Annotated in this window: 49 protein-coding genes, 1 tRNA gene and 2 pseudogenes; 29 read left to right on the top strand and 23 right to left on the bottom strand. The window is 71.9% G+C overall.

Annotation, left to right across the window (positions count from 1 at the left end):
• A partial coding sequence (locus HG542_RS28315) for a transketolase C-terminal domain-containing protein (RefSeq protein WP_171086322.1) occupies positions 1-1,354 on the top strand: 1,354 nt, incomplete at its 5' end.
• Positions 1,351-2,748, top strand: a complete 1,398-nt coding sequence (locus HG542_RS28310) for an aspartate aminotransferase family protein (RefSeq protein ID WP_171086321.1) — start codon at positions 1,351-1,353, stop codon at positions 2,746-2,748. The genes HG542_RS28315 and HG542_RS28310, both read left to right, overlap by 4 nt.
• Positions 2,749-2,818: 70 nt before the next feature.
• On the opposite strand, the gene HG542_RS28305 is transcribed toward HG542_RS28310, so the two are convergent.
• Complete coding sequence (locus HG542_RS28305; RefSeq protein ID WP_171086320.1) at positions 2,819-3,625, bottom strand: tyrosine-protein phosphatase; 807 nt, start codon at positions 3,623-3,625, stop codon at positions 2,819-2,821.
• Between the two features lie 141 nt (positions 3,626-3,766).
• Here HG542_RS28305 and HG542_RS28300 point away from each other — a divergent pair, with 141 nt between their 5' ends.
• Entirely contained in the window at positions 3,767-4,558 is a 792-nt protein-coding gene (locus HG542_RS28300) for an SGNH/GDSL hydrolase family protein (RefSeq protein WP_171086318.1), read from the top strand.
• Positions 4,559-4,715: 157 nt separating this feature from the next.
• On the opposite strand, the gene HG542_RS28295 is transcribed toward HG542_RS28300, so the two are convergent.
• A complete protein-coding gene (locus HG542_RS28295; RefSeq protein WP_229922632.1) occupies positions 4,716-5,171 on the bottom strand; it encodes an ATP-binding protein in 456 nt (151 codons plus the stop codon).
• Positions 5,172-5,308: 137 nt separating this feature from the next.
• Here HG542_RS28295 and HG542_RS28290 point away from each other — a divergent pair, with 137 nt between their 5' ends.
• The 3 genes from HG542_RS28290 to HG542_RS28280 are packed head-to-tail and all read left to right on the top strand — an operon-like array spanning position 5,309 to position 7,329.
• A complete protein-coding gene (locus HG542_RS28290) occupies positions 5,309-6,175 on the top strand; it encodes a Sco1979 family transcriptional regulator (RefSeq protein WP_171086314.1) in 867 nt (288 codons plus the stop codon).
• A gap of 3 nt (positions 6,176-6,178) precedes the next feature.
• Positions 6,179-6,445 carry a DUF397 domain-containing protein gene (locus HG542_RS28285; RefSeq protein WP_171086312.1) on the top strand — a complete coding sequence of 89 codons (267 nt, stop codon included), beginning with the start codon at positions 6,179-6,181 and terminating at the stop codon, positions 6,443-6,445.
• Positions 6,442-7,329, top strand: a complete 888-nt coding sequence (locus HG542_RS28280; protein ID WP_171086310.1) for an SAM-dependent methyltransferase — start codon at positions 6,442-6,444, stop codon at positions 7,327-7,329. Before HG542_RS28285 ends, HG542_RS28280 begins: the two co-directional genes overlap by 4 nt.
• On the opposite strand, the gene HG542_RS28275 is transcribed toward HG542_RS28280, so the two are convergent.
• Positions 7,319-7,882: a carboxymuconolactone decarboxylase family protein gene (locus HG542_RS28275; RefSeq protein ID WP_171086308.1), complete on the bottom strand. Its 564-nt coding sequence runs from the start codon at positions 7,880-7,882 to the stop codon at positions 7,319-7,321. The genes HG542_RS28280 and HG542_RS28275 overlap by 11 nt on opposite strands.
• A 96-nt stretch (positions 7,883-7,978) precedes the next feature.
• Here HG542_RS28275 and HG542_RS28270 point away from each other — a divergent pair, with 96 nt between their 5' ends.
• The 3 genes from HG542_RS28270 to HG542_RS28260 all read left to right on the top strand — a co-directional run bounded on the left by HG542_RS28270 (position 7,979) and on the right by HG542_RS28260 (position 10,879).
• Complete coding sequence (locus HG542_RS28270) at positions 7,979-8,647, top strand: alpha-ketoglutarate-dependent dioxygenase AlkB family protein (RefSeq protein WP_171086307.1); 669 nt, start codon at positions 7,979-7,981, stop codon at positions 8,645-8,647.
• 29 nt (positions 8,648-8,676) lie between these two features.
• The gene (locus tag HG542_RS28265; RefSeq protein WP_171086306.1) at positions 8,677-9,852 is read left to right on the top strand and encodes an MBL fold metallo-hydrolase; all 1,176 of its coding nucleotides are present in this window, start codon (positions 8,677-8,679) and stop codon (positions 9,850-9,852) included.
• Positions 9,853-10,006: 154 nt separating this feature from the next.
• Positions 10,007-10,879, top strand: a complete 873-nt coding sequence (locus tag HG542_RS28260; protein WP_171086305.1) for a chitosanase — start codon at positions 10,007-10,009, stop codon at positions 10,877-10,879.
• Between the two features lie 62 nt (positions 10,880-10,941).
• Here HG542_RS28260 and HG542_RS28255 read toward each other — a convergent pair whose 3' ends face one another.
• Positions 10,942-14,190 carry an amidohydrolase family protein gene (locus tag HG542_RS28255; RefSeq protein WP_171086304.1) on the bottom strand — a complete coding sequence of 1,083 codons (3,249 nt, stop codon included), beginning with the start codon at positions 14,188-14,190 and terminating at the stop codon, positions 10,942-10,944.
• A gap of 265 nt (positions 14,191-14,455) precedes the next feature.
• Here HG542_RS28255 and HG542_RS28250 point away from each other — a divergent pair.
• The 4 genes from HG542_RS28250 (at position 14,456) to HG542_RS28235 (ending at position 19,749) form a co-directional block, all read left to right on the top strand.
• Positions 14,456-14,529 (top strand) — tRNA-Pro (locus HG542_RS28250).
• A 282-nt stretch (positions 14,530-14,811) separates the two neighbouring features.
• Positions 14,812-17,538, top strand: coding sequence for a BREX system ATP-binding domain-containing protein (locus tag HG542_RS28245; protein WP_171086302.1), 2,727 nt, complete (start codon positions 14,812-14,814; stop codon positions 17,536-17,538).
• Between the two features lie 106 nt (positions 17,539-17,644).
• Entirely contained in the window at positions 17,645-18,724 is a 1,080-nt protein-coding gene (locus tag HG542_RS28240) for an AraC-like ligand-binding domain-containing protein (RefSeq protein ID WP_171086300.1), read from the top strand.
• On the top strand, positions 18,724-19,749 hold the full coding sequence (locus tag HG542_RS28235; RefSeq protein WP_171086298.1) for a helix-turn-helix domain-containing protein: 1,026 nt from the start codon (positions 18,724-18,726) through the stop codon (positions 19,747-19,749). Before HG542_RS28240 ends, HG542_RS28235 begins: the two co-directional genes overlap by 1 nt.
• Positions 19,750-19,788: 39 nt before the next feature.
• On the opposite strand, the gene HG542_RS28230 is transcribed toward HG542_RS28235, so the two are convergent.
• From HG542_RS28230 to HG542_RS35845, 9 genes and pseudogenes are all read right to left on the bottom strand, one after another.
• Complete coding sequence (locus HG542_RS28230) at positions 19,789-20,712, bottom strand: VOC family protein (RefSeq protein ID WP_171086296.1); 924 nt, start codon at positions 20,710-20,712, stop codon at positions 19,789-19,791.
• Positions 20,713-20,796: 84 nt separating this feature from the next.
• Complete coding sequence (locus HG542_RS28225; protein ID WP_171086294.1) at positions 20,797-21,522, bottom strand: YoaK family protein; 726 nt, start codon at positions 21,520-21,522, stop codon at positions 20,797-20,799.
• Positions 21,503-22,027 (bottom strand): DoxX family protein, encoded by a 525-nt coding sequence (locus HG542_RS28220; protein WP_171086292.1) that lies wholly within the window; start codon positions 22,025-22,027, stop codon positions 21,503-21,505. Before HG542_RS28220 ends, HG542_RS28225 begins: the two co-directional genes overlap by 20 nt.
• Before the next feature lie 67 nt (positions 22,028-22,094).
• On the bottom strand, positions 22,095-22,757 hold the full coding sequence (locus HG542_RS28215; protein ID WP_171086290.1) for a hydrolase: 663 nt from the start codon (positions 22,755-22,757) through the stop codon (positions 22,095-22,097).
• A gap of 53 nt (positions 22,758-22,810) precedes the next feature.
• Positions 22,811-24,685, bottom strand: coding sequence for an amidohydrolase (locus tag HG542_RS28210; protein ID WP_171086327.1), 1,875 nt, complete (start codon positions 24,683-24,685; stop codon positions 22,811-22,813).
• A 429-nt stretch (positions 24,686-25,114) separates the two neighbouring features.
• A complete protein-coding gene (locus HG542_RS28205; protein ID WP_171086289.1) occupies positions 25,115-25,951 on the bottom strand; it encodes an alpha/beta fold hydrolase in 837 nt (278 codons plus the stop codon).
• A gap of 110 nt (positions 25,952-26,061) precedes the next feature.
• On the bottom strand, positions 26,062-27,384 hold the full coding sequence (locus tag HG542_RS28200) for an RICIN domain-containing protein (protein WP_171086287.1): 1,323 nt from the start codon (positions 27,382-27,384) through the stop codon (positions 26,062-26,064).
• Between the two features lie 17 nt (positions 27,385-27,401).
• Positions 27,402-27,887 carry a GPP34 family phosphoprotein gene (locus HG542_RS36090; protein ID WP_368857190.1) on the bottom strand — a complete coding sequence of 162 codons (486 nt, stop codon included), beginning with the start codon at positions 27,885-27,887 and terminating at the stop codon, positions 27,402-27,404.
• A gap of 82 nt (positions 27,888-27,969) precedes the next feature.
• Positions 27,970-28,146 (bottom strand): annotated as a pseudogene (locus tag HG542_RS35845) (DUF5131 family protein); the annotation flags it as partial.
• A gap of 216 nt (positions 28,147-28,362) precedes the next feature.
• On the opposite strand from HG542_RS35845, the gene HG542_RS28185 reads away from it, so the two are divergent.
• The gene (locus tag HG542_RS28185; protein ID WP_227727830.1) at positions 28,363-28,719 is read left to right on the top strand and encodes an ArsR/SmtB family transcription factor; all 357 of its coding nucleotides are present in this window, start codon (positions 28,363-28,365) and stop codon (positions 28,717-28,719) included.
• 118 nt (positions 28,720-28,837) lie between these two features.
• Complete coding sequence (locus HG542_RS28180) at positions 28,838-30,292, top strand: MFS transporter (protein ID WP_229922631.1); 1,455 nt, start codon at positions 28,838-28,840, stop codon at positions 30,290-30,292.
• A gap of 201 nt (positions 30,293-30,493) precedes the next feature.
• On the opposite strand, the gene HG542_RS28175 is transcribed toward HG542_RS28180, so the two are convergent.
• Positions 30,494-32,473, bottom strand: coding sequence for a heavy metal translocating P-type ATPase (locus HG542_RS28175; RefSeq protein WP_171086285.1), 1,980 nt, complete (start codon positions 32,471-32,473; stop codon positions 30,494-30,496).
• Positions 32,474-32,589: 116 nt separating this feature from the next.
• On the opposite strand from HG542_RS28175, the gene HG542_RS28170 reads away from it, so the two are divergent.
• Positions 32,590-32,976: an ArsR/SmtB family transcription factor gene (locus HG542_RS28170; protein ID WP_171086283.1), complete on the top strand. Its 387-nt coding sequence runs from the start codon at positions 32,590-32,592 to the stop codon at positions 32,974-32,976.
• A 96-nt stretch (positions 32,977-33,072) separates the two neighbouring features.
• Here HG542_RS28170 and HG542_RS28165 read toward each other — a convergent pair whose 3' ends face one another.
• Positions 33,073-34,149, bottom strand: a complete 1,077-nt coding sequence (locus tag HG542_RS28165; protein ID WP_171086281.1) for a HAMP domain-containing sensor histidine kinase — start codon at positions 34,147-34,149, stop codon at positions 33,073-33,075.
• Positions 34,146-34,850 carry a response regulator transcription factor gene (locus HG542_RS28160; RefSeq protein WP_227727826.1) on the bottom strand — a complete coding sequence of 235 codons (705 nt, stop codon included), beginning with the start codon at positions 34,848-34,850 and terminating at the stop codon, positions 34,146-34,148. Before HG542_RS28160 ends, HG542_RS28165 begins: the two co-directional genes overlap by 4 nt.
• 179 nt (positions 34,851-35,029) lie before the next feature.
• On the opposite strand from HG542_RS28160, the gene HG542_RS28155 reads away from it, so the two are divergent.
• A complete protein-coding gene (locus HG542_RS28155; protein WP_171086277.1) occupies positions 35,030-35,998 on the top strand; it encodes a DUF1259 domain-containing protein in 969 nt (322 codons plus the stop codon).
• The gene (locus tag HG542_RS28150; RefSeq protein ID WP_171086275.1) at positions 35,995-36,360 is read left to right on the top strand and encodes a hypothetical protein; all 366 of its coding nucleotides are present in this window, start codon (positions 35,995-35,997) and stop codon (positions 36,358-36,360) included. The genes HG542_RS28155 and HG542_RS28150 overlap by 4 nt, the downstream gene beginning before the upstream one ends.
• A gap of 353 nt (positions 36,361-36,713) precedes the next feature.
• Here HG542_RS28150 and HG542_RS35480 read toward each other — a convergent pair whose 3' ends face one another.
• Positions 36,714-36,845 (bottom strand): hypothetical protein, encoded by a 132-nt coding sequence (locus HG542_RS35480; protein ID WP_255316273.1) that lies wholly within the window; start codon positions 36,843-36,845, stop codon positions 36,714-36,716.
• On the opposite strand from HG542_RS35480, the gene HG542_RS28145 reads away from it, so the two are divergent.
• The gene (locus HG542_RS28145; RefSeq protein WP_227727825.1) at positions 36,838-37,077 is read left to right on the top strand and encodes a cupredoxin domain-containing protein; all 240 of its coding nucleotides are present in this window, start codon (positions 36,838-36,840) and stop codon (positions 37,075-37,077) included. The genes HG542_RS35480 and HG542_RS28145 overlap by 8 nt on opposite strands.
• A 153-nt stretch (positions 37,078-37,230) precedes the next feature.
• Here the strand turns inward: HG542_RS28145 and HG542_RS28140 are convergent, their stop codons facing one another.
• Complete coding sequence (locus tag HG542_RS28140) at positions 37,231-38,223, bottom strand: 4,5-dihydroxyphthalate decarboxylase (RefSeq protein WP_171086270.1); 993 nt, start codon at positions 38,221-38,223, stop codon at positions 37,231-37,233.
• A 402-nt stretch (positions 38,224-38,625) separates the two neighbouring features.
• On the opposite strand from HG542_RS28140, the gene HG542_RS35840 reads away from it, so the two are divergent.
• From HG542_RS35840 to HG542_RS28095, 9 genes are all read left to right on the top strand, one after another.
• Positions 38,626-39,435, top strand: a complete 810-nt coding sequence (locus HG542_RS35840; protein WP_171086268.1) for an acyl-CoA dehydrogenase — start codon at positions 38,626-38,628, stop codon at positions 39,433-39,435.
• Positions 39,436-39,549: 114 nt separating this feature from the next.
• Positions 39,550-42,189, top strand: a complete 2,640-nt coding sequence (locus HG542_RS28130) for an aldehyde dehydrogenase family protein (RefSeq protein ID WP_255316272.1) — start codon at positions 39,550-39,552, stop codon at positions 42,187-42,189.
• A gap of 5 nt (positions 42,190-42,194) precedes the next feature.
• Positions 42,195-43,883, top strand: coding sequence for a thiamine pyrophosphate-binding protein (locus HG542_RS28125; protein ID WP_171086264.1), 1,689 nt, complete (start codon positions 42,195-42,197; stop codon positions 43,881-43,883).
• Positions 43,880-45,148 (top strand): beta-ketoacyl-ACP synthase II, encoded by a 1,269-nt coding sequence (gene fabF / locus HG542_RS28120; protein WP_229922629.1) that lies wholly within the window; start codon positions 43,880-43,882, stop codon positions 45,146-45,148. The genes HG542_RS28125 and fabF overlap by 4 nt, the downstream gene beginning before the upstream one ends.
• 10 nt (positions 45,149-45,158) lie before the next feature.
• Positions 45,159-47,126 carry a condensation domain-containing protein gene (locus HG542_RS28115; protein WP_171086262.1) on the top strand — a complete coding sequence of 656 codons (1,968 nt, stop codon included), beginning with the start codon at positions 45,159-45,161 and terminating at the stop codon, positions 47,124-47,126.
• A complete protein-coding gene (locus tag HG542_RS28110) occupies positions 47,123-48,370 on the top strand; it encodes an aminotransferase class I/II-fold pyridoxal phosphate-dependent enzyme (RefSeq protein ID WP_171086260.1) in 1,248 nt (415 codons plus the stop codon). Before HG542_RS28115 ends, HG542_RS28110 begins: the two co-directional genes overlap by 4 nt.
• A gap of 38 nt (positions 48,371-48,408) precedes the next feature.
• Positions 48,409-48,666: an acyl carrier protein gene (locus tag HG542_RS28105; RefSeq protein WP_171086258.1), complete on the top strand. Its 258-nt coding sequence runs from the start codon at positions 48,409-48,411 to the stop codon at positions 48,664-48,666.
• The gene (locus tag HG542_RS28100; RefSeq protein ID WP_171086255.1) at positions 48,663-49,424 is read left to right on the top strand and encodes an SDR family NAD(P)-dependent oxidoreductase; all 762 of its coding nucleotides are present in this window, start codon (positions 48,663-48,665) and stop codon (positions 49,422-49,424) included. The genes HG542_RS28105 and HG542_RS28100 overlap by 4 nt, the downstream gene beginning before the upstream one ends.
• Before the next feature lie 31 nt (positions 49,425-49,455).
• Positions 49,456-50,697 (top strand): MFS transporter, encoded by a 1,242-nt coding sequence (locus HG542_RS28095; RefSeq protein ID WP_171086254.1) that lies wholly within the window; start codon positions 49,456-49,458, stop codon positions 50,695-50,697.
• Between the two features lie 145 nt (positions 50,698-50,842).
• Here the strand turns inward: HG542_RS28095 and HG542_RS28090 are convergent, their stop codons facing one another.
• The 4 genes and pseudogenes from HG542_RS28090 to HG542_RS28075 all read right to left on the bottom strand — a co-directional run.
• A complete protein-coding gene (locus tag HG542_RS28090; RefSeq protein WP_171086252.1) occupies positions 50,843-51,811 on the bottom strand; it encodes an alpha/beta hydrolase in 969 nt (322 codons plus the stop codon).
• Positions 51,812-51,914: 103 nt separating this feature from the next.
• Positions 51,915-52,358 (bottom strand): GlcG/HbpS family heme-binding protein, encoded by a 444-nt coding sequence (locus HG542_RS28085; protein WP_171086250.1) that lies wholly within the window; start codon positions 52,356-52,358, stop codon positions 51,915-51,917.
• 10 nt (positions 52,359-52,368) lie between these two features.
• Entirely contained in the window at positions 52,369-52,689 is a 321-nt protein-coding gene (locus tag HG542_RS28080; RefSeq protein WP_171086248.1) for an NIPSNAP family protein, read from the bottom strand.
• Positions 52,690-52,713: 24 nt separating this feature from the next.
• A pseudogene (locus HG542_RS28075) lies at positions 52,714-53,379 on the bottom strand (NADP-dependent oxidoreductase); the annotation flags it as partial.
• A gap of 240 nt (positions 53,380-53,619) precedes the next feature.
• Here HG542_RS28075 and HG542_RS35470 point away from each other — a divergent pair.
• Positions 53,620-53,757: a hypothetical protein gene (locus HG542_RS35470; protein ID WP_229922628.1), complete on the top strand. Its 138-nt coding sequence runs from the start codon at positions 53,620-53,622 to the stop codon at positions 53,755-53,757.
• A 9-nt stretch (positions 53,758-53,766) separates the two neighbouring features.
• On the opposite strand, the gene HG542_RS28065 is transcribed toward HG542_RS35470, so the two are convergent.
• A complete protein-coding gene (locus tag HG542_RS28065) occupies positions 53,767-54,906 on the bottom strand; it encodes an FAD-dependent oxidoreductase (RefSeq protein ID WP_171086245.1) in 1,140 nt (379 codons plus the stop codon).
• Between the last annotated feature and the right edge of the window lie 36 nt (positions 54,907-54,942).

Here is a 54,942-nt window from a genome sequence, read left to right as displayed (position 1 = left end):
CCTGCGCACCACCGACGGCTACGAGCGGATGCTCTCCTGGGGCAAGGACCTGCTGGAGCGCACCCCCGTCCTCGGCAAGCCGCTCTACGAGTCGCTGCACGGCGCGAAGAAGGGCTTCAAGGACGCCTTCGCCCCGCAGGGCATGTTCGAGGACCTGGGCCTGAAGTACCTCGGCCCCATAGACGGCCACGACATCGCCGCCGTCGAGTCGGCGCTGCGCCGCGCCAAGCGGTTCCACGGACCCGTCCTGGTGCACTGCCGCACCCAGAAGGGGCGCGGCTACCAGCCCGCGCTGGAGGACGAGGCGGACCGTTTCCACTCGGTCGGGGTGATGAACCCGCTCACCTGCCAGCCGCTGTCCCCGTCCGCGGGCCGGTCGTGGACCTCGGTCTTCGGCGACGAGATGCTGCGCATCGGGGCCGAGCGCCCCGATGTGGTGGCGATCACCGCGGCCATGCTGCACCCCGTGGGACTCACGAAGTTCGCCGAGGCCTATCCGGACCGGGTGTGGGACGTGGGCATCGCCGAGCAGCACGCGGCCGTCTCCGCCGCGGGCCTGGCCACGGGCGGACTGCACCCGGTCGTCGCCGTGTACGCGACGTTCCTCAACCGCGCCTTCGACCAGGTGCTGATGGACGTCGCCCTGCACAAGTGCGGCGTGACGTTCGTCCTGGACCGCGCCGGCGTCACCGGCACCGACGGCCCGTCGCACAACGGCATGTGGGACATGTCGGTCCTCCAGGTCGTCCCCGGGCTGCGGATCGCCGCGCCCCGCGACGCCACGCAGCTGCGCGCCCAGCTGCGCGAGGCCGTAGCGGTCGAGGACGCCCCGACGGTGGTGCGCTATCCCAAGGAGAACGTGGGCGAGGACATCCCTGCCGTCGGCCGGATCGGCGGCATGGACGTGCTCGCCGCCCCCGAGGCCCCCGGCGCGGACGTCCTGCTGGTCGGGGTCGGCACCATGGCCCGGGTGGCCCTGGACGCCGCCGATCTGCTGGAGGCGCGCGGCACCACCTGCACCGTCGTCGACCCGCGCTGGGTCAAGCCGGTCGACGAGGCGCTGCCCGGGCTGGCCGGACGGCACCGCCTGGTGGCCGTGATCGAGGACAACAGCCGTACGGGCGGCGTCGGATGGGCCGTCGCCCAGGCCCTGCGCGACGCCGGCACGGACCTGCCCGTACGCACCTTCGGCGTCCCCGAACTGTTCCCGGCCCACGCCAAGCGCTCCGAGGTGCTGGCGGACCTGGGGCTCACCCCGGCCGAGATCGCCGGCCGGATCAGCGCCGCCCTGCCCGGACCGGTGGCAGCCGTGCCGGGGCCGGTGGCGGCGACCGAGGAGAAGAGCAACGCATGACCGACGGGAGAACACCCGGCTTCGACCTCGGCCGGCTGCTGGCCGAGCGCGGCGGGGAAGGGTACGAGCTGCACGCGCGGTACCTGAACCACCAACTGCCCCGCATGCTGCACACGATCGGCTTCGACAAGGTCTACGAGCGGGCCGAGGGCGCGTACTTCTGGGACGCCGACGGCCAGGACTACCTGGACATGCTCGCCGGGTTCGGGGTGATGGGCCTGGGCCGGCACCACCCGGTCGTCCGCAAGGCGCTGCACGACGTCCTCGACGCCTCGCTCGCCGACCTCACCCGCTTCGACTGCCCGCCGCTGCCCGGCCTGCTGGCCGAGAAACTGCTGGCCTACGCCCCGCACCTGGACCGGGTGTTCTTCGGCAACAGCGGCACCGAGGCGGTCGAGACCGCGCTGAAGTTCGCCCGCCGCGCCACGGGCCGGTCCAGGGTGCTGTACTGCACGCACGCCTTCCACGGGCTGACGACGGGCTCGCTGTCCGTCAACGGCGAGGACGGCTTCCGGGACGGCTTCGGCCCGCTGCTGCCCGACACGGCGGTCCCGCTCGGCGACCTGGCGGTGCTGGAACGGGAGTTGAAGCGCGGCGACGTGGCGGGCTTCGTCGTCGAACCGATCCAGGGCAAGGGCGTCCACGCTGCCCCGCCCGGATTCCTGCGCGCCGCACAGGAGTTGCTGCACCGGCACAAGGCGCTGCTCATCGCGGACGAGGTGCAGACCGGCATCGGGCGCACCGGCGACTTCTTCGCCTACCAGCACGAGAGCGGCGTCGAGCCGGACCTGGTGTGTGTGGCCAAGGCCCTCTCCGGGGGCTATGTGCCCGTCGGTGCGACGCTCGGCAAGGACTGGATCTTCAAGAAGGTCTACTCCTCGATGGACCGGGTGCTCGTCCACTCGGCGAGCTTCGGCTCCAACGCCCAGGCCATGGCGGCCGGTCTGGCGGTGCTCTCGGTCATGGAGGACGAGAACATCGTCGCCCGCGCCCGGGAGACCGGGGACGGGCTGCGGAACCGGCTGGCGGCGCTCGTCGACAAGTACGAGCTGCTGCAGGAGGTGCGCGGCCGCGGCCTGATGATCGGCATCGAGTTCGGCCGGCCGAAGTCGATGGCGCTGCGCACCCGTTGGGCGATGCTGCAGGCGGCGCGCAAGGGCCTGTTCGCGCAGATGGTGGTGGCGCCGCTGATGCAGCGGCACAGGATCCTCACCCAGGTCTCCGGCGACCACCTGGAGGTCATCAAGCTGATCCCGCCGCTGATCATCGGGGAGCGGGAGGCGGACCGCTTCGTGGACGCCTTCACGGCGGTCATGGACGACGCCCACAACGGCGGCGGGCTGATGTGGGAGTTCGGCCGCACGCTGGTGAAACAGGCGGTGGCGGGGCACTGACGGGGCCCCGTCAGGGGCGCGGGGGGTGCCCCCAGCGCCCCTTACGGGGCGCCGGGGCGCCGGGGCGCTGTCAGTCCGTGAGCAACCGCTTCTGCAGCAGCTCCCGTGTCGCGGGCGCGAGGCCAAGCCCCTCGGAGAGGTAGCGCTCGGTCGTCCCCCAGGTGTCCTCGATGGCCGTGAACGCCGCCGCCAGGTACTCCGCCCGCGCCTCGAACAGCGGCGAGAGCAACTGCGCCACCTCGGCCTCGGTGGCCGGGTCCACGTCCTGGCGGCGCTTCACCGTGTAGCGGCGGTGCGGGGCGTTCGACTCCAGGTAGTCGGCCTCGACGGCGTCGGCCGGCACCCCGAGCGCGAGCAGGGTCGCCATGACCGACAGGCCCGCGCGGTCCTTGCCGGCCGAGCAGTGCATCAGCGCCGGCACCGCGTCCTGGGCGAGGGTGTGCAGGACGCGGCTGTGCTCGGCGGTGCGGGTGGTGACGATCTCGCGGTACGAGGCGGTCATCCGGCCCGCGGCCTGCCCCGCGGAGAGCGCCTCCCGCAGCCGGTCCAGGCCGCTTTCCCGGACCATCCGCCAGAACTCGCCGCCGTCGGCCGGGTCGCTGAGCGGGAGGTTGACGTTCCGCACGCCCGGCAGCGCGATGTCCGCGCCCTCCAGCTCGATGTCCGCGGCGTTGCGGAAGTCGAAGACCGTGTGCAGCCCCAGGGAGCCGAGGAACTCGGCGTCCTCCGCGGTGGCGCGGGCGAGGTGGCCGCTGCGGAAGAGCACGCCGGGCCGGATCCGCCGCCCGTCGGCGGCCGGCAGCCCGCCCAGGTCACGGAAGTTGCGGACACCCGCCAGGACGGGTTCGGTGTGCGGGACGTACGGGGTCTGCGTCACGGGCGCTCCTCAGATGTCGGCTCCGGGCCCGCCGATCGTATTCCCGTGGTGCCGGTTTTTGTCGGGGTGGGATACATCACGGCACGTCAACCCCTGGTTACGGTGGCGTAGGTCACTCCGAAAGGTGAAAGATGCACTGACGTGGCAGACGATTCGAAATCCTTCAGCAAGAGCGCGATCGGGTCGTACGCAGCAGTCGGGGACAGCTTCACCGAGGGCGTCGGGGACCCGGGGCCCGACGGCACCTTCGTCGGATGGGCCGACCGACTCGCCGTACTTCTCTCAGACCAGCAGGAAGAACACACCTTCCGGTACGCCAACCTCGCCGTCCGCGGCCGTCTCCTGGACCAGATCGTGGAGGAGCAGGTCCCCCGGGCCAAGGAGCTCGGCCCCGACCTCGTCACCTTCTGCGCCGGGGGCAACGACATCCTGCGGCCCGGCGGCGACCCCGACGACGTGGCCGAGCGCTACGAGGCGGCCGTGGCCCAGCTCGCCTCCTCCGTCGGCACGGTGCTGCTGTGCACCGGCTTCGACACCCGGGGCATGCCGGTGTTCCGGCACCTGCGGGGCAAGATCGCGACGTACACCGCCCATGTGCGGGCCATCGCCGACCGGCACGGCTGCCCGGTGCTCGACCTGTGGTCGCTGCGCTCGGTGCAGGACCGGCGCGCCTGGAGCGAGGACCGCCTGCACCTCTCCGCCGACGGTCACACCCGGGTGGCCCTGCGCGCCGCCCAGGTGCTCGGCCTGGAGGTGCCGGCCGACCCGGACCAGCCGTGGCCCGCGGAGGAGGAGCGCTCGGCCGCCGATGTGCGCCGGGACAACATCCACTGGGCGCGCGAGCACCTGGTGCCCTGGATCGGGCGCCGGCTGCGGGGGGTGTCCTCGGGCGACCATGTGGAGCCGAAGCGGCCGGATCTGCTGCCGCTTTGAATCGTCGTGCCCCGTAAGTCGTGCCCCGTAAGGGGTGCGGGGAACTGCGCGACCAGCCACGACGCGCCCGCAGTCGAAGTCCCGGGGCTTCGCCCCGGATCCCGGGTGGTGGTCGACTGCAGGCCGACGGTGGCTGAGCGCGCAGTTCCCCGCGCCCCTACGGGGCGCACCGGTGCGGCAGGTCGGCCCAGACGACGCGGCCCCGGCCGCTGTCGTCCGGCCGGACCCCCCAGGCCTGTGACAGCGCGCCCACCAGCAGCAGCCCGCGCCCGCTCTCCTCGTCCGTCCCGCTGCACCGCATCCTCGGCTCGGTCGGGGCGTGCCCCTGGTCCGTGACCTCTATGCGCAGCGCCGCGCCGCTGACCCGCAGCTGACAGCCGACCTTGTCGCTGTCGGTGTGCCGCACGGCGTTGGTGAACAGCTCCGACACCACCAATTGGGCGTCGTCGCACGCCATTTCGTCGATGCCCCACTCCTGCAGCCGGGCGAGGACGCGTCGTCGCGCCTCCGCCACCGAGGTGTTGAGGGCCGGAAAGTGGAATGCGTCCTGCAGGCGGCCGGCAAGGGAGCTGCCGCGGCGCCCGAGCAAGGGTGCGTCAGGGGAGGGGGCCACTCCGTAACTATGTGCGATGCGTGTCATCTGTGGCAAGGTTCAATCTGTAAATTGCAGAATCGCAAAGACAGTCTGTCGACTCCGGGCGGCCGCGTGGCAGACTGCTGGCATATGACGGCAGTTGGAGGGGGTGGACAGTGGCGGAGTCGCGTGCTGCAGGCGCGCCGACCGTCCTGCGGGTCGTCCTCGGCAAGCGGCTGCAGGAGCTGCGCGAAAAGGCCGGACTCTCCTTCGAGGAGGCGGGCCGTGCCCTCGACGTCACCCACGCCACGGTCCGCAGAATGGAAAAGGCCGAGGTCGGGCTGAAGATCCCCTATGTCGAGAAGCTTCTCGGCCTGTACGGGATCACGGACCGGGAGGAGGTCGAGGGCTTCGTCGCCCTCGCCCGCGAGGCCAACCGCCCCGGCTGGTGGCACCGTTTCCGCGATGTCCTGCCCGAGTGGTTCAGCGCTTTCGTCTCCTTGGAGGGAGAGGCCAATCTCATCCGGGCGTACGAACCGCATTACGTGCCCGGCCTGTTGCAGACCGAGGACTACGCCCGCGCCGTGCTCCGCGCCGGCATGCCGCATGCCCCCGACGCCGACGTCGAGCGCGCCGTGGCCGTCCGCCGCGAGCGCCAGGGCCTGCTCCTCCGGGAGAAGGCGCCGCTGCTGTGGGTCGTCATGGACGAGACCGTGCTGCGCCGCCCCATCGGCGGCCCGGACGTCATGCGCGCCCAGGTCGACCGCCTGATCGAGGCCACCGAACTGCCCGCCGTACGGCTGCAGATCATGCCCTTCGCCGCCGGGCCGCATCCGGCGATGTACGGGCCCTTCCACATCTTCCGGTTCCCGATCCAGGAGCTCCCGGACATCGCCTGCGCCGAAAACCTCGTCGGTGCCTCGTACTTCGACCAGCGCGAGGATGTCTCGGCCTTCCTGGAGGCACTGGACCGGATGTGCGCGCAGGCCGCGCCGCCCCACACCACCAAGGCCATCCTGGGTGGCATTCGTAAGGAGATCTGAACCATGGATCCGGACCGCGTCTACAACGGCATGCCTGCCGCCGACCTCGGCACCGAGGGCTGGAGCAAGCCGTGGAGCGGCGGCAACGGGGGCAGCTGCGTCGAGGCGATGCGGCTGGTGGACGGCAGGGTGGCCCTGAGACAGTCGACGGACCCCGAAGGGCCCGCCCTGATCTACACCCGTCACGAGATGGAGACCTTCATCCGGGGGGCGAAGGCCGGCCAGGCCGACTTCCTGCTCGCCGGTACACCGCAAGGGAGCCCGGCATGACCGAGCACGGCGTGGAGGGCCTGGGCGACTACGGCCCGGGGGTGACCGAACTGGGCTTCCCCGTCACGGAGATCGACACCAGCAGACCGCACCCGGCCCGGATGTACGACTACTACCTCGACGGCTGGGACAACTACGAGGTCGACCGCATCGCCGCCGAGCGCGTCATCGAGGCCCACCCGCAGGTGAGGCTCTCCGCCCGCGCCAACCGGGCCTTCATGCAGCGGGCCGTGCGGGACGCGGTGCGCGGCGGCATCCGCCAGATCATCGACATCGGCACCGGGATCCCCACGTCCCCCAACACCCACGAGGTGGCACGGGAGGTGGCGGAGGGCGTCCGCGTCGCCTATGTCGACAACGACCCGATCGTGGCCACCCATGCCGGGGCCAAGCTGACCGACGCGGGCAATGCGGGCAATGCGGGGTTCGCTCTCGCGGACGTCCGCGAGCCCGAAACGATCCTGCAGCACCCGGTCGTCCGCGAACTGATCGACTTCTCCGAGCCGGTGGCGCTGCTGCTCGTCGCCGTCCTGCACTTCGTCAAGGACGAGGAGGACCCGGCCGGCATCGTCGCCACCCTCGGCGCCGCATTCCCCGCGGGCAGCCGGCTCGTCCTGTCGCACGCCACGGAGGAGCCCTATGAGGGGTACGAGCCGGGGCGGGTGGACACGGCGGCGCGGGACGGCGTCGTGAACGTCTACAAGAACGCCACCGCCGCGCTCACCCTGCGCGGGCGCGCCGAAGTCGAGCCGCTCTTCGGGGAGTTCGCGCTCCTCGAACCGGGCCTGGTCCGGGTGCCGTTGTGGCGCCCTGACGGTCCGGTGCCCGGTGCGGAGGAGCTCAACAGCACCATTTTCTACGGGGGCGTGGGGGTCAAGGCCTGAGCGGGCGCGCGGGGATGTCGCAGCTGTCCTTGAATCCCTGCGTGCTCAGCCCCAGCGCCGAGTTGAAGCGCGAGCGCTGGTTCTCCACCGCCACCATCATGGTCAGCTCCACGAGCGCCGCGTCCCCGAGCCGCCCGCGCAGCCGCTCCACCAGCCCGTCCCCGACGGCGGGCGGGGTGGCGGACATGGCCTCGGCGTACTCCAGGACGTCGCGCTCCAGCGGCGTGTAGACGTCGCTGTCGCGCCAGCGCGGCACGTCCTGCAGTTTCTCGTGGGGGACGCCGTGATTGCGGCTCGCCCAGTAGCCGAAGTCCGTGCACCAGGAGCAGCCGATGGCCACCGCCGACGCCAGCACGGCGAGATCCTTCAGCCCCGGGTCGAGCTTGTTCCAGCGGGCCAGCGACAGCTCGAAGCGGGAGGCGGCGAAGAGGACCCTGCGGTGGCGCGCGTACGCCATCAGCGGGTCGAGGACCTTGCCGTAGGTGCGCCGGCTGTACCAGCGCAGGACGCGGTTGAGGGGAGTGGAGGGAAGATCGAGGGGGATACGGGCCATGTCCGGTGCCTCCTTGGCGGTGTGTGGTGTGTGCGCTGTGGGTACGACGGACGGGCCGGCCCGGGGTGTGACATCCCCGAGTCCTACGCTGGCCGCATGGACGGTGAACTGTTCCCGCGGCCCCGGGCCGAGGTCGCGCCGGGGGCCGTGCACGTCCCCGGCTGGCTGGACATGTCCGCCCAGCGCCGCCTGCTGGACGCCTGCCGCGCGTGGGCCGCGCCGCCCGCCGGCCTGCGCACGGTGCGCATGCCCGCCGGCGGCGAGATGTCGGTGCGCTCGGTGTGCCTGGGCTGGCACTGGTTCCCCTACGGCTACGCCCGCACCGTCGTCGACGGCGACGGTGCGCCCGTGAAGCCGTTCCCGGAATGGCTCGGCGAGCTGGCCCGGGACGCCGTGGCCGACGCGTACGGGGATGCGTACGGGCAGGAGCAGGGCACCGAGCCCTACGACATCGCACTCGTGAACTTCTACGACGGCAAGGCCAGGATGGGCATGCACCGCGACAGCGACGAGAAGTCCGGTGCCCCCGTGGTCTCCCTCAGCCTCGGCGACGCCTGCGTGTTCCGGTTCGGGAACGTGAGCGACCGCGGCCGCCCCTGGACGGACGTGGAGCTGCGCAGCGGCGACCTGTTCGTGTTCGGCGGCCCGTCCCGGCTCGCCCACCACGGCGTTCCCCGCACCTTCCCCGGCACGGCCCCGCCCGCCCTCGGCCTCGACGGGCGGCTGAACGTCACCCTGCGGGTGAGCGGCCTGATAATGGGGTGACCTGCCTTCCGCCCCTTCCTGGAGGTGCCGTGACCGGCTCCCGCCCGCCCCGTTCACCGCTCGACGCCCTGCGCCCGGCCGCCTTCGGGGCGGATCCGGCGGGGGAGCGGATGGCGCGCATCCGGCGGTCGCCGCACTTCGCGGACGGGGTGTTCACCAACCCGGCCGGGGCGGCCCGGCCGTCGTCGCGCTCGATGCTCGCCTTCCTGCCCACCTACTTCCGCAAGGAGGAGCGCGTCCGCCGGGCCCCGGCGCACGCCGTGCCCGTCCACCCCACGACCGTCGCCGACCTGGCGGTGCCCGCCGCCTCCGGCCTGCGGCTGACCTGGATGGGCCACTCCAGCGTGCTGGCCGAGATCGACGGGGGCCGCGTGCTGTTCGACCCGGTGTGGTCCGAGCGCTGCTCACCCTTCGCCTTCGCAGGCCCCCGCCGGCTGCACCCGGTGCCGGTACCGCTGGCCGAGACGGGCCCGCTGGACGCGGTGGTGATCTCCCACGACCACTACGACCACCTGGACATGCCGACGGTCCGCGCCCTGGCCCGCACCGGCGCCGCCTTCGTCGTCCCGCTCGGCGTCGGCGCACACCTGGAGCACTGGGGCGTCCCGTCCGACCGCATCACCGAACTCGACTGGCACGAGTCGACCCGCATCGGCACCCTCACCTTCACCGCCACCCCCGCCCGCCACTTCTGCGGCCGCGCCCTGCGCAACACCCAGCACACGCTGTGGGCTTCATGGGTCGTGGCCGGCCCGGAACACCGCATCTTCCACAGCGGCGACACCGGCTACTTCCCCGGCTTCGCGGACATCGGCACCGAGTTCGGGCCGTTCGACGCCACGATGGTGCAGATCGGTGCGTACAGCGAATTCTGGCCGGACATCCACATGACGCCCGAGGAGGGCGTCCGCGCCCACGCCGACCTGCAACGCGGCGCCCCGGAGGCGGGCGTGCTGCTGCCCATCCACTGGGGGACGTTCAACCTCGCCCCGCATCCCTGGGAGGAGCCGGCCGAGGGGACCGTGGCCGCCGCCCGGCGCAGGGGGGCGCGGGTGGCCGTGCCGCGGCCCGGGGAGCCGTTCGAGCCGGTCAACGGGCTGCCGCTGCAGGCGTGGTGGCGTGCGGCGGCGGTTCCGCCGGAGGGCGGGTGGGCCCCGCTCGCCGTGCCCACGACGGGCGAGGCCGAGGTCGTTCTCCAGGCGTAGGGCGGGACTTGGGAGGGGTGTCGGGAGTGGCGCGTTCTCATGGGTAACTCCTGACACCCCTTGTCACGCAAGCAGGCCTTCCGTTTCAATGCCCGGCAGTAGTTAGGAAACTTTCCTAACTTTCCTGACAAGCCACCGGGAAACGGAGATCCGCATGCTCGCGAGCACGTGGAAGAAGACCACCCCCATCGCCCTGTTCGGTGCTGCCGTCGTCCTCCCCGCCTCCCTCGCCCTCGGCGGCGTGGGCCAGGCGGTCGCGGCGGAGCACGGGCTCCAGGACGCCTCCGCCACCGCCCTGATACGCGCCCAGGGTGCCGGGCTCGACGACCCGCACAAGAAGGACATCGCCATGCAGCTGGTGTCCAGCGCGGAGAACTCCTCGCTCAAGTGGCGGGACCAGTTCAAGTACATCGACGACATCAAGGACGGCCGCGGCTTCACCGGCGGCATCATCGGCTTCACCTCGGGCACCGGTGACATGCTCGAACTCGTCGAGCGCTACACCAAGCAGAAGCCCGACAACCTGCTCGCCAAGTACCTTCCCGCCCTGCGCAAGGTCAACGGCAGCGACTCCACCTCCGGTCTGGGCAGCGCCTACAAGGCCGCCTGGAAGAAGGCCGCCCTGGAGGACGAGACCTTCCGGGACTGTCAGGAGGCCGAACGCGACCGGGTCTACTTCAACCCCGCCGTCGACCAGGCCAGGAAGGACGGCCTGCGCACGCTCGGCCAGTTCGTCTACTACGACGCGATCGTCATGCACGGCCCCGGCAACAGCAAGGACAGCTTCGGCGACATCCGCAAGCACGCCCTGGCCAAGGCCAAGACCCCGGCCCAGGGCGGCGACGAGAAGACCTACCTCAACGCCTTCCTCGACGCCCGCAAGACGGCCATGAAGCACGAGGAGGCGCACAGCGACACCAGCCGCGTCGACACCGAGCAGCGCGTCTTCCTCGACAACGGCAACTTCGAGCTGCAGCCGCCGCTGAAGTGGAAGGTGTACGGGGACTCGTACGAGATCAACGAGTGACGGATGTACGTCCCCGGCCGCCCGCCTGCGTATCCCGCAGGCGGGCGGTTTGCATGGATCCCTCAGTGCAGCTCCATGTCGCAGCACGAGTCCCGGCGCAGCTGGTGCCCCACCGCCTCCCAGCCGCCGTGCGGATGCGGCTGCTGCGCCGCCGGTGCCAGCGCGTGCTCGTACGCCCCGACCAACTCCCGCTGCTCGTACAGCACTCCGCCGCGCAGCACCGACGGCGTCCGCACGAGCACGTCGAAGTCGTCGAACGGGTCGCCGTCGACCACCGTGGCATCCGCGAGCTTCCCCGCCTCCAGCGTGCCCAGGTCCCGCTCCGCACCGTACGCCCGCGCCGCCAGCAGCGTCGCCGTGCTCAGTGCCTGGGCGGGCGACAGGCCGTAGCGGTGCAGGGCCCGCAGGCCCATGTGCAGCGAGAGGCCGACGGGCACCAGCGGGGCGTCCGTGCCGAGGGCGACGATCCCACCGCCGGCCAGGACCCGGCGGTAGACCTCGACCTCCCGGCCCAGCGCGCCCAGTTCGGCGTCCGTGGGCGCGCGGCCCGCCGTCTTCCGCACCAGGTCGACGTCCCACGGCGGCATCAGCTGCGTCACCCGCGGATCCTCCGCGAGCGCCGGGTCGCTGCCCACCAGCGGCACCGAGGTGAAGATGGTCGCGACCATGTGGAAGTTCATGTTCCGGGCGGTGTAGATGTCCACCAGGTCCTCGTACGAGCGGCCGGTCGCCGTCGTGGCGTGCCCGAATTCCAGCCGTTGTGTGGCCTGCAGATGGGTCGTCAGGTCCTGGCCCAGCTGCACGCCCGGCGTGCACAGATGGCTGCCGCTGCGCACCCCCAGCCGCTCGTGCGCGAATCGTGCCGCCTCCTCCATGATCCAACCAGGCGCACGGACATAGGACTTCACGAAGTCCCAGTCCAGCGCCGTCGCACGCGACAGCGAGCGGTGCAGCCCCTCGCGGGTGCGGTGCGCGCGGCCCATGCTGTACGCGACGCGCGGACCGTCCAGCAGCTCACCCGTGGCCAGCAGCCGCGGCCCCGCCAGCGCGCCGGCCGCCACCGCCTCGCGGATCCGGGCCTGCTCGTAGGCGAAGCCACCGAGCGAGACGGCGGTGGTGATGCCGTACGCCAGCTGCAGCGCGGTCTGACGGCCGCCGTAGGTGTACTGCCAGGGGTGCGTGTGCGCGTCCCAGAGCCCCGGGATCACCGTCTGCCCGGACGCGTCGACCGTGCGCACGGCGGGGCGGCGCGCCCGGTGCGGCTCGACGGCGGCGATGCGGCCGTTGCGGATCACCAGGTCGACGTCCTCGCGGACCGCCGACCCCGTACCGTCCCAGAGCCGCCCCGCGTGCACGACCGTGTCGGCGGGGGCGGGCCGCCGGTAGTCGAGCCCGACGGGGAGTGTACGGACGGACCCGTCGGCGGTGTCGAGCAGCCGCAGCCGCCCGGCCGAGAGGTAGAGGATCTTCCGGGAGTCCGCGGACCAGGAAGGATGGTCGGCGGCCTCCTCCGTCAGCTGCCGCGGCGCACCGTCCGGCGTGCCGTCCGGCCGCACGGGCAGCAGCCACAGCGCCGACTCGACGATCACCGCCATCGAGCGGCCGTCGGGCGACCAGACGGGCCCGGAGTCGTAGCGGTCGGAGACGGAGGCGTGCGGGGCGACCGCGTGCAGCCGGGCGGTGCCGGTCGTGGTGTCGACGACCCTGATCAGGTTGTAGCCCTCGCGGAAGCGCTGGTTGAGCCGGTTGCGGTCGCACAGCGCCACGAAGCGCCCGTCCGGCGACCAGCTCGGCCGCCCCGGCAGCCCGCCCGCACCCATCGGCGCCGCGAGCACCCGCTCCGTACCGGCCGCCAGCTCCCGGACGATCAGATTGCCGGAGAGGTCCAGGCACGCGAGCCGGGTGCCGTCCGGGGAGAGCGCCGGGTGGACGCGCCCGCCGCCCGCGAGCACGGTCTCCGTGCCGGAGGCCAGGTCGCGGCGGCGCACGGCGAGCAGCCCGTCACGGTCGTCGGCGTAGATCAGCGACTTGCCGTCGCGCGACCAGGAGGGTTCGAGGATGTAGCGGGTCGGGTCGGCCTGCACGATCTTGCGCGGCCGGATGGCCGCGGTCGCCTTGCCGCCCGAAATGTCCGCCACCCAGAGGGCGTTGAGCGCGGCGAAGGCCACCTGCCGGGCGTCCGGCGACAGCGCGGGCAGATGCACGGAACGGACCCGGCTCACGCCGCTCGTGGCGAAGTCGTACTGCTTCACCTTGTACCGCGGCCGGTCGACGGGCAGCTCGGCGGCGAAGGGAATCGTGGTGCGGTCCGTTCCCGGTGCGGACGGCCGCAGGACGGTGAACTGCCCGCCGACGGTGATCAGCAGCTCGTCGCGCGAGATCCAGCGCGGCGGGACGGGCTCCACGTCCCCGTCGAGCGGCACGGCCTCCCCGTCCACGACCAGCGTGCACGTGGCGGCGGGCGCGGGCGTGGTGCGCAGACAGGCCAGCCGCCCGGCGGGGGACAGGGCGGGCGTCATCAGCTGCGCCGTCGTCGTATCCGTGTGCTCGGTACGGACCGGGCCCGCGCCGTCGGCCGGCACGGACGCCACCGTGTGCGCCTCCAGCGGGCCGCCGGGGGCCGCGACCCGGCCGCGTACGAACCACAGCCGCTTGCCGTCGGGCGACCAGACGGGGTCGAAGTCCTCCCAGGCCCCGTCCTGCCCCGGTCCCTCCTGCCCGGACAGCCCGGTGACCTGGTGCAGCGCACCGCTCCGGACATCCACGGTCCAGATCCGGTACGGGCTGCCCGCGACCGGGTCGCCCGCGCGCTCCGAGGCGAAGGCGATGCGGGTGCCGTCCGGCGACCAGGACGGCCCGCGGTCGTCCCAGGGCCCGTCGGTGAGCCGGTGCAGCCCCGACCCGTCGGGACGCAGCGTCCAGATGTGGAAGCCGCCACCCCGGTATGCACAGACCGCGAGCAGCCGCCCGTCAGGGGAGTGCACCGGCCGGGTGGGCTCCAGGTCGGGCGGGGTGATGGCGACGGCGTCGCCGCCCTTGCGGGGAATGGACCACAGGACGTTCTGCACCTCGGCGACCAGCCGGTCGCCGGAGGGGGCGAGGGAGGCGGAGCCGTTGGTGGCGGCGGTGAAGGAGAGGGTGGGGGTGCCTGTGGTGCCCGGGGTGCCCGGGGTGGCGGTGACGGCCGCCACCGCGTCCGTGGGCAGCGCGGCAGCGGCACCGGCCACCGCGGCGGTACCGGCGGCCGCCTGCAGGAATCTGCGCCGGGACAGGGGAGACGATTCGGTGCCGGTGGAGCCGGTGGTGTCCAACAGTCCTCCTGCGGCAGGGGAGTTGCGATCGGCGAACCCCTGATGGTGGCATGGGGGACTGGTCCAAGGTCAACACCGCGGGGCGCGGTTGATCAGGGCGGGGCGGGAAGGGGCCGGCGTCGATTTATTCGAATACGCGCTCGAATGTGAGGGTTGTGCCGTGCCCCTGCGGTCCCGACCGCAAACGGTGCGCGACCACCACCTGAAGTGCGGTATTGTTCTCGTGCGCGGTCGGCAGGGGCGAAAGCCCGGGCCGGACAAGCACCGGGACGTGGCGCAGTTTGGTAGCGCACTTGACTGGGGGTCAAGGGGTCGTGGGTTCAAATCCCGCCGTCCCGACACGTGAGAACGCCCTCTGATCTGGGAGAAACCCCAGATCAGAGGGCGTTTGTCGTTCTCTGGGTTCGATGTTCACCTGATGCGATGTCAGGCGCCCGGGCCCGCTTGGGGGCCACGCCAACGGCGGACAGGGCTTCTGGAGACCTCGCACGCCCCCGTTGATCCACCCGCCCGCGTCGCCGCATGTGTTCGAAGCCATACCCAGCGTGGCACTGGTCTTCTGACGGGCAGTAGCCTAAGGCGCCCGGGGAGCGGGTCGGCTGACCCGAGGGAGGGCGAGGGGTGGCGGAGGACAGGCGGGTTCCGGTCCTGGTCGGGCGGCGGCGGGAGACGGAGTTGCTGACCGCGGCGCTGGTCCAGGCGGTGGACGGCGCGAGCGGCTCCACGGTGCTGTTGCGCGGTGACCCCGGAGTCGGCAAGAGCGCGCTGCTGGCCTGGGCGGAACGCGCGGCCCGCGAGCGTGGATTCACCGTCCTGCGCGCGGTCGGCACGGAGGCGGAGACGGATCTCGCGTTCGGAGCCCTTCACCAGGCATTCTGGGCGCTGCTCTCGCGGTCCGGCACCCTGTCCGCGCACCAGCGGGACGCCCTGGAGAGCGCGTTCGGCGTCCGCTCCGGGACTCCCAGCGGCTTCGCGGTCGGCACCGCCGCCCTGGCGCTGCTGGAGGAGGTGGTGCGGACCGCACCCGTGCTGCTGCTCCTGGACGACCTGCACTGGATCGACTCGTCGAGCGCGACCGTCTTCGCCTTCCTCCACCGGCGCTGTGCCGAGCTGCCGGTGGTGATCGTCGGAGCGACCCGCCCGGACGGGCCGGCCGCTCGGACGTGGTCGGCCGGAGCCGTCGATGTGCAGGCCCTGCACCAGGCGGACGCGGCCCTGCTGCTGGGCACTTGCTACCCCGAACTCGCGGCGCCCGCCAGGGACCGGGTCCTCGCCGAGGCGGCCGGGAACCCCCTGGCGCTGGTGGAACTGCCGCGCCAACTCGCGGCCGGCCAGCAGCGGGGAACCGCTCCGCTGCCGGAGCGGCTGCCCCTGGGCCGGAAGCTGGAGCGGATGTTCGCCGAGCGGCTGGGAGAGGTGACACCGGAGGTCGGCCGCGTCCTCCTGCTCGGAGCGCTGGCCACCGGCCCGGACTTCAGCGACGGCGGCTGGCTGCGCGCCGTCGCGGACGAGAACGCGCGGGAGGCCCTGGAACGCATCGAGGCCGACGGACTGGCCCGACTCGATCCGGCCGGGCACCTGGTGTTCCGGCACCCCCTGGTCCGCGCCGCCGTCGTCTCCGCGGCCTCCGACACCGCGCGCCGCGAGGCTCACCGGGCCCTGTCCGAAGCCCTCGCGCCGGACGACCCCCGGCGGCTGGCCCACGAGGCGGCCGCCGCGCTGCTGCCCGACGAGGAACTTGCACACCGTCTCCAGGAGGCCGGCCGCGACCTCACCCGTCGCGGCGGCGACGCGGAGGGCGCGCTCCTGCTCGAACGCGCCGCCGCCCTCAGCCCCAGCTCCTGCGACCGCGCCCGAAGACTCATCTGGGCAGCGGTGATGTCCGCCCACGGCGGGCAACTGCGCCACACCGCGGCCCTGGTGGAGGAACTGAAGGCCAGCACGGTCCCGGAGGGCGTCGCCGCGCTGTTCGCGTACGCGGTGGTCTACGCCGACCAGAGCCACCACGTCGACTTCGCGTCCTCCGCCGCACTGCTGCCCACGGCCCTCGACACGCTGACCGCACCGGGCGCCGACACCTTCGGCGGGCTGGTCGAACAGACCTACTTCAAACTGCTCCTGGCCGCGAGCTACACGGACGACCCCTGGGCCTGGCGGGCCCTGGAACGGCACCGCGAGAACGTCTCCGAGGCGGGCCGGCTGTGTCTGCGAGCCTGGACCGACCCGGGCCCGGACACGGCCACCGCGCTCCGGGAGGTGGCCGGGCGACTGACCGAGGAACAGGAGGCAGGCGCGGCCTGGCTCCTGCTGTGGACCGCCTCCGCGCTCGACTGCCCCGAGGGCGATCTGTGGCAGCGCTTCACCGGGCCGCACGGCTACGCCACCCAAGGCTCGGTCGCGAAGGCCAAGTGCCACCAGGACTTCCTGCTCGGACACTGGGAGCAGGCGGCCGTCTGCCTGCGCGAGGCCGAGATCGCGGACGAACTCGGCTACCACACCAACGCCCTGATGTTCCGCCAGTACTACGCCCACTTCCTGGCCGGCCGGGGCGACGAGGCCGGATTACGGGAGATCGAACAGGCGATCAGGCCGGCCGCCACCCGCGCCCGGATGCGGTACGTGCTCGACCGCCTGACCCACCTGCGCGGCCTGGCCGCGCTCGCCCACCAGCGCTACGAGGAGGCCTACGCGCACTTCTGCGAGATCACCCCGCCCGGGCGGCTGCCGGGCGGCCCGCCCTGGCACCACGCGCTGGTCTTCGACCTGGTGACGGCCGCCGTGCACACCGGTCGGCACGAGGAGGCACGGGCCCACCTCGCGGCCGGGCGCACGGCACGCTCCGCGGAGATCTCCGGCCGGCACGCCTTCCTGTACGCGGCCGCCACCGCCCTGGCCGCCACCGAAGACGAAGCCGACGACGCCTACCGTGCCGCGTACGCCGTCCCGGGCGCCGAACGGTGGGTGTTCGACCTCGCCCGGCTGCGGCTCGCCCACGGCTCGTGGCTGCGCCGCCGCCACCGGCCCGGAGCCCGGGAGCCGCTGCGCGCGGCCCACCACACCTTCCGCCGCCTCCAGGCCGCCCCCTGGGCCCGGCGCTGCGAGGAGGAGCTGCGGGCCACCGGCGAGTCCGTGACCCTGCCGCCGGACGGACCGGCCGAGGGACCGTCCGGCCTGACCGGCCAGGAACTGCGCATCGCCCGGCTGGCCGCGACCGGTCTGACCAACAAGGAAATAGGCCGACGGCTCCAGCTGTCGCCCCGCACCGTCGGGGCCCACCTCTACAAGGTCTTCCCCAAGCTCGGCATCACCTCGCGCGCCGCCCTCGCCCACGCCCTCGACGGCACCTGACCTGCCGCGACGCCCACCGCCCGAACGCGACGGTCAGATGACCTAACGACCCGCGGCGCCCGCGCCCCAGGCTGAGAGCGCAGGACTTCGGCGGAAGGGCGATCAGATGGGCATGCGGGTGACGACCTCCTCGGTCGCGGACGACGAGAAGGCGGACTTCTGGAGCGGGGTGGTGTCGCGGACACTGGTACCGGTGGAAGTGCGCCCGCTCACCGGCCGGCCGTTCGACGGGCTGGTGGAGTCGCACCGGCTCGGGTACGTGCGGATCTCCACGCTGGAGGCCGACGCCGCCCGGCTCTCCCGAACGGCGGCGCTGATCGCCCGGGCACCGCTGAGCGAACCGCAGATCGGCGTCGGCCTCCAGGTGTCGGGCCGGGCCGTCCTGGAACAGGACGGGCGCCGCGCCGAGGTGCCGCCGGGCGGGCTCGTCCTCTACGACACGGCGCGCCCGTACACCGTCGACTGTCCGGAGCGGTTCCGCACCCACCTGTTCCACCTGCCGCGCCGGCTGCTCGGCGTGCCGGAACGCGACCTGCGGCACGCGTCGGCGATGGCTATCGGCCCCGCGGAGGGCTACGGATCGGTGCTCCTGCCGTTCCTCGGTGTCCTGGCCGCCTCCGCGCACTCCTGCCCGGCCCCGGTCGGCGACCGGCTGGCCGGCAGCGTCGCCGACCTGTTCAGCGCACTGATCGCCCAGCTGTCCCGCGCCAGAGCGGCGCACGAGCCGGGCACCCCGAACGAGCACCTGGTCCACAGGGTGCGGGAGTACATCGACCACCACCTGGGAGATCCGGGACTGTCGCCCGAGAGGATCGCACGTGCCCACCACATCTCCGTGCGCTACCTGCACCGGCTGTTCGAGGGCGCGGGAGTGACGGTGAGCCGGCTGATCCAGCAGCTCCGGCTGGACGCGTGCGCCCGCGAGCTGGCCCGGCGCGGCCGTACCACGCCGACGGTGTCGGCCGTCGCCCAGCGCTGGGGCTTCATCGATCCGGCGCACTTCAGCCGGGCCTTCCGCGCCGCGTACGGCGTCCCGCCGCGTGAGTGGCGCTCGCGCCGGAACGACGGTGCCGGCCGACGAGCCGCCGGACCGACCGCCGAGGGGCACGACGACCTTCCCGTGCCCTGCCCGATATCGAGAGACCGGACCGGCCGGTCCGGTCGACAGCCGTTTGAGGAGCACTGATGTCCGTCGTCCTCGACACCGCCGAGGTGCCGTCCGCCGACCGCGCCGAGTACTGGCACGAGGCCGTCTCCCACACCTTCATCCCGCTGGACGTGGCCCTGCTGGAAGACGCGCCCGCCCCTGCGACGATCACCAGCCACCGGATGGGCGCCTTACAGGTCTCCGTGGTGCGGGCCGGCCCGCAACGGGTCGAGAGAGGCGCGGGCCTGATCGCCCGCGGCGGGGAGGACCATCTGACGCTGGCGCTCCAGCACCGCGGTACCGCCCGGCTGGTCCAGGACGGCCACGAGGTGGATCTGCGCCCGGGCACCTTCGCGATTTCCGACGCCGGGCGGCCGTTCGCCAAGGAACTGCCGGAGTCCTTCGTCTTCACGGCCTTCCACTGGCCGCGGCCGGCCGTGGGGGTCTCGGAGGAGGACCTGCGGGTGCTCACCGCGACGGCCTTCGACTCGGGCGACGACACCGCCCGGCTGGTGGCCGCCTACCTGGAGTGCCTCTCGCGGTCGGCCGACTCGATGGAGCCGCAGCAGGCTTCCCGGCTCGCCATCACGGCGCTCGACCTGCTCGCGGTGCTCGCCCACGAGCGCCGCGGTCGCTCCGGCCCGGAGGTACCCGAGGCCGCCCTGGCCACCCTGGCCCGGGTGAAGGACCACATCCTGTGCCACCTCGGGGACCCGGACCTCTCGCCGGAGCGGATCGCCGCGGCCCATCACGTGTCGGTGCGGTACCTGCACAAGCTCTTCCGCTTCGAGGGGATGACGGTGGCCCGCTGGATCCAGCGCCGACGGCTGGAGGTGTGCCGCCGTGAACTCGTCCGCCCGACGGCGGGCCGGGTGACCGTGGCGGCGGTCGCGGGCCGCTGGGGGTTCGTGAACGCCAGTCACTTCAGCCGGGCGTTCCGTGCCGCGTACGGGGTCTCCCCGCGCGAATGGCAGGCCCATGCGGGAACGGGCCCGACGCCGCACCCGGTGCGGCGGCCGGCAGCGGCAGCCGCACCGGGCTCGGCGTACGGCGTCGCGGTGTGAGCCCGGTGGCGGGCAGGGCGACCGGGTACCCGTCACAGCTCACCGGTCGGTGTGGATCTCCGCGATGTAGCCACCCGGGAAGCGCACCGTCGCGCTGTCCCGGCCACCCGCCGAAACAGGACCCCACAGCACCGACGCGCCGGCGTCCTTCGCCCGCTTCAGTGTGGCGCCGAGGTCCGGCACGCCGTAGCCGGTGAGCTCCCGGCCGAAGGGGTGCGGCAGGTGGCCATCCGTCACGGCGATCGTCGTGGTGCCGAATCCGGAGGTGAGCCGCAGCAGCCGGTACGTCGTGCCGGGCAGCCCGATCGTGGTGCCGTCGGCCCGGCGGTCGTCGGAGACGACGCGGCCCTGGGTGAAGGCGAGGTAGCTGCGCAGGAAGGCGCCCACTGCGTCGGGTGACAGGTAGAGCCGGCTCTCGGGGACGCTCGCCAGGCCGGGATAGGACGGCGGGGTGGTGTGCACATAGAGCTGGGCGTTGATCCCGCCGGGGAACTGTACGACGGCGTCCCGCCCGATCGGGTCGGCGAACGGCGCCACGGTCACGGCCGCGCCGTCGGCCCGGGCGGCGCGGACCGCCTGGTCGAGGTCGGTCACCAGCCAGCCGGTGCGCTCGGTGCCGAACGGGTGGGGGACGGGCGTGGTGTAGTCGAACACCGACAGCGTGCCCACCGGGGAGAGGATCAGCTCGGAGAGCGTCCGGCTGGGCGTGGGCGTCACCTGGGTGGCGTTCGGCCCGATCGTGGTCCCGCCGAAGGTGGCCACCCAACTGGCCGCGAACGCCTGCTCCGTGCCCGGTTCGACGTAGACGTGGGTGGAGTCGTACTGGGGCCCGACGGCGAACTGCCGGTGCGAGCCCGGTGGTCGTGGCTGGGTGCCCTGGGCCACCGAGGCGGTGGGGAGCGCCGTCAGGGCGGCGATCGCCGTCACCAACGGGACCAGCCGTCGGACGAAGCGTCGTTTCATCGGGGGACCTTCCGGTCGTCGTGTGCGCCTCGGCGGCGTCCGCCTGTACGGGGACGCCGGGCGCCTGGTTGTCGTCGGTGCCGCTCAGGTAGTCGGCGGGGCCCAGTGGGCGTCCGGGGCCGAGACCCGGCGGGCGGTCAGCGCGGTGGCCAGGAGCAGCAGCGCGGCCAGGGCCAGGGCGGTGGCCGGCCGGCCGTGCAGGATCAGCGCCGCTCCCGCGAGGCCGCCGAGCAGCATCGCCAGCGCGGAGAGGATCCGGCGCCCCGGGCGTGGTGCCGTGCCCCCGGCCGCCGTCGAGTCGGCGGCGAGGCCGGTCAGGGTGAGGGTGAGCACGGTGGTCGTCAGGTCGGGTACGCCGAGTCGCCGGGCCACGGCGTTCTGGAGGCCCATGCCCAGGCCCAGCAGGACGATCAGGGAGTAGCGGGCGCCTCCGTCCGCGGCCGCAGCGGTGACGGCCGCCACGGCCAGCAGGACTGTCTGGACGCCGGCGGCCAGGGCCAGCAGACGCCCGCGGTGGGCCGCCGTCCGGCTGCCGAACCGCCCGCCCACCAGCGCGCCGGCCAGGAAGGAGGCCAGCGAGACGAGCGAGGCCACGGCCGACAGCCCCGGGGCCCCGGCCAGGGCGAACCCCAGGAAGACCACGTTGCCGGTCATGTTCGCCACGAACACGTGCCCGAGGCCGAGGTAGCTCACCGCGTCCACCACGCCGGTGGCCACCGTCAGCAGCAGCATCAGCGGCGGCAGCGGGCCGTGCCGGTCCGTGCGCCGGGGGACCAGGGTTCGCAGGGCGTCAGTCAGCAGGGCGCGCACAGTCCGCCGCCTCCCCCCGCGCAGGTGGGCGGCGGAGGACCGCCCGGGTGAGCAGCCCGCTGGCCGGGCCGAGTACGGCGGCCGCGACCGACAGCCCGAGCGGCCAGGCGGTCAGGCCGACGGCGTGGTCGACGGACCACCGGCCCGGGCCGGTGAGGGCGAGCGCCCCCGCGACGACGACCAGCACCAGCGGGTACTCGTAGCCGTCGTCCTGTACCCGGAGCCCGTGCGGCAGCTTGACGGTGATCGCCACCGTCATCACGCCCATGGCGACCATGGCCGCCGCCGGTGTGAGCGCGCCCAGGGCCAGGAACAGCCCGGACCCGACCTGCCCGGTGCCCGCGGCGAGGGCGGTGAGCGGCCCGCCGCGGAAGCCGTCGCGCCGGAATTCCTCCGTCCCGCCGGCGAGGCCGTCGCCCCCCAGGCGGTGGCTCACCTTCTGCACCCCGTGGCCGGCGATGAGCAGGCCCACCACCACCCGGAGGATCAGCAGTCCGGTATCCATCGTGTCCTGTCTTGTCCCTGGTCCCTGTTCCGACAACGGCGTTCCGGTACGGCGCCGGTGGTGGGGCTCAGCCCGCGGCGTGTTCGCCGATGACGGCCTGGGCGTAGACGACCCCCAGGCCGTACGCGTCGGCGTGCTCCTTGACGATCTCCGTGACGGCGCCGTAGGTCTCCGTCCGCGCCCAGTCGCGCTGGAGCTCCAGCAGCACCTGGAGCCAGGTGACCGGGACCGCGCCGGCCTGCGCCATCCGCTGGACGGCGTGCTCGTGGGCCTTCGGGGAGACGCCGCCGGAGGCGTCGGCGACGACGTAGACCTCGTAGCCCTGGCTGATCATGGAGAGGACCGGCAGGACCAGGCAGACCTCGGTCCACAGGCCGGCTATGACGATCTTGCCGCGTCCGGTGGCCTTGACCGCCTCGACGACCGCCTCGTCCTCCCAGGCGTTCATCGAGGTGCGGTCGAGGATCTCGGCCTTCGGGAAGACCGCCGCCAGCTGCGGCAGCAGCGGGCCGGAGAAGGACTCGGAGGCCACGGTGGTCAGCACCGTGGGCACGTCGAAGGCCTTGGCGGCCTTGGCGAGGCCGACAGTGGCGTTGATGATCGCGGTGCGGTCGCCGCTGCCGGTGCCGAAGAACATCTGCGGCTGGTGGTCCACGAACAGCATCACGGCGTTGTCGGGCGTGAGCAGGTCCGGGCTCGGGGTGGCGCTGACCTGGGTGAAGTCGACCATGACGGGTTCCTTTCGGTTCTTTTGGGTTCTCATCGGTTCTCGTTGGAAGGGGGTCAGAGGAGGAAGCAGGGGTCGAACGGTTGCTGGTGCTCCGTCGCCAGACCGCGTCCGACTCGCCACCGGCGGTGCAGCTCCGACTCGGCGACGACCTGACCGAGCAGCTCCGCCTGCCGGGCGCCCGCACCCGGGGCCGCGCCGGAGGCCTGGTAGCCGCCGAAATGGGCGACCGGGCTCCAGGCGGGGCTGACCGCCGGGAGCTCCTCGTCCATGCCCTCGTACTCCGCCGCGGCGTGGACGATCCGGCCGCCGACAACCGTCAGCACGGATTCGATGTGCGGGATCTCCTGCTCGGGGACGGTGAAGTAGTCGTCGGACAGGACGGCCAGGTCGCCGTAGCAGCCCGGTCGCAGTACGCCCTTGACGTCCTGCTCGCCGGTGAGCGCCGCGCCCGCCGTGGTGTACATCGCGAGCGCGGTCGCCCGGTCCACCCGGTTCCCCGGCGGCCGGATTGTCAGGCCGCCGACGGTGCGGCCGGAGACCAGCCAGTGAAGGGCGACCCAGGGGTTGTAGGAGGACACCCGGGTGGCGTCCGTGCCGGCGGCCACGGTCAGCCCGCGCTCCAGCATCGCGCGGACCGGCGGGGCGTCGGCGGCGACGCCGGGGCCGTACCGGCGGGTGAACACCTCGCCCTGGAAGGAGAGGCGGTTCTGCACGGAGAGTGAGCCGCCGAGCGAGGCGATCCGGTCGAGGCTGTCCGGGGAGACGGTCTCGGCGTGGTCGAAGAGCCACCGGTTCCCGGCGGGGAACAGGCCCTCGGCGGCGAGCTTCTCGAACACCGCGAGGTCGCGCCGGATGGTCTCGTCGTAGGTCGCGTGCAGCCGGAAGCCCCAGCCGTTTTCCATGAGCAGGCGTACGGCCTTCTCGAAATCTCCTTCGTAGGCGTCGAGTTCGGGGCGCGGTTCTGCGAAGTTCTCGAAGTCGGCGGCGGCCCAGGTGAGGTTCTCGCCGGCGCCGTTCAGCCGGAGCCACTCGTCGCCGTCGCCGGGGCGGACGGTCTCGATCCAGCGGGTGAGGTCGTCAAGCTCCTGGCCGGGGGTCTGCGGGAACAGGTGGTAGGCGATGCGCAGCGAGAGCAGCCCGTCGTGGGCGAGTTCGGTGACCGTGGCGTAGTTCTCCGGGAAGTTCTGGAACCCGCCGGCGGCGTCGATCGCGGAGGTCATCCCGAAGCGGTTCAGCTCGCGCAGGAAGTGCCGGGTGGAGGTCTTGCGGTCCTCGCCCTCCAGTACCGGGGCCTTGGCGAGCGTGGAGTAGAGGATCAAGGCGCTGGGGGCGGCCAACAGCATGCCGTTGGGCTCGCCGCCGCGGCCCCGGACGATCTGCCCGCCCGCCGGGTCCGGGGTGTCCTTGGCGTAGCCGACGGCCTTCAGCGCCGCGCGGTTGAGTATCGCCGACTGGTAGAGGTGGAGGACGAACACCGGGGTGTCCGGCGCCGCCTCGTTCAGTTCGGCGGGCGTCGGGAGCCGTCGCTCGGCGAACTGCTCGGCCGACCAGCCACCGACCACCCGCACCCACTGCCCCTTGGGGGTACGGGCGGCCTGGTCCCGCAGCATCGCCAGGGCGTGGCGCAGCGAGGTCACGCCGTCCCAGCGCAGCTCCAGGACGTAGTTGAGGCCGCCCCGGATCACATGCAGGTGAGAGTCGTTGAGACCGGGCACCACACGGCGGCCGAGGGCGTCCACCACGGTGGTGGACGGTCCGACGAGCGGGGCGACGTCCGCGTCGTCCCCCACGGCCGTGATCAGGCCGCCGCGGATGGCGAGGGCGCCGGCCCGGGGGCGACGGGCGTCCCCGGTATGGATCTTCGCGTTGCGGACGACGACGTCGGCGGCGTTCTCGACGGCGTGGGGGACCAGCCCGCCGACCGGCATTGCAGGCACCTCGACGGCCTCCTGTCAGGGATCGGTCCGCCGCCTGGCGCGGGCGGCGGGATGGGTGTCCGAGCGGAGCGGGGCCACCGCCCCGCCCTGTTCGGCTTCCTGACGGGACGTTAGGCGGGTGAAGGGTGCCGGACTTGGCCCACAGCGCACCGGCTCCGGTCCGGGAGTGCACCGGCCGACCGGAGCGACGATCGGGCACGGGCGGTCAACGGCCGGGGACGCCACCCGGTACCGGGCGAGGCCCAGTGCCTCACCGGCGTGTCCGCGGCTCGGCGAGACCTGGGCCGGTCGGCGGCGGTCTGTTTCCGGACCGCTCCATCGTGATGAAGGAGATTTGACAGCGACGAGGCCCTCCCCCGTCCGGCAGGAGCGGGGGAGGGCCGGGGCTGCGTTCCGGGACGAGGACTGCCGTCGCTTCGGCTACTTCGCGAGGAAGGCGAGCAATGCCGCGTTCACCTCCTCGTGGTGCGTCCACAGCAGACCGTGCGGCGCGCCCTCGATCTCCCTGTACTCGGCGGAGGGCAGCGCCCGGTGGAACGGCCGTCCGGTGTTCTCGACCGGCAGGATGCGGTCGCCCGTCCCGTGCAGGATCAGGGCCGGCACGTCGATGCGGGCGATGTCGGCCCGGAAGTCGGTGTACCAGGTGGACGGCGCGGCCGAGGCGGCGTGGAAGCCGCCGCCCGCCGCGACATTCCAGCTGTTGCGGACGGCTTCCTCGCTGATCCTGGTCCCGAGGTTGTCGTCGAGGTTGTAGAAGTTCCGGAAGAATTCGCTGTAGTAGGCGTAGCGGTCGGCCTTCACCGCCGCGACGATGCCGTCGAAGAACTCCTTCGGGGCGGCGCCGTCCGGATTGTCGTCGGTCTTGAGCAGGCAGGGCTCCAGGGAGGCGAGGAAGGCGACCTTGGCGATCCGGGCGGAGCCATGAGTGGACACGTACCGGGCGACCTCGCCGGTGCCCATCGAGAAGCCGACCAGCACGGCGTCCCTGACGTCGAGGGCCTCCAGCACGGTCTTGAGGTCCGCGGCGAAGGTGTCGTAGTCGTAGCCGGCGGTCGGCTGGGAGGACTGACCGAAACCGCGGCGGTCGTAGGTGATCACCCGGTAGCCGGCGTCGAGCAGCGCGGCGCTCTGCCTCTCCCAGGAGTGCCCGTCCAGCGGGAACCCGTGGATGAGGACGACCGGCTGCCCGGCACCGTGGTCCTCGTAGTAGAGCTCGATGGGGGCGGAGTTCTCCTGGCCGACGGTGATGAACGGCATGGGCTCTGCTCTCTTCCTCTTGGGCAGCGCATGGACTTGTGGTGCACCCCACGCCAGGACCGGCGCGTACGGATGGTTGCCGCTCGGCGCACCACGTTTCGCCCGTGGGGTCAGAACCGCGGGTGGAGGTAGAAGGTCTCGTTGACGGCCGGGGTGCCGTTGGGGTTGGTCTGGTAGGGCCACTGGACGACCCAGGTGCCGTCGCCCGTGCCGTTGCCGCGGATGTTGGCGAAGCGGTGGGTGCCGTTGTCGCGCAGCACGGTGAGGTTCGGGAAGCGCGGCTCGGGGTGTTCGAGCGTGAAGTTCTGGGTGTCGCGCGCGTAGCCGCCCGGCAGCGGGGCGCCGTCCCCGTTGTGGCAGTCCCAGATGTTCAGCCAGTCGCCGTCCCTGCTGGCCTGCCCCCGGTTGACGTCGAGGCACTTGCCGCTCTGGACGCCGACCAGCTTGTACAGCGGCCGTCCGGAGTCACCGTTGCGGCCGACCGCGCGGAGCGTCCAGTGCTGGTTGGCGGCGCCGTTGGCATGGTAGGTGATCACGTGGGTGCCGTTGGCGGTGTTGCCGCGGTAGACGTCGAGCAGGCGGTCGCTGTTGTCGGCGTGGATGGTGAATTGCCGTGGGCCGGCACCGGCCCGCAGGGCGCTGAAGCCGACGGGCCAGTGGTCGCTGCCGTAGTTGGGGTTGACCGTCGCCTGCCAGTTCTCGGTGTCGACGTTGGAGACCATGTAGTCCAGCTCGCTGCCGTTCTGCTGGGTGGCCTGGCCGCCGTTGTAGATCAGTCCGTTGCCGGGCATGTAGCGGTCGCCCTGCAGGTCGCCCGGGGCGCGGTTGTAGTCGCCCAGCACCGCCCAGTTGCCGACGTTCTGCTGGAAAGCGGTGTCGGAGACGCGGCGTACCAGGTAGGCGGCGTCGTTGGGCCTGCCGCCGTTGGAGGCGGCGTGGACGGAGGCGAACATGATGTTGTCGCCCGTGTTCGTCACGGCCAGCGCGGAGCGGTAGGCGCCACCGATCTCCTGCACGCGGTTGGGCACCCACGAGGTGACGATGCCCAGGTTCCGCGACTGCTGGCGCAGGATGTACAGGTAGCGGTAGGCGCCGCCGCCGATGGGCCACAGGTACGAGGTGACGTTGCCCGTCTGCCCGTCCTGGACGGCTCCGGCCGGCGGCCTGTTGGGCACCTCCTGGAGGGCCACCACGTCGAAGCTACGGGCCAGGGTGCGTACCCCGTCCCAGCGGGTGGTGCCGACCTGCATGTTCCAGGTGGCCATGCGGTGGGTGTCCGGCGGGGCGGCGGCCGCGGGGCCGCCGCCTGCGACCAGCAGGCCGAGGGCGAGCAGCCCGGCGGCGAACAGCGGACCCAGTCGGCGTAACGACCTCCCTGTGGCCCCTGAGGCGGGAGTGGAAGTCCGGCTTCTTCGGGCGAATACGAAAGACATGCCTGGCAGTATTTCAATCAACGCTCCAAAAAATAGGGGGAGTTGGCAAGTGAGGCGCCCCCTTCCGTCTGCGCGGACCACTCCTGACGAGGCCGGGCTGCCTCATACCGGCCGATGGCGGTCGCCTCTTCCGGCTGACCGGACACGCACCTCACCGCGACGGCGGACCGCCCGGTGAACATCGCCCGCGGGGTGTTCGGTGCATGGCGCAGTATGCCGCGGTGGACGAGATCGCGGCGGTGCCGGGAGAGTGCTGCACGGCGGTGCTGTCGGAGCCACCGGTGCAGGGACATGGACTGTTGCCCGGAAGCGGAGTCGCGAGGCGGCTCGGTCGGCAATTCGTCGGCCCGGACGGGAACCTTGGAATTCCGTGGCTGGGCCCGGATCCTGCGGCGCGGCGCGAGTTCACCGAGTTCGGTCGCCGCGCAGCCGAATGCGACCCGAGCGGAGCTGCGCATTGTTCCGGAGTCCAGTCGCGCGAGCAGGACGAATTCCTCGGGCAGGGGGCAAGGGCAGGTGGCGCGGCGGAGGAATGGGAACGTGCCTCATCCCGAAGCCCCGCTCCTTTTCTGCTGATCGAGGATGACCCGGGCCCGACGTGCGAGGGTCGCCGTCTCCCTGGTACTTCGCCGCGCCCGTCGCCTCGAGCCGCTTGGCGAGGGTCAGCGCGTAGCAGTTGTCGCACCCAGCAGAGACGCGGTCGCACCCAGTGGTGGGATTCCATGTCGCCTCAGTCCACTCAATGGCGCTGCGATCGCTCATCGTCGGCCTCCCCGCTGGGCCCGAAGGGCCCCATGCGAGCGTCGCGCGGACGCGGTTGTGGCCAGTCGACAGCGCCCCCGAGCTGGAGGAAGGGGTGACGTGCCGGAGGTCCTGGGCGGCGAGGTGCCCCGGGTCGTGGACGGTGATGCGGGAGACGCCATGCACGCGCCTCCCGTAAACGTGCACAGGTGTGCACCCCAGCCCTACGATGTCGGGATGGGCGTGAGCGCGGAGATGGCAGATGCACACCGATTGCAGCGGCATGGCAGTGGCGAGCGGCTGGATGTCGCCGCGTCGGTGCTGGCTCTGCTTGCCGACCGCACGCGGCTTGCGCTGATGGAGCGGCTCGGCCGGGGTGAGGCCGACGTCACGACCTTGACCGAGGCCACGGGCGCGGCGCGGACTTCCGTGAGTCAGCACCTGGCGAAGCTGCGCCTGGCCGGTCTGGTCGTCGCCCGCAAGGACGGCCGTCGCGTGGTCTACTCCCTGCGTCACGGGCATCTGCGACGCCTGGTCGACGAGGCCCTGAACGTCGCCGATCACCAGATCGGATCGCTGCCGCCTCACGACTGACCCCCGGTCCCTCCCGATCGGTGTGAGCATCCGGACCGGTCCGGAATCAATATGTGAATAGGTACGCACATGATGTTTATGATGGGTGCGTCATTCCGTGCTGACCGGGACGGGACCCATGCTGTCCGTACTGCGCAACCGCACCTACCGCCACCTTTTCACCGCCCAGGTCGTCGCCTTGATCGGGACGGGTCTTGCGACGGTGGCACTGTCACTGCTGGCGTACGACGTCGCCGGGGACCATGCGTCGGCGGTGCTGGGCACGGCGCTGGCGGTCAAGATGGTCGCCTACGTCGCCATCGCCCCGGTCGCCGGTGCGCTCGCCGGGCGAATACCGCGGCGGGTGCTGATGGTCGCGATGGACCTGACCCGGGCCGGCGTCGCGCTCGCCCTGCCGTTCGTCACCCAGGTCTGGCAGATCTACGTGATGGTCTTCCTCCTGCAGGCGGCCTCCGCCGCTTTCACCCCGACCTTCCAGGCAACCGTCCCCGAGGTGCTGCCGGAGGAGCGCGACTACACGCAGGCGCTGTCGATGTCCCGCCTCGCCTACGACCTGGAGAGCCTGTTCAGCCCGGCGCTCGCGGCCGGCCTGCTGACCCTGGTCTCCTACAACTGGCTGTTCGCAGGCACCGTGGTCGGCTTCCTCGCCTCCGCTGCACTGGTCGTCTCCGCCGTCCTGCCCAAGCCCGCGCCCGTGGAGCGGACGGGCGGCGTCTACGCCAAGGCAGCTTTCGGCTCGCGCCTGTTCCGGGCCACACCCCGGTTGCGGGCCCTGCTTGCGCTCGACCTCGCTGTCGCCGCGGCCGGAGCAATCGTCTACGTCAACACCGTCGTCATCGTCCGCGACCATTTCCACCAGCCCGCCGGTGCGGTGTCACTGGCGCTCGGTGCCTTCGGGGCCGGATCCATGCTCACCGCCCTCGCCCTGCCCCGCGTGCTCACCGGAGTCGGCGACCGTGCGGTCATGCTGTTCGCCGCGTTCGCACTGCCTGCCGTGCTGGTCGCTGCCGCCGCGCTGACCGCCACCGCCCCGGGCGCCCGGTCCTGGGCAGCACTGCTCGTGGTCTGGGCTCTGATCGGTGCTGCTTCCTCCGCCGTCCTGACCCCGGGCGGGCGGGTCATCCGCCGCTCCGCCGGCGACGCGGACCTGCCTGCCGCCTTCGCCGCCCAGTTCTCCCTCTCCCACAGCTGCTGGCTGCTGACCTACCCCCTCGCCGGATGGCTCGCCGCAGGCGCCGGGCTGCCCGTCACCGCCATGGTGCTCGGTGCCATCTCACTGGCCGCCACACTCGCGGCAGTTGTGCTGTGGCCGGCCCACGACCCCGGGCGGCTCGACCATGTTCACACCGACCTCCCGGTCGGCCACCCTCACCTCGTCGACGCACGCCGCACCGCAGGCGGCTGGCGCCACGGTCACCACTACGTCATCGACCGGCACCACTACACCTGGCCCCGCCCCGACGGACAGTTCCACCACCGGGCGGCGGCCGTGGCATCGGGGTCGTTGACCAGGCCGAGCCGGACAGGGCGGCGCCGGCCTTTCGTCCCTCCGGTGAGGGCTGGACGACGATGACGTCGGCGTGTTCGCAGACGTCCAGGCAGTCGACGGCCCGTACCTGTGCCTGACCGGCGAGAGAGGCTCGCAGCTGCGCGAGTCGGGCGGTGTGGTCGAGCCCGGGGATCTTGATGGTGCCGCAGCAGCAGCCCCGGCAGACGGTGACCGTGCAGCGGGCCGCCCCCGCCGTGGCGGGGGCGGCCTTGCGATTGCGGCGGGTCACAGGCCGTTCCGCGTATCACCCCGCCGCCAGGCCGAATCGGCGAGCAGGCGCAGGCCGTTGAGGCCGACGATGACGGTGGAGCCTTCGTGGCCGGCGACACCGAGCGGGAGGGGCAGGGTGCCGGCGAGGTCCCAGACGACCAGGCCGGTGATGAACACCGAGGCGATGACCAGGTTCTGCACCACCAGGCGGCGGGCCCGCCGCGAGAGGGCGACGACGGTGGGGATGGTGGCGAGTTCGTCGCGGACGACGACGGCGTCGGCGGTCTCCAGGGCGAGGTCGGAGCCCGCGCGGCCCATGGCGATGCCGGTGTGGGCGGCGGCCAGTGCCGGCGCGTCGTTGACGCCGTCGCCGACCACCAGCACCTTTCGGCCCGCCGTCGCCATCTCCTGCACCGCGGCGACCTTGTCCTGGGGCAGGAGTCCGGCGCGCACGTCGGTGATGCCGACCTCGTCGGCGAGGCGCGCGGCGGCGCGGAGGTTGTCGCCGGTGACCAGCACGGGCGAGGTGCCCGTCAGCGAGGCGAGCGCGGTGACGGTGGTGGGGGCCTCGTCGCGCAGGCGGTCGGCGATGCCCAGTACGCCGGCCGGGGCGTCGTCCACTTCGATGAGCACCGCGGTACGGCCCGCGTGTTCCAGTTCCCTTGCGACTGCGGCGGCCGGGTGGTCGTCCCGGCCGTTCAGCAGCCGTGCGGGGCTGCCCACTGCGACGGCCCTGCCCTCGACGGTGGCGGTCACGCCGGTGCCGGGGGCGGAGGCGAAGTCGGCCACCAGCGGGATGACCAGGCCGCGGGTACGGGCGGCGTCCACGATGGCGCGGGCCAGAGGGTGTTCGCTGGGGTGCTCGGCGGCGGCTGTGAGGGTCAGCAGCGTGTCCTCGTCCAGGCCGGAAGCGGGCAGCGGGCGGATGTCGGTGACACGGGGGGTGCCCTCGGTGAGGGTGCCGGTCTTGTCCAGGGCCACGGCGTCGACCTGTCCGAGCCGTTCCATCACCACGGCCGACTTCACCAGGACGCCGTGGCGTCCGGCGTTGGCGATGGCGGACAGCAGCGGCGGCATGGTGGCCAGCACCACTGCGCAGGGCGAGGCGACGATCATGAAGGTCATCGCCCGCAGCAGCGTGGGCTGGAGTGCGGCGCCGAAGAGCAGCGGCAGGGCGAACAGGGCCAGGGTGGCGGCGACCATGCCGATCGAGTAGCGCTGTTCGACCTTCTCGATGAACAGCTGGGTGGGGGCCTTGGTCTCGGAGGCTTCCTCGACCATGGCCACGATCCGGGCGATCACCGAGTCCGACGAGTCCCGCTCGACCTTCACGCGCAGGGCACCGGTGCCGTTGAGGGTGCCGGCGAAGACCTCGTCCCCCGTCTCCTTGGCGACCGGCAGGGGCTCGCCGGTGATGGTGGCCTGATCGACCTCGCTCGCCCCGTCCAGCACCCGGCCGTCGGCACCGACGCGCTCGCCGGGCCGGATCAGGATCGTGTCGCCGACCTGCAGATCCGCGCTGGGCACGGTCTCCTCACGGCCGTCGTCGGCGACGCGGGTCGCGGTGGCGGGGGCGAGGTCGAGCAGGCCGCGTACGGAGTCGGCGGTGCGGGCGGTGGCGATCGCTTCCAGGGCGCCGGAGGTGGCGAAGATGACGATCAGCAGGGCGCCGTCCAGGACCTGGCCGATCGCCGCCGCACCGATCGCGGCCACGACCATGAGCAGGTCCACGTCCAGGGTCTTCTCGCGCAGCGCTCGAAGGCCGGCCCAGCCGGGTTCCCAGCCGCCGGTGATGTACGTCGCCGCGTACAGCGGGCCCCATGCCCAGGCCGGTGCGTTGAGCAGCTGCAGCGGCAGCGCGATCAGGAACAGCACCAGGGCGGCGGCCGCCCACCGCGCTTCGGGCAGGGCGAAGATCCGGGTGCGGCGGCGGGGCGCCACCGCGTCGCGGACGGTACCGGTTGCCGGGGAGGGACGGGTGAGGGTGGAGGTCATCGCAGCGGTGATCCTTCGTTCGCATGCGGGGAGAGGAGAGCGGGTCCAACCCTTCCAACATACAGGAACAAATGAACATCGATTCATGTATTCATTCGGGCCGGTAACATGAATCCATGGGTCATGGAGCCGCTCCCGCGAAGAACGCCGTCCCGCGCACGCGCCTGGACGCGGCCGACGCCGCCAAGGTGGCCACCACCCTCCAGGCGCTGGCCACCCCCTCCCGCCTGCTGATCCTCTCCCGCCTGCGCGAAGGACCCCTGCCTGCCACCGAGCTGGCCGCCGAGGTCGGCATGGAACAGTCCGCCTGCTCCCACCAGCTCCGCCTGCTGCGCAACCTCGGCCTGGTCACCGGCACCCGCAAGGGCCGCTCCGTGGTCTACGCCCTCTACGACAACCACGTCGCCGAACTCCTCGACCAGGCCCTCTACCACGTGGAACACCTGCAACTGGGCCTGACGGATGCACCGGCGGACGCAGGGGCGGGTGCGGACACTCGTTGACGCCCCGCTCGACAGGGCGACCGGTACACCGGGATTCCGTCTCGGCCGAGCCGGGGCTCCCGTCGTCGCCGGCCGCACCGGCGAGGTTTCACCAGTTCAGCGCGGGGTGCCGGCAGGAAGAGCGATCCATACGTCCGCGCCGCCGTCGGGATGGTTGGCGGCGCCGTAAGTGCCTCCTGCGGCGCGGGTGATGGCGGCGACGATGGCCAGGCCGAGGCCGGTGCCGCCGGTGGTGCGGGCGTGGTCGGCGCGGGTGAAGCGGTTGAAGGCGGTCGGGAGGAAGTCGGGCGGGAAGCCGGGGCCGTGGTCGCGGACGTGGATCTCGACGTGGTCCCGGGTCTCGCGTGTGGTGATGTCGATGGGGCCGCGCCCGTGCTGGAAGGCGTTGCTGATCAGGTTGGTCAGGGCGCGTTCCAGACGGGTCGGTTCGGCCTTCACCCGGAGATGAGCAGGGCAGTGGACGGTCAGGGCCGTGGTGCGGTGCGCGTTGCGGTGCCGGGCGGTGAGCCGTTGCAGCAGGGGTGCCAGGTCGAGGGTGCGCAGGCCGCGGGGCCGGTGGTCGGCCTGGTCGGTGCGGGCGAGCAGGAGGAGATCTTCGGCGAGGTCGACCAGGCGCTGGGTTTCCTCGGCGGCGGAGGCGAGGGCCGCGGTCAGCTCGGTGGGAGTGCGGGGGCGCCGTAGGGCGAGGTCGAGTTCGGTCTTCAACAGGCTGAGGGGAGTGCGTAGTTCGTGGCCGGCGTCGGCGGCGAATCGCTTCTCGCGCTCGAGCGCGGCCTGGAGGCGGTCGAGCATGGCGTTGAGCGTGGCGGCGAGTCGGGCGATCTCGTCGCGGCCGGGCGGGACCTGCAGGCGCCGGTGCGGGGTGGTGTCGGTGACGGCGGCGGCCTGGGCCCGCATGCGTTCCACGGGGCGCAGCGCGGCGGCCGCCAGCAGGTAGGCGCCGACGGTCGCGGCGAGGAAGACGACGGGCAGCGCGGTGAGCAGTTCGCGGCGCAGATCGGCGTAGGCCTCTTGGCTGGCGAGGAGCTGCTCGGGTGTGGCGCGACGGGCGTATTCGTTCTGGGATTCGGCGAAGCGGCTGAGGGCCAGGTAGCCGGCGGCGGCCAGGACGGCGGCCATGGCCAGGCCGAAGATGGCGGTCAGGCGGATCCGCAGCGGTACTTTGCTGATCATGACGGTGCCGGGGGAGTGGTAGGACGGCCGCCGTCGCGGCGCAGACGGTAGCCGGCGCCGCGGACGGTCTCGATCGCGGTGGTGCCGAAGGGCCGGTCGATCTTGTCGCGCAGTGAGCGGATGTGGACGTCGACGACGTTGGAGTAGGGGCTGGTGGCGAAGTCCCAGCACTGCTCGACCAGCATGTCGCGGGTCAGGACGGTGCCCGGGCGCCGTAGCAGGGCTTCGAGCAGGGCGTACTCCTTGGCCGTGAGGGTGATCCCGGTCCGGCCGCGCCGGACTTGACGGGTTGCCGGATCCAGGCGCAGGTCCCCGGCCTCGAGTACCGGTGGGCGTTCGGCGGGGCCGCGGCGGATCAGGGCGCGCAGACGGGCGAGGAGTTCGTCGAGGCTGAAAGGTTTGGTGAGATAGTCGTCCGCGCCGCCGTCCAGGCCGGCCACGCGGTCGGCGACCGCGTCGCGGGCCGTCAGCATCAGCACGGGCACCCGCTGCCCGTGGCGCCGCAGCTGCGCGCATACCTCGAAGCCGTCGAGGCCGGGCAGCATGATGTCGAGCACGATCGCGTCGAAGGCCGCCACTTGGGCGATGGACAGTGCCTGGGGGCCGTCGTCGGCGGTGTCGACGGCGTAGCCCTCTTCGGTGAGCGCCCGGCGCAGCAGCGTGCGCATCTTCGGCTCGTCCTCGACCACCAGGATTCGCACCGGCACCACTCCTTCCTGTCCGTGCTGGGGGCAAGCCTCGCCGCTGATCATGAAGGAGCTGTGAAGACACTGCCCGCCGGGGCCATCTTCATCCCACCTTCATCATCCGACGCTTGCCTGGAAGGTGCGGGCCGCACGGACGGCGTGCGGCCGCCGCACTTCCGTCCCGAGGAGGAGCGATGTTCCGCCATGTACAAACCCGGCGCACCCGGCTGGCAGCCGGTGCTGTGCTGGTGTCCGCGCTGGCCGTCGGCGGCGTCGGCGCTGCCGGAACGGCCGGGCACACCGGCCATCAGGGCGGCGGGTCGGAGCCGCCCACGAAGACGACCGCCGCCGACTGGAAGGGCCTGGCCGACACCCTCGGCCGCAGTGGCACTCTGATGGGCGACACCGTCTACCGTGTCTCCCTGCCCCGCACCGACCTGAAGGTCACCTCCGACCACGTCGACATCAAACCCGGTCTGTCCCTGGGCGGCTACGCGGCCTTCGCCCGGTACAAGGACGGGACCATGCTGATGGGCGACCTCGTGGTCACCGAACCCGAACTGCAGAAGGTCACCGACGCGCTCCAGGCCGCCGGGATCGACCAGACCGGCGTGCACAAGCACCTGCTCGCCCAGCACCCCGACGTCTGGTGGACCCACATCCACGCCATGGGTGACCCGGTCGCCCTGGCCAAGGGGCTCAAGAGCGCGCTGGCAGCCACTGCCATCCCGTCGGCCGCCAAGCCCCCGGCCTCCCAGCCGGCCGTCGCGCTGGACACCGCCGGCATCGACAAGGCACTGGGGCGCAAGGGCACTGGCGACGGTGGCATCTACAAGATCACCGCAGGTCGGCAGAACACTGTCACCGATGGCATGCACATCCTGCCGTCCGCCTTCGGCATCACCACCGGAATCAACTTCCAGCCGCTCGGCGGCAACAAGGCTGCCATCAACGGCGACTTCGTGATGACCAAGGCCGAGACCCAGAAGGTCGTCCAGGCCCTGCGCAAGGGGCACATCGACATCGTCGAACTGCACAACCACATGCAGGACGAGCAACCGCGGCTGTTCTTCCTGCACTTCTGGGCCACCGGCGACGGCGTCACTCTCGCCAAGGCCCTGCGCCCGGCCCTCGACGCGACCGCACTGGCGCCGCCGTCATGATCGGCTGGGCACAGATCGGCTACGGCGCCGCCCTCTCCGCCGCCTTCGCCGTTCTCCTCCTGATCGCGGCCCGGTGCCGCAATCGGGCCGCGCTGACCACCGCCGCCCTCGCGGCGGCAGCGGGCCCGTTCGCCTGGAACGCGATCCTCCGGGCCGCGCACGGGGAGCAGTTCTTCACCGACGCACCCGTGGCCGTCTTCCCCATCAGCTGGCAGGACACCGGATCGGCGGTCTTCACCCTCGCCCTCGCATCCCTCGCCCTGGCCCTCGGACCCCTCGCCACCCGGCCCGCACGCACCGGCATCCGCTATGCCCTGGTCGCCGCCGTCGCGGCCCTGCTCACCGACATCTACCTCTACTGAACCAGTAGCGCGACAGCGCCGGCCTCTACCAGGAGCCGGCGCTGTCGCGCCCTGATATGTGGCTGCCACGGGCCGCGGCCATCGGCCTTGGCACCGTCAGCCGCCGCCGCGGGCCGAGCCGGTGGGGGTGATGGTTCCGCCCGCAGGCGTGGCGATTCCGGACGGCGGTCCGGCCGAAGGATAGTGTCGGCCCGTTTTCGCACGGGCACTTCGCACACGGAACGGGCCGGCCTCATGACTCGCACAAGCACACGTACCTGGACTCGCAGACGCCGTATCACAGCAGTACTGGTGGCCGTCGCCACCGCCACCGGGACAGTCGCCCTGGGGGGATGCTCCGGGGGCGGTGGTGGTCACGGGCCTTCCGCAACGCCTTCGTCAGTGGCCCCTTCGACCTCGATGAGCTCGAAGGCCGCGCCCTCCGCCTCCACGGCGGCTCCCTCGGCGTCGAAGGCGTCGGCGGCGGCCACGAAGGCGGTGGCCATTGCCGACTTCGCTTATTCCCCCTCGTCGTTGACTGTCAGCAAGGGCACCAAGGTGACCTGGACCAACGACGATTCGGCTCCGCACACGGTGACCAGCGACGGTTCGGGCCCGCTGCATTCGCCGAGCCTCGACCGTGGCGGTTCCTTCAGTTACACGTTCGACTCAGCCGGGACGTTCAGCTACTACTGCACGGTCCACCCGAACATGCACGGAACCGTCGTGGTGAAGTGAGACGCCTGCGCTGCGCGAGTTGTTCTGGACGGCAATAGCTTTGCAGGGTGGGTTCAGATGGTGACGATCTGGCCCGAGGCTGCCTGGCTCACGGGGCCGGGTCGCTCGTGACAACAGACGGCTCCGGGCCCCGAAATGTCGTTGCCGCTCTCCTCAGGTGTCGAGGAGTTCCGGCACGAAGATGTCCTCGCACGTCAATCGGCGCTTCGACAGGCCCTGTTCGTGGTGGTAGCGCAGGAAGGTGTCGATGGCCTTGCGGTTCGCGCCGACCCCGTAGGGCCACCAGTCGTCGCCGAGCAGTCGGCGGTTCTCCTCGAACAGAGCGCTGAACCACGGCGTGATGACGCTCATGTGCTGCTTCGCGGCGTCGTCGAGATACTTCTGCTCGGCCAGATCCTTGGCCCGCATGAAGGCGTCGTAGACGGCGCGTGCGAGGCCCTGTCGACGTGCCAGTTCCCTGCGGATCACGACGATGTGCATCGGAGGGAAGATCCCGGTGCGGCGGTAGTAGGCGCGCTCCACGGCCTCGTAGTCGGGGAACAGGCGGGCGACCTTCTGTGAGCCGTTCAGCACCGCCTGCGGCACGTCGACGGAGATCAGTGCGTCGATCTCGCCGGATTCGAGCATGGCACCCAGGGTCCGGCCGTCCTCCGCGTGGCGCACGTCGACGCCGTCCGGGACGGGCTGCGGGACCCAGTCGAATGCGGGGAGGGGGTGGTTGGTGCCGCCGATGACCCAGCGGCACTGGTCGGGGGTCACGCCGTACTCGTCGGCCAGGATGCCCTTCGGCCAGATCCCGGCGTCGTGGCCGTAGAGCGCGAACTCGCCGATGGTCCTGCCCGCGAGGTCCTGCGGCTTCTCGATTCCGCAGGAGGCGTTCACGAAGATCGCCGAGTGGCGGAAGTTGCGGTTGGGCACGATCGGCAGCGCCAGGAACGGCGCATCGCCGAGGTCGAAGGTGCGCAGGAAGTAGGTGAGACCGAACTCGGCAAGGTCGTAACGCCCCTCGACGGCCCGGCGGAAGATGTCCGAGACGAGGGGTGCCGTCTCGAACACCGCGTCCACCCCGTCGACCGCGACCCGCCCGTCGAACAGTGCCTGGGTGTGTTCGTAGGCGTGGACGCCGACGCTCAACCGCGTGCCCATCAGTGCACTCCTGTCGGGTAGTTCGTGGGGGAGGGGGGAGCTCACTTCCGTGAATGGTCGTTCACTTTTACGGTCGTCCTGCCGTCGCCGAACCGTCAAGGTGAATGCTCATCCACGATGAAGGGAAGGTCCGGACACCGCCGCCTTCACAGACGACCTGCGCGCCGGACCGATCCTGTGATGGGTGATGACTGCGCCAGGTGGCGCGATCGGCTCGGGCGGGCGCAGATGTGCGCGTCATTGCCCGGGCGGCTCGCGGGCGGGCAGGCTGGGAACCTCTGCCGGTTGCCGTGTCGAGGGAGCTCGCTGTGATGGATCCGTATGTCCGGACGGCCGGCCTCGACGAGACCGATCTCGCAGTGGTCAACGACGCTCTGTCGCTCGTCCGGTCGGCGGACGCACGTGCCGTCGTGCCTGGCCGCCACCGCTGTCGCCCGCCGGGCGACCACCCGGAGCTGGCACATCCCGCCCGGCGGCGGCGTCGGCACCGGGCCCTCGGCAGCCGAGATGCGCACGCTGACTCTGAACAAGGTCACCGTCGCCGTCCTCGCGGACTCGGCCGTCACCCGCTGCCGCTCGGCATCCGGCGCACTCGGCTTCTTCCCGGAGCACGGCCTGATCGACTACCAGGCCCTGACCACAGCCTTCCTGTCCGCCGGTGGCGACAACCGGCTCATCATGCTCGACGCCGCCTGGGCCATGGCCAGTTGTCCCGACTGCGTGCCACCGGACGACAAGACCGCACCGGGCAGCTGGCCGCGCCTCTTCCGCACCCGGGAACGCCTCCTGCACACCGAACTCACCTCGGCCCTGCACACGGACGACCAGGGCGGGACCGTCCGCTTCGCGACCTGGAACGCACAGACCGAACTGGCCCAACGCCTCGCCGAAGCCCACGCCACCCGCACCACGGCCGAGGCCCTGCGCGATGCCTGGCGCGCACCGGAGGTCCCCGCAACGGCCCGCGCCCTCCTCCGCGACCTGTACCGTCTCCACTGCCTTGAGCGGACGGCACCACACGCCGGCTGGTACCTCGCACACGGGCTGCTCCTGCCGCAGCAGGTCCTCGCGCTGCCCGAGCGGATCAACGAGATCTGCCGCCGCCTCGTCCCCCGTGCCGAAGCTCTGACCGAGCTGTTGGAGATACCGGACGAGCTTCTCCGCAGCGAGCATCGTTGCCGTACTCGACACCGGCCTAACGGCATGGGATAGTCGTTTTAGATGTATCTTGTTGAACGGAACATGGGTTAACGAACGTGCACGCCCAGGAAGTCGGACACACCCCCTGGCGTTAGGGAGCACGGTTTGCCCGTTTTAAGAAGGCGCTTGATCTCGCCCGAGGGGCGCATCTGGGATACAGACGAAATCGTGGCCCGCGTATTCGGCGCCACCGAACGTCTTGCGCGCCGCGGTATCGGCCCCGGTTCGCGGGTGATGGTGAGCGGGGCCAATTCCCGGGAATGGGTCGTCGATCTGCTCGCGCTCATTCACCTCGACGCCTCGGTGGTCCTGGCCGACCACCGGGCCACCCCGGCACAGCGATCGCGGATCAGCGCTCGGGCGCGCGTGGTGCTCGAAATGGGCGACGGGACGGGCGGCATCGCGGCGCCGCGGCCCGTAGCGAACACGGCGGCCGTGCCCGATGTCGCGGCCTGGGCACGGCGCCGGGACGCCGCGATCTCGTGGTCGTCGGGTACGACGGGCAGCCCCAAGGGCATTGTCCGTTCCGGTCGTTCGATCCTCGACAACCTCGCGCTCAGCGCGGAACGCATGGGATACCGGCCTGACGACGTCTTCCTGCCCGTCCTGCCGTACTCCCACCAATACGGGCTGTCGCTGGTCCTCTGCTGGTGGCTGGGCGGAGGCACGCTGGTGGTCCACGGACCGACGACGCGCCTGGACCATGCGCTTGCGGTCGGCGTGGAGCACGGCCTCTCCATCGTGGACGGGGTCCCGTCGACCTATTACAGCCTGCTCAATCTGCTCGACCGTCGTCCCGCTCTCGCGAACGCGCTGGAGACGGTACGAGCCTGGTGCGTGGGCGGCGCGCCGCTGGGGCGCAGCCTGGCGGCCCGGTTCCATGCCCGCATGGGCCGGCACCTGCTCGACGGATATGGGGCCACCGAGGTGGGAAACATCGCGCTGGCGCCCCCTGCCGATCCGGTCGGGTGCGGTACGCCGCTGCCCGGCGTGGTCGTCGAAGTCCACGACGACCACGGCAGGCCGCTTCCGAGCGGCCGGCTCGGCGAGCTCGTCGTGCGCAGCGACGGCCTGATGACCGGTCACCTGGGCGAGGACGGCGAGATCGTCCCGGTTCCAAGTCCCGTTCACCGCACCGGCGACATCGGCATGCTCGACGACGCGGGCCGCGTGTTCCCGGTCGGGCGCAAGCGCGCCGTGCACCGTGGCGGCCACACGCTCTATCCCGATCACCTCGCCGAGCGGGCCGAGTCGGCCGGCGCGCGGACGGAGGTCGTCGCCGTTCCCGACGAACGTCTGGGCTGCCGCCTGGTGTTCGTGATCGCGGACCCGGACGGTCGCGGGCCTGCGCACTGGAAGCGAGTGCTGCGGCCCGTGCTCGCCCGCTACGAGCAGCCCGACCACATCGTCGTGCTTCCCGCGTTGCCTCTGACGAGCACGGGAAAGACCGACCTGGCCGTTCTGGAGAAGATCGCCATGACCTCGCTGCCCGTGTCGCACCACACGACCACCGACGTCACCGCGTCCGGCCCGACCGTCGGTGCGCCCGACTACCGCATCCCCTTCGCCGATCGCGTCGATGCGTTGCGCGCCGTGCGCCGGTATGTGGCCGACAACGAAGACGCGGTGATGAGGATCCTCACGGAGATCTCGCCCCACCACACCGCCGGTGCGGAGATCCGTTCCTTCCTCGGCACCCTCGACGGAGCGGAGGAGGAGATCCGCCGGGTCCGGCCCGGCCGCGTGCCGCTGGCCGCGGTCTTCATGCCTTCCAACATCCCGCTCTATTCCTACGCGCTCCACCTGCTTGTGGCGTCCCTCTACAGCGACCGCGTCGTCTTCCGGCCGTCCTCCGACATAAAAAGCCAGATCCAGCGATTACATGCCCTGCTGGCGCCGGTTCACGGATTGCCCGTCGAGATTTTCGAACTCAGCCGGCGCAGGTTCGTGACGGGGCCGGTGCGCGAGGCGGACCTCATTGTCTTCACCGGTAACTATTCCAATGCCGAGACTGTCCGTGAAATGCTGGAGGAGGACCAGCTCTTCCTCTTCTTCGGCCGTGGAATCAACCCCTTTGTGATTGCACCCGACGCCGATCTTGCGCACGCCGTACACGACGTCACGAGGATACGGCTCCACAATTCGGGCCAGGACTGTTTCGGTCCCGACGTCGTGTTCGCACCGCAGGGCCGCACCGAGGAATTCATCGGCCTGTTGTCCGCCGAACTCGCTTCGCTGCGTTTCGGGGACAACAGCGATCCCGCCGTCGACTACGGTCCGATCCACTACGACTCGGCGCTGGTGAACTGCTCGGACTACCTGGTGCGTCATGCGAGCCGCATCCGGCACGGCGGGTGCATCGATCTGCGGTCCCGCAGGATCGAACCGACCGTGCTGCTGTGGGGCTTCGACGACAAGATCCCCCTTGCCGAGATGTTCGCCCCGGTGTTCAACGTCGTGGCCTACCCCGGTGCGAGGCGGTTGCGTGAACGGTTGTCCAGCCCCTACTTCAGCGAACGCGCGCTGGGAGCGATGGTCTACGGAAACGATCCGGAGACGGTGAAAGTCCTGTCCGAGCGTCACCGGACCTGCGTCGACCACACGCTGCTCGACGCCGAGGACGGCAACCGCCCGTTCGGCGGCTTCGGGATGAGGGCGAACTACCTTTCCTACGGCGGCGAGCGGCACGCCGAACCCCTGCTCATGTCGCAGGCCGTGGCGCAGAAACTCCGAACGGCCGCCCTGGCCGCGGTGGGTGGGAAGTGACCCGGGTGAGCAAACGTTACGCCGACGCCTGGTCCGCGATCGTCGACCTGCTGGTGGCGCACGAGGTGGACACCTGCTTCGGGCTGCCCGGCGACGATCTGGAGTTGCTCCGCGCCCTCGACGCTGCCGGACTGGACCTCGTGCCGTGCCGCGACCAGCGCAACGCGATGTACATGGCGACGGGTTACGCGCTGCAGTCGGGCAGGCTCGCGGTATGCGCACTGGGCAAGGGGCCGGCTGTCACGCACGCGGCCACGGGGCTGCTCGAGGCGCGGGAGTCCGGTGCGCCGGTGCTCGTGCTCGCCGCCGGCGTGGCCGAACGGCGCCGGGGCAGCGGTGGATTCCAGGAACTCGACCAGGTCGCCGTGACAGCGCCCCTCGTGCGGTGGGCGCACCGGGTGGGGCATCCGGACCGGGTCGTCCCCGCGACGGTCACGGCGCTGACCCGAGCCGTGGGGCCGCCGTCCGGCCCCGTGTACCTGGAGATACCCGATGACGTCCGCACGGCGGAGATCCTCGTCACCGGACCGCGGCCAACCCTGCCCGAACCACTGGTCCTCGAGTCCGTACCCGTGACGCCGGGACCGGCACTGGAGGCGATCCGCGCGAGCCGGCGCCCGGTGGTGCTGGTGGGCGGCGGAATGCGGCACCGCAACGACGACGGGGTGGTCGAGCGCTTCGCCGAACGCCTCGGCGCGGCGCTCTTCACCACCGCCTCCGGCCGCGGTGCCGTCGACGAGCACCACCCGCTGTTCTGCGGCGCGGCGGGCCTCTACGCCGCTGCCCCCGCCCGTGAACTGTGGTCGTCCTGCGACCTGGTGGTGTCGCTCGCCGGGCGACTCGAGGAGACGGTCGTCGAAGGCGGAACACCATGGCCCCCGGTCCCGGTGGTGCAGGTCAACGTCGATCCGGGCGGGCTGTCGGCCGAACTCCCGGGCCCGCGCGTGCTCGGGGACGCCCGGCATGCCGTGCTCGGCTGGGCCCGGGCGCTGGACGAGGACGGCAAGTCCGGGCACGCAGACGCGACCGAGGCGTGGACGAACGATGTTGCCGCCGCCCGCAAGGCCATGTCGCTCGCAGTGGAAGCGGAATTGGCCCGCGCGGCGGCGCTGCCGGGGATCCGCATCGCCGAGTTGCTCGCCGCGCTCGATGCCACCGCCGGCGAGCCCCGCGTGCTGGTCCAGGAGAACGGGCTGCAGGACATGTGGTCCTACGGCTTCCCCTTCCGCGTCGGGGGCGGGTCCATCGTGCCGTCGGAGCAGACCCCGTTGGGCTTCGGGGCGGCCGCGGCCATCGGGGTCAAGCGGGCCGCCCCGGATCATGAGGTCACCGCGTTCATCGGGGACGGGGCATTCCTCGCGGCCCGCGCGGACATCGCCGTCACCGCTCCGGCTCACGGCGGCGTCCTGTACGTGGTGCTGTGCAACGGCGGCTACGGCTGGCTGGACGCCCAACGCGCCCGCCTCGGCCTCGACGCCGAACGCCACCCCTTCACCCGCCCGGGCGCGCCACCGCCCGTGGTGGACGGGCCGGACATCCACTGTCGAGTGCTGCGCGACAAAGCCGCGCTGACCGATGAGGTTCTCGCCGCGCGGCGGTTCTGCTCACGGGGAGGCACGGCTGTGCTCATGGTGCCGGTCGCCCCCGATGACGTCCTTCCGGCCCTCCGCGACGCCGGGGTGGTTCCCCAGTGACAGAGCGAGCCGGCGCCGGGCACAGCCGGGGCCGGCGCCGGGTGATGGTCACCGGGTACGGGGCGGTGACGCCGCTGGGGCACAGCGTCGACGAGACATGGACGGCGATGCTCGCCGGGCGCAGCGGCATCGGCACCGTGGACGCGATCGACGTGACCGGTCTCGGCGTCCGGATCGGCGGCCAGGTCCGCGGATTCACACCCGGCCGCTACATGCCGCCGACGGTCAGCCGTCGCGCCGACCCGTACGCGCAGTACGCCCTCGCCGCGGCGCTGGAGGCCTGCGAGCATGCCGGACTCGTCGTCGACGACCGCCTGGCACCACGGGTCGCCGTGATCATCGGCAGTGGGTACGGACCGGTCGGGTCGATCTACCGCGCCGCGAACACGCTCCGCGACAAAGGGCCGCGGGCCATCAGCCCGTTCACCCAGGTCACCACCGCCATGGACAGCGCTGTCGGCGAGATCAGCATGCGTCTCGGCACCCAGGGGCCCAGCCGTGCCCAGAGCACGGCGTGTGCCAGCGGCGCCGACGCGGTGGGGGCGGGGATGCGCATGATCGGCCATGGGGAGGCCGACATCGTCCTCGCCGGCGGCGCCGACGCCTGCGTCACCGCTGTCGACCTCGCGGGCAGCGGCAACGCCCGCGCGCTGTCCCGGCGCAACGACGACCCGACCGCGGCGTGCCGGCCGTTCGATGCGCATCGCGACGGGTTCGTGATGAGCGAGGGAGCCGCCGTGGTGGTGCTGGAGGCCGCCGAAACGGCCGACAGGCGAGGGGCGACGGTCCTGGCCGAACTCACGGGCTACGGAGCGAGTTCCGACGCCCATCACTGGACCGCCCCGCATCCGGAGGGACGGGGCGCGTGCCTTGCCGTCGAGGCCGCGCTGCGCGACGCGGGGATATCGGGGGCGGACGTGGACTATGTGAACGCGCACGGCACCGGAACGCTGCTGAACGACGCCGTCGAGACGGCCGTCCTGCGCAAGGTGCTGGGTGATCGTGTCACCCGCATCCCGGTCAGCTCCACCAAGTCGATGACCGGGCACATGATCGGTGCCGCCGGGGCGGTCGAGCTCGTGGCCGCGATCCAGGCCCTCCGCACAGGTGACGTCCCGCCGACCGTCAACTGCGACGAGCCCATCGACCCGGACATCAACTTCGTGCCGCACCGGGCTCAGCACCACGGGCGTCTGCGGACCGCCCTCAGCAACTCGTTCGGCTTCGGCGGCCACAACGCGGCTCTCGTGGTCCGGGCAATATGAGGTCCCGACGGTGAACCACCTTCCGGAACCGGCCCCGTGCCCCGCCACCGTCACCCGCAGCGGGCCGCTGACCTGGGTCCAGCAGTGGCACTGGTTCGAACGCACCATTCCCTCACCACGGCGGGTGAACCCGACGCCGCTCGCCGACCACTGCCACGTCCCGCCCCCGGCAACCGTCGCCGACATCCACGCGGCGCTCGCGTCCCTCACCGCCCGCCACGAGGCGCTGCGCACCACGGTCGACCCGCTCCGCCCGATACAGCACGTCCACCGCGCGGACTGGGCCCCGCTGCCGGTCGACCACGTCGACGTCCCTGCCGTCGATGCCGGCACCCTGGAGGCCGCCACAGCAGAGCTGGCCGCCCGTCCGATCGATCCCGAGCGGGAACCTCCCTGGCGCGCACGGGTGTTGATCGAGGCGGGGAAGCCGCGTGCGGTCCTGGTGGCCGCCCACCACGTCGTGATCGACGGATGGGGGCTGGCGGTACTGATCAACCAGCTGCACGACCAACTGCGCGGCGACTGCGTACCGTTGGTATCCGTGCACCCGCTCGACACGGTCGCCGCCCAGCCCCCGGAGCGCGCCCGCGCGGCGGAGCGTGAGTGGCTCATGCGTCTCGCGAGCAACCCCACAGGGGTGCTGGCCCCGTTCGGCGGGACCGACGGCGGCGGCGGACGCCACCGTCTCCAGCACCGCTCGGCGGACGCGTACGACGATCTCGACCGCGTCGCCCGGCGACATCGGGCCAGCCCGGAGGCCGTTGTGCTCGCGGCGCTGGCCCGCGATGTCGCCACCCGCACCGGCGAACACCGGTTCCTCGCCTCGGTGGTGGTCTCCAACCGGGCCCGGGCCGCTCTGCGGAACAGCATCGGCGTCCGGGCCCTGACGGTTCCGGTACAGATCGACCTCCGCCCGGGCGCGGCGTTCGGCGAGGTGGTCGCCTCGGTCGCCACCGCCTCCGCCGCGGCCTACCGGCACGGTCGGTGGCGCCCCGCGGAACTGGTCGCCGCCCAGGCCCGCATGGACCGGCGCCGCGGTGTCGTGACCGTGCCCGCCATCGAGTACAACTGCTACTCGTGGCCGCGCGACTACCTGGTCCCCGCGCAGAACACTCCGCCGGACGGGTCCGCCACCTGGATCAGCAGCGCGCCCGACGAGCCCTGCGAGACGCTCTACGTCGACTTCAGCCGCGACGCGGGATTCATCACCCTCGATGTCACCGTCGGGGACCATCTGCTCGACGCCGAGCAGGCCTTGGCGTTGCCCGCCCGGCTGTGCGGTCTCCTGCGCGAGCTCGCCGACGGCGCCGAGTGCCCGGTCCCGGCACGCCCGCTCACACCGGCCGCCTCCGGATGGTGGCGCGCCCCGCAGGGATGGGTGTCCTTGACCAGGGTCGAAGACGTGTTGCGCAGCCACCCCGGAGTGCTCGACGCGACAGTGGCGCCCGGCGTGGACACCGCGGGGGACGGCGGCGAACCGCACCTCGTCGCGCACGCACGCGTCGCCCCTGATGTCATCCCCGACGACGTGCACCGCCACGTCCTGGACCAACTCGGCGAAGTGCCCGGCATCATGGCCCCGGGCCGCTACGTCCTGTCCCCGGCCGGCCTCGAACCCGGCCGTCCGCCCGACCAGTTCCGCACCGCCACCGGCGGCGCGACAACGCCGCGGATCCCGTCGCGCCCGCCAGCGACGGGCACCGAACGGGCCCTGGCCGCCGCCGTGGCCGCTGTCGGCCCCGGCGGCCTGCCGGCCGGCACCTTCCACAGCCCCGATGCCGTGGACATGAACCGTTGCCTCGCCGACCACGGGGTCACCCTGGTCGCCATCCCCCGTCTGCTGGCGCTGCTCCACCAGTCCGGCTTCACCGGGATCGCGCCGGACGAACTGGCCGGAACGGCCTCGCTCGGCCACCTCGCCGCAGCCCTGGAGCCCTTGCCGACCCGCGCCCATCATGGAGGAGAAGCCTCGCCATGACCGCGTCCCGCAGCACTGCACCGTCCGTGGACCGCCTGGCCCCGTGGGGCTTCGCCGCTTTCGTCGAGGCGAACACGCACGACACGGCATACCGCCCGCCGGTGGTGGACGGTCCCGTCGGGCCGACCATCGTCCGCAACGGCCGCGAGCTGGTGAACTTCGCCAGCATCAGCTTCCTCGATCTGGAGCGCCACGTCCCGGTACGGCGTCATTTCGCCGAGGGTGCGCTCGCCCACGGCCTGAGCACCAGCGGATCCAGGATGACCCAGGGGATCTGCCGCCCGCACCGGGCGCTGGAGGAGACGATCGCCCGCCACACCGGCAAGGAGCAGGCCATCAGCTTCGCCACGGGGCTCCTGGCCAACATCGGGTTCGTCCACGCCATGAGCAGCTCTGCGCACTTCGATGCCGGGATCGAAGTCCGCAACCGCGACACCGTCTTCGTCGTCGACCGCGACGTCCACTGGAGTATCTGGAAAGGCGTCGAGGGACTCGGCTACGGCCGCAACGTCCACGCGTTCCGGCACAACGACGTCTCCGACCTGGCACGCATCCTGAACCGGACCCGGGCCCGCAAGACCGTGGTGATCGCCGAGAGCATCTATTCGGCCGACGGCACCATGGGGCCGATCGTGGAGATTCTCGACGAGTGCGACCGGCACGGCGCCATCAGCATGATCGACGATGCGAACGGCTTCATGGTCTACGGGCCCGAGAACCGCCCGTACGCCCGGGAAGCGGCTGCGATCCGGGAGCGAGCCGACTTCGTCATGGTGTCGCTGTCGAAAGCCGTCGGTCTGGAAGGCGGCGCGATCGCCGGACCGGCGGTGGCCATCGACGCCTTCGAACTGCTCTCCGGCACCTCGATGTTCACGGCCGCCATCCAGCCACCCACCGCCTACGCCGCCGAGCGCACGATCGACGTCCTCGCAGGCAAACCGGAAATCGTCGACGACTACCTGGCGCACGCCGCCCGCCTCCGCCGGCAGATGAACGAAGCCGGCACGCCGACGACGCCGACCGAGTCGTACATGCTCTCGGTGCCGATCGGGAACGACGCCGCCGCCCTGCAGATGCGGGAGTGGTTCGTCGAGGACGGCTACCTCGTCCCCGTCTTCTCCTACCCGGCCGTCGCACGGAACCAGGCACTCCTGCGCCTGTTCCCGCACGCGGGCCACACCGAGGAGCAGATGGACGGCTTCCTGCGCACCCTCCTCGCCTACCGACGGCGCCTCGGTCTCTGACATCGACCCCGTTCCGACATTCCGAGAAGGAGGTACCCGTGGTGAACACCACCGACATCCTCGACGCCCTTGCCAAGATCGTCGAAGAGGTCACCGGCATCGACTCCGCCGACGTGACCACAGAGAAGTCCTTCACCGACGACCTCGACATCGACTCCCTCTCGATGGTGGAGATCACCGTGCAGCTCGAGGACACCTTCGAGGTGCAGATCCCCGACGATCAGGCCGCGAAGTTGAGGACCGTCGGCGACGCGGTGAGCTACGTCGTCAATCACCACAAGGCCGGGCGGCCTTGAGCGTCCTGGACCGCTTCCGGCTCGACGGTCGCGTCGCCGTCGTCACCGGCGCCTCCTCCGGGCTGGGGATCGCCTTTGCCACCGCGGTGGCCGAGGCCGGCGCCGATGTCGTGCTCGCGGCGCGGCGCATCGAGAGGCTGGAGGCCGTGCGCACGGCCGTCGAGAAGCTCGGCCGCCGGGCCGTCGCCGTGCGTACCGACGTTGCCGAGCCGGAGGACTGCCGCGCGCTGGTCGACGCGGCTGTGCACGCATTCGGTCGGGTGGACATTCTCGTCAACAACGCCGGTATCAGCAGCGAACACCCCGCGACGGAGGAGACACCGGAACAGTTCCGCGAGGTCATCGACATCAATCTCAACGGCTCCTACTGGATGGCCCAGGCCGCGGGTGCGGTGATGCCGCCCGGCAGCGCCATCGTCAATGTGTCGAGCATCCTCGCGCTGGTCACCGGCGGTCTGCCGCAGGCCGCCTACTCGGCGTCGAAGGCCGGGATCCTCGGGCTCACCCGCGATCTCGCCCAGCAGTGGACCCCCGGCAAGGGCATCCGCGTGAACGCCCTCGCGCCGGGCCTCTTCACCTCCGCGATGACCGACGGCTACGCCGAGGGCTACCTGGAGGCGATGATGCCGCGGGTGCTCTCGGGCCGCATCGGGCAGCCCGAGGAGCTCGCTGCGGCTCTGGTCTTCCTCGTCTCCGACGCGGCGTCCTACATCACCGGCACCACCTTGACCGTGGACGGGGGCACGCACATCGCATAGCGCAGCCCGATCACCAGTGAGGAAGCACCTCATGTCGTCGACCCTTCAGCGCGAACCGCTCGGCGATCCCCACCTGCGCCGCCTGGTCATGGGCCAGGGACTGGCGGCCGTGGTCGATGCGCTGTTCATCGTATGGCTCACGCTCTTCGTGCTCGAGCTGTCGGAACCCGGCGTCGCCACAGGGCTCGTCCTCGTGGCCGTGGCGCTGCCGCGGGCGGCGCTCCTGCTCCCCGCGGGAGTGCTGGTCGACCGCCTCGGTCCCGCCCGTGTCATGGCGGGCGCCTCCTGGCTCCGGGTCGCCGTCCTGCTCGCCCTCGGCGCCCTGGTCACCTTCACCTCACCATCGGTGACGACGGTCGCCGTGCTCGGCGGGCTGCTCGGCGCCGCCGACGCCGCATACTTCCCGGGGGCCCTGGCGTTGCTGCCCGCCATCGTGCCGACGGAGAAGCTCTCCCGGGTCAACGCGCTGGTGCAGGGCGCGGAGTCGGGGGGCGATCTGGTCGGCCCGGCAGTGGCCGCCGGAGCCATCGCCGCAGTCGGCTTCGATGCGACGCTCGGTGGGATAACGGCGTTGGCCGCGTCGGCCGCCGTCGCCCTCAGCACGCTCGTCCGCGTGGTACGACGTGGCGAAGGCGCCGGGGACGACGCCGGTCAGGACGCCGACGGCGGTGAGCAGCTCAGCAATGCGCGTGCCCTCGGCGCGGGCTTGGGATACGCCTGGCACGAACCGCTGGTGCGAGGAATGCTGGCAGCCATCGCCCTGATCAACCTTGCGGTCGTGGGCCCCGTGCTCGTGGGCGGCGCGGTGCTCGCCGATCAACGCCTCGGTGGCGCGGGGTCCTTGGGTGTCGTGCTCTCCGGCTTCGGTGTCGGTTCGCTGGCCGGCTCACTCATGGCCGGGTGGCGGCCGCCGGCCCGGCGCGGCTGGACCGTGGTCGGCGGGGTCGCGGCGATCGGCGCAGGCATGGCCGGACTCGCCGCCGTCACCCATGTCGTCGCCGCCACGGCGGTCGTCTCGCTCATCGGCATCGGGTCCGCGTTTCTCGGAGTGGTCGTCGTGGCCACTCTGCAGGAGCGAGTGCCCGAGCAACTGCTGGGCCGGGTCATGAGCCTCGTCGTGCTGGCAACGCTGGCGTTGGACCCGTTCTCCTACGTGGTCGCCGGTGTCCTGCTCCCGTTCGGCACGACGACGCTGTTCCTGATCTGCGGCAGCGCCGTCCTGGCATGCGCCGGCCTGGTCGCCGCGAGCCCGGCGATCCGCTCCTTGCGCTGACCGTGTCGCGGCTCGAAAAGGGGCAGCCCGACGACCCGTTCGTCCCGGGCCGGACACGTCGTCGGCCGTTGGGCCCGGGGCACCCGCTCACCGCCCCCGGCGGTCTTCGCAACCCACCCGACGGGGCTGAAGGCTGATGTGCAGTTCAGTCGGTTCCGAAGGCGTGACGCAGGAAGCCGATGGCCTGGGTGAGGGCGCCTTCGGCGGCCCGGGTGCCGCGCAGCGCGTCGAGCATCACGAAGTCGTGGATGATCGCGGGGTAGCGGGTGCTGGTGACGCGGACGCCGGCCTGGCGCAGCTTCGCGGCGTACGCCTCGCCCTCGTCGCGCAGGACGTCGGCCTCGGCGGTGATGACCAACGCCGGTGGCAGGCCCTGAAGTTGGTCGACGGTGGCGCGCAGCGGACTGGCGGTGATCCGGGCGCGCTGGGCCGGGTCGGTCGTGTACTGGTCCCAGAACCACTGCATGGCGTCGCGGCGCAGGAAGTAGCCGGTGGCGAACCGGTGGTAGGAGGGTGTGTCGAAGGAGGCGTCGGTGACCGGGTAGAAGAGCACCTGCCCGGCGAGCGGGATGCCGCCGCGCTCCTTCGCCATGAGCGTGAGGGCGGCGGCCATGTTGCCGCCGACCGAGTCGCCGGCGACCACGATGCGGGTGGCGTCCAGCTCCTCGGCGGCGCCGTCGGTGACGACCCAGCGGGCGACCGCGAAGTTCTGCTCGACGGCGACCGGGTAGCGGGCCTCGGGGGACAGGTCGTACTCCGGGAACACCACCGCGGCCCCCGCGCCGACGGCGAGTTCGCGCACCAGGCGGTCGTGCGTGTGGGCGTTGCCGAACACCCAGCCCGCGCCGTGCAGGTAGACGATCACCGGCAACGGGCCGGTGGCACCCTCGGGCCGGACGATCCGGGTGCGTACCGATCCGGTGGGACCGCCCGGGACGGTGAGCCACTTCTCGTCGACGGCGGGCTTGGTGATGTCCCCGGACTGGACCTGGTCGACGGCCTTGCGGCCCTCGACCGGGCCGAGGTCGAAGAGGAAGGGCGGCTCGGCGGTCGCGGCGGCGAACTCGGCCGCGGCCGGCTCCAGGGCCGGTGCGGCATCGGTGTGGTCGGTCACGGCTGAACCTCCATGAGGGCGGGGCTGGTTGACGGCTCCGGTGCGGAGACGTGTCGGGCGGGGGAGAGGGCGCGGAGAGTACCGATCGGCAGCGGGCGGGCCGTCAGGGCAGGTCGAAGCCGAGGGAGGACAGGGCGGCCTCCGCGGCCTGCCGGTCCTGCTCGTACGTGCCGCCGGAGATGCCCAGGCCACCGATGCACCGGCCGCCGGCAACGATCGGGTAGCCGCCGCCGACCGCCATCAGGCGGGGGTGGTGGGCCAGAGGCGCGATCTGCTGGTCGGTCAGGTACGCGTTCCACACGTGGGTGGCGGTCCGGAACGACGCGGCGGTCCAGGCCTTGTCGACGGCGACCTCGGCGGTGAGGAACGGGGTGTCGTCGGCGCGGTCGAACGCCTTCAGATGACCCCCGGCATCGGTGACGGCGACAGCCGCCTCGAAGCCGGTCCGGGCCGCGGCCGCGTGCACGGCCGCGATCAACGCGCCGGCCGCGGCCCGGGTGATCGAGGAGTCGGCGGACGACATGGGGGGGGCGGTGTCCGTGGTCATGGGAGCTCCTCTACTGCAAGGGTGAGGCGGGCGTGGGGGTGACGCGGGTGACGACGGACCTCTCCGGTATCAGCAGGCCGTGCACCACAGGCCCGATCTCCTTCTTCCACCGGTCGCTCTCGTAGACGGCCGCGTACAGCTTCTCGCGCCGGGCCTCGCTCTCGAAGCGTCGTATCCAGACGTAACCGTCCTCGTCCTCCTCGTCGGCGAAGGACGCGGTGACCGTCATCCCGTTGGCGGTCTGGAAGGGGATGACCACGTCCTCCATGTAGCCGATCCACTCCGCGCGGCGGCCGGGCAGGCTCTGGTAGCGCCGGATCTCGTAGAACATGCGGGCGTTCCTTTCGGGTGGGGGTCAGGCCGTGGCGCGGAGGACGAGCTTGCCGCGGGTGCGGCCGTTCTCACCCCGGGTGTGGGCCAGGGCGGCCTGCTCCAGCGGGAAGACGTCCTCGACTTCGACCACGACCTCCGCGGCATCGATGAGCTCGGCAATGCGGGTCAGGGCCGCACCGTCCGGCTCGACCAGGAACGGGGTGACCCGGACCCCGCGGGCCCGTGCGGCATCGGCCAGTTCGGGGGAGACGCCGGCCGGGATGGCGACCAGCAGACCGTCCGGGCGCAGCACCTCCAGCGAACGCATGCTCGTCCTGTCATGGATGTCGCCGACCAGGTCGATCACGACATCGACGTCACGCGCGACGTCCTCGAAGCGGACCGTGGTGTAGTCGATGACCTCGTCGGCGCCCAGCTCCTTGAGCCAGGCATGGCGGCCGCCGCTGGCGGTGGCGAGGACGTACGCGCCCAGGTGCTCGGCGAACTGGACCGCGAAGTGGCCGACGCCACCGGCGGCGGCGTGGATCAACACCCGCTGCCCTGCGCGGAGTTCTGCGGTGTCCACCAGCGCCTGCCAGGCGGTCAGCGCCGCGAGCGGCACGGCCGCGGCCTCCTCGTGTCCCACGGTGGCGGGCTTGCGTGCGAACTGGCGGGCGGGGGCCGTGACGTACTCGGCGTAGCCGCCGGCCGCGCTCCGGGCCGCCGAAACCGTCCTGGACAACTGCGCGCATCGTGTTTGCGGACGCCGCGCAGTGTCCCTGCCGAGCCCTGCTCGACCTGCTGGCCAACAAGTGGTCCGCGCTGGCCATCGGCGCACTCGAGGACGGACCGCAACGTTTCGGCGCACTGCAGCGCCGGCTCCAGGGCATCAGCCCCAAGGCGCCGCCTGGAGGACTTCGGCCTGGTCGACCGCACCGTCTATCCGGCGGTGCCGTTGCACGTCGAGTACGCGCTCACCGCCCTGGGCAAGAGCGCCGCCGTCCCGCTCAATCTGCTGCGCACCTGGGTCGAGGAGAACATCGACAACACCGGCGGATCGGAGTCGGCCGACCGGTGGGGGAGCTGAACTCGGGGGTCAGGCCGCCCGGTGGGTGGCGAACTGGTCCAGCAGTCCCTGTGGGGCATCGTCGCGGAAGCAGATGCGGAGGTTGGCGGCGGACATCGCGGCCGCGGCCCGGCTGCGCGGGAAGAGCGCCTGCTCGTAGGCAGTGAGGGCGGCTTCGGTGTCGCCGGGACGGGCGGCGATGGCCCGACCGAGTTCGGCGCCGTCGAGCATGGCGAGGTTGGCGCCTTCCCCGGCGAACGGGGACATCAGGTGAGCGGCGTCGCCGAGCAGGGTGACGCCGGGAACGCGGTCCCAGCGATGGTCGACGGGCAGGGCGCAGATGGCTCGCGGCACCAGGGGGCCGTCGGCGTCGGCGACGAGCGCTCGCAGGCTCGGGTCCCAGTCTGCGAAGTGTGCCAGGACGGCCGCCTTGGCGGCGGCGGTGTCGGTGAAGTCGACGCCGTCCACCCAGTTTTGACTGATCGTCAGCGCGGTGTAGACGTGCAGGCTGCCGTCGGTCTCGCGGTGGGCGAGGAAGCCCTTGCCGTCACCGAGGGCGAAGAGCATGCCGCCGCCGACGACGGCCGCACTGCCGGGGTGGCGGGCATCGGCGTCCGGCAGGTCCGACTCGACGAAGGACACACCCGTGTAGGCGGGCGTGGCGTCGGAGACGAGCGGACGGATCCTGGACCAGGCGCCGTCCGCACCGACCAGCAGGTCGGTGGTGAAGGCGGTGCCGTCGGAGAGGACCACCTCGTGGCGTCCGTCGCCGAGCGGGTGCGCGCCGGTCACCTTCGTGCCCCAGCGGACGGTGCCCGGCGGCAGCGAGCCGAGCAGCAGGTCGCGCAGGTGGCCGCGGTCGACCTCGGGACGGCCGCTGCTGCTGTCGTCCTCCTCGGTGAGGTGGACGGTGGCGTGCCGGTCGAGGATCCGCATCGCCTCGCCGCCGGGGTGGACCAGGGCGCGGAACTCCTTGTGCAGGCCGGCGGCGTGCAGGGCGGCCTGGCCGGAGTCCTCGTGGATGTCGAGCATGCCGCCCTGGGTGCGGGCGGCCGGTGAGGCGTCGAGTTCGAACACGGTGGCCTGGATGCCGTTCACGTGCAGGACACGGGCCAGGGTGAGGCCGCCGAGGCCGGCGCCCACGATCGCAATCGGGTGATGGGTCGTCATGCCGGTACTCCTTGTACTCCTTGCGGATCGATGCGG

Source organism: Streptomyces morookaense, from assembly GCF_013030945.1.
Classification (GTDB): domain Bacteria; phylum Actinomycetota; class Actinomycetes; order Streptomycetales; family Streptomycetaceae; genus Streptomyces; species Streptomyces morookaensis.
This window is presented reverse-complemented; position numbering and strand designations above follow the sequence as displayed.

Bases quoted from the DNA above. Each gene is read 5' to 3' on its own strand.
- HG542_RS28165 (WP_171086281.1), bottom strand. From the start codon at position 34,149: ATGATCAGCAAAGTACCGCTGCGGATCCGCCTGACCGCCATCTTCGGC.
- HG542_RS28200 (WP_171086287.1), bottom strand. From the start codon at position 27,384: ATGTCTTTCGTATTCGCCCGAAGAAGCCGGACTTCCACTCCCGCCTCA.
- HG542_RS28170 (WP_171086283.1), top strand. From the start codon at position 32,590: ATGGGTCATGGAGCCGCTCCCGCGAAGAACGCCGTCCCGCGCACGCGC.
- HG542_RS28235 (WP_171086298.1), top strand. From the start codon at position 18,724: ATGTCCGTCGTCCTCGACACCGCCGAGGTGCCGTCCGCCGACCGCGCC.
- HG542_RS28230 (WP_171086296.1), bottom strand. From the start codon at position 20,712: ATGAAACGACGCTTCGTCCGACGGCTGGTCCCGTTGGTGACGGCGATC.
- HG542_RS28275 (WP_171086308.1), bottom strand. From the start codon at position 7,882: ATGGCCCGTATCCCCCTCGATCTTCCCTCCACTCCCCTCAACCGCGTC.
- HG542_RS28155 (WP_171086277.1), top strand. From the start codon at position 35,030: ATGTTCCGCCATGTACAAACCCGGCGCACCCGGCTGGCAGCCGGTGCT.
- HG542_RS28085 (WP_171086250.1), bottom strand. From the start codon at position 52,358: ATGACCACGGACACCGCCCCCCCCATGTCGTCCGCCGACTCCTCGATC.
- HG542_RS28110 (WP_171086260.1), top strand. From the start codon at position 47,123: ATGACCGCGTCCCGCAGCACTGCACCGTCCGTGGACCGCCTGGCCCCG.
- HG542_RS28210 (WP_171086327.1), bottom strand. From the start codon at position 24,685: ATGCCGGTCGGCGGGCTGGTCCCCCACGCCGTCGAGAACGCCGCCGAC.
- HG542_RS28220 (WP_171086292.1), bottom strand. From the start codon at position 22,027: ATGGATACCGGACTGCTGATCCTCCGGGTGGTGGTGGGCCTGCTCATC.
- HG542_RS28095 (WP_171086254.1), top strand. From the start codon at position 49,456: ATGTCGTCGACCCTTCAGCGCGAACCGCTCGGCGATCCCCACCTGCGC.
- HG542_RS28310 (WP_171086321.1), top strand. From the start codon at position 1,351: ATGACCGACGGGAGAACACCCGGCTTCGACCTCGGCCGGCTGCTGGCC.
- HG542_RS28150 (WP_171086275.1), top strand. From the start codon at position 35,995: ATGATCGGCTGGGCACAGATCGGCTACGGCGCCGCCCTCTCCGCCGCC.
- HG542_RS28205 (WP_171086289.1), bottom strand. From the start codon at position 25,951: ATGCCGTTCATCACCGTCGGCCAGGAGAACTCCGCCCCCATCGAGCTC.
- HG542_RS28185 (WP_227727830.1), top strand. From the start codon at position 28,363: ATGGGCGTGAGCGCGGAGATGGCAGATGCACACCGATTGCAGCGGCAT.
- HG542_RS28270 (WP_171086307.1), top strand. From the start codon at position 7,979: ATGGACGGTGAACTGTTCCCGCGGCCCCGGGCCGAGGTCGCGCCGGGG.
- HG542_RS28080 (WP_171086248.1), bottom strand. From the start codon at position 52,689: ATGTTCTACGAGATCCGGCGCTACCAGAGCCTGCCCGGCCGCCGCGCG.
- HG542_RS28140 (WP_171086270.1), bottom strand. From the start codon at position 38,223: ATGGGCACGCGGTTGAGCGTCGGCGTCCACGCCTACGAACACACCCAG.
- HG542_RS28175 (WP_171086285.1), bottom strand. From the start codon at position 32,473: ATGACCTCCACCCTCACCCGTCCCTCCCCGGCAACCGGTACCGTCCGC.
- HG542_RS28240 (WP_171086300.1), top strand. From the start codon at position 17,645: ATGGGCATGCGGGTGACGACCTCCTCGGTCGCGGACGACGAGAAGGCG.
- HG542_RS28180 (WP_229922631.1), top strand. From the start codon at position 28,838: ATGCTGTCCGTACTGCGCAACCGCACCTACCGCCACCTTTTCACCGCC.
- HG542_RS28215 (WP_171086290.1), bottom strand. From the start codon at position 22,757: ATGGTCGACTTCACCCAGGTCAGCGCCACCCCGAGCCCGGACCTGCTC.
- HG542_RS28280 (WP_171086310.1), top strand. From the start codon at position 6,442: ATGACCGAGCACGGCGTGGAGGGCCTGGGCGACTACGGCCCGGGGGTG.
- HG542_RS28065 (WP_171086245.1), bottom strand. From the start codon at position 54,906: ATGACGACCCATCACCCGATTGCGATCGTGGGCGCCGGCCTCGGCGGC.
- HG542_RS28285 (WP_171086312.1), top strand. From the start codon at position 6,179: ATGGATCCGGACCGCGTCTACAACGGCATGCCTGCCGCCGACCTCGGC.
- HG542_RS35480 (WP_255316273.1), bottom strand. From the start codon at position 36,845: ATGGCCACCGCCTTCGTGGCCGCCGCCGACGCCTTCGACGCCGAGGGA.
- HG542_RS28260 (WP_171086305.1), top strand. From the start codon at position 10,007: ATGCTCGCGAGCACGTGGAAGAAGACCACCCCCATCGCCCTGTTCGGT.